Annotated in this window: 61 protein-coding genes and 1 pseudogene (2 of these 62 running past the window's edge); 16 read left to right on the forward strand and 46 right to left on the reverse strand. The window is 52.7% G+C overall.

Annotated elements, in window-relative coordinates; genetic code table 11:
* The 10 genes from JS578_02000 to JS578_02045 all read left to right on the forward strand — a co-directional run.
* Nucleotides 1-715, forward strand: partial view of a DUF2723 domain-containing protein gene (locus JS578_02000; protein ID QRX64055.1) — the 3' end only. Its footprint begins 2,756 nt before the window's first position; the window shows 715 of its 3,471 coding nt (coding positions 2,757-3,471); the start codon falls outside the window, past its left edge; it ends in the stop codon at nt 713-715.
* Nucleotides 716-792: 77 nt separating this feature from the next.
* Nucleotides 793-1,416, forward strand: a complete 624-nt coding sequence (locus JS578_02005) for a polysaccharide deacetylase family protein (protein ID QRX64056.1) — start codon at nt 793-795, stop codon at nt 1,414-1,416.
* Between the two features lie 77 nt (nt 1,417-1,493).
* Nucleotides 1,494-3,848: an outer membrane beta-barrel protein gene (locus JS578_02010; GenBank protein QRX64057.1), complete on the forward strand. Its 2,355-nt coding sequence runs from the start codon at nt 1,494-1,496 to the stop codon at nt 3,846-3,848.
* Between the two features lie 277 nt (nt 3,849-4,125).
* On the forward strand, nt 4,126-4,848 hold the full coding sequence (locus JS578_02015; GenBank protein ID QRX64058.1) for an ABC transporter ATP-binding protein: 723 nt from the start codon (nt 4,126-4,128) through the stop codon (nt 4,846-4,848).
* Entirely contained in the window at nt 4,845-6,107 is a 1,263-nt protein-coding gene (locus tag JS578_02020) for an ABC transporter permease (GenBank protein ID QRX64059.1), read from the forward strand. The genes JS578_02015 and JS578_02020 overlap by 4 nt, the downstream gene beginning before the upstream one ends.
* A gap of 39 nt (nt 6,108-6,146) precedes the next feature.
* The gene (locus JS578_02025; protein QRX64060.1) at nt 6,147-7,394 is read left to right on the forward strand and encodes an ABC transporter permease; all 1,248 of its coding nucleotides are present in this window, start codon (nt 6,147-6,149) and stop codon (nt 7,392-7,394) included.
* Nucleotides 7,395-7,427: 33 nt separating this feature from the next.
* Nucleotides 7,428-8,528 (forward strand): efflux RND transporter periplasmic adaptor subunit, encoded by a 1,101-nt coding sequence (locus tag JS578_02030; protein ID QRX64061.1) that lies wholly within the window; start codon nt 7,428-7,430, stop codon nt 8,526-8,528.
* Between the two features lie 10 nt (nt 8,529-8,538).
* Nucleotides 8,539-9,852, forward strand: a complete 1,314-nt coding sequence (locus JS578_02035) for a TolC family protein (GenBank protein ID QRX64062.1) — start codon at nt 8,539-8,541, stop codon at nt 9,850-9,852.
* Between the two features lie 56 nt (nt 9,853-9,908).
* Nucleotides 9,909-10,625 carry a DUF2807 domain-containing protein gene (locus JS578_02040; protein QRX64063.1) on the forward strand — a complete coding sequence of 239 codons (717 nt, stop codon included), beginning with the start codon at nt 9,909-9,911 and terminating at the stop codon, nt 10,623-10,625.
* A 296-nt stretch (nt 10,626-10,921) separates the two neighbouring features.
* Nucleotides 10,922-12,427, forward strand: a complete 1,506-nt coding sequence (locus JS578_02045) for a TlpA family protein disulfide reductase (protein QRX64064.1) — start codon at nt 10,922-10,924, stop codon at nt 12,425-12,427.
* 13 nt (nt 12,428-12,440) lie between these two features.
* Here the strand turns inward: JS578_02045 and JS578_02050 are convergent, their stop codons facing one another.
* Together JS578_02050 and JS578_02055 are read right to left on the reverse strand one after the other, a co-directional pair.
* Complete coding sequence (locus JS578_02050; protein ID QRX64065.1) at nt 12,441-13,319, reverse strand: alpha/beta hydrolase; 879 nt, start codon at nt 13,317-13,319, stop codon at nt 12,441-12,443.
* 171 nt (nt 13,320-13,490) lie between these two features.
* Nucleotides 13,491-14,659 (reverse strand): annotated as a pseudogene (locus tag JS578_02055) (IS4 family transposase).
* Between the two features lie 645 nt (nt 14,660-15,304).
* Between JS578_02055 and rlmN the strand changes: the two are divergent.
* The 3 genes from rlmN to pdxA all read left to right on the forward strand — a co-directional run bounded on the left by rlmN (nt 15,305) and on the right by pdxA (nt 18,542).
* Entirely contained in the window at nt 15,305-16,333 is a 1,029-nt protein-coding gene (rlmN, locus tag JS578_02060; protein QRX64066.1) for a 23S rRNA (adenine(2503)-C(2))-methyltransferase RlmN, read from the forward strand.
* 83 nt (nt 16,334-16,416) lie between these two features.
* Nucleotides 16,417-17,415, forward strand: coding sequence for a DUF4837 family protein (locus JS578_02065; GenBank protein ID QRX64067.1), 999 nt, complete (start codon nt 16,417-16,419; stop codon nt 17,413-17,415).
* A gap of 35 nt (nt 17,416-17,450) precedes the next feature.
* Complete coding sequence (gene pdxA / locus JS578_02070) at nt 17,451-18,542, forward strand: 4-hydroxythreonine-4-phosphate dehydrogenase PdxA (protein QRX64068.1); 1,092 nt, start codon at nt 17,451-17,453, stop codon at nt 18,540-18,542.
* Between the two features lie 99 nt (nt 18,543-18,641).
* Here pdxA and ilvC read toward each other — a convergent pair whose 3' ends face one another.
* The 9 genes from ilvC to JS578_02115 all read right to left on the reverse strand — a co-directional run bounded on the left by ilvC (nt 18,642) and on the right by JS578_02115 (nt 30,604).
* Nucleotides 18,642-19,688, reverse strand: coding sequence for a ketol-acid reductoisomerase (ilvC, locus tag JS578_02075; protein ID QRX64069.1), 1,047 nt, complete (start codon nt 19,686-19,688; stop codon nt 18,642-18,644).
* A gap of 161 nt (nt 19,689-19,849) precedes the next feature.
* Nucleotides 19,850-20,413: an acetolactate synthase small subunit gene (ilvN, locus tag JS578_02080; GenBank protein QRX64070.1), complete on the reverse strand. Its 564-nt coding sequence runs from the start codon at nt 20,411-20,413 to the stop codon at nt 19,850-19,852.
* A gap of 74 nt (nt 20,414-20,487) precedes the next feature.
* Nucleotides 20,488-22,239: a biosynthetic-type acetolactate synthase large subunit gene (gene ilvB, locus JS578_02085; GenBank protein ID QRX64071.1), complete on the reverse strand. Its 1,752-nt coding sequence runs from the start codon at nt 22,237-22,239 to the stop codon at nt 20,488-20,490.
* A 41-nt stretch (nt 22,240-22,280) separates the two neighbouring features.
* A complete protein-coding gene (gene ilvD / locus JS578_02090; protein QRX64072.1) occupies nt 22,281-24,140 on the reverse strand; it encodes a dihydroxy-acid dehydratase in 1,860 nt (619 codons plus the stop codon).
* A 147-nt stretch (nt 24,141-24,287) separates the two neighbouring features.
* On the reverse strand, nt 24,288-25,361 hold the full coding sequence (gene leuB / locus JS578_02095) for a 3-isopropylmalate dehydrogenase (protein QRX64073.1): 1,074 nt from the start codon (nt 25,359-25,361) through the stop codon (nt 24,288-24,290).
* A gap of 88 nt (nt 25,362-25,449) precedes the next feature.
* A complete protein-coding gene (locus JS578_02100; protein ID QRX64074.1) occupies nt 25,450-27,018 on the reverse strand; it encodes a 2-isopropylmalate synthase in 1,569 nt (522 codons plus the stop codon).
* Nucleotides 27,019-27,029: 11 nt separating this feature from the next.
* Nucleotides 27,030-27,626, reverse strand: a complete 597-nt coding sequence (gene leuD, locus JS578_02105; protein QRX64075.1) for a 3-isopropylmalate dehydratase small subunit — start codon at nt 27,624-27,626, stop codon at nt 27,030-27,032.
* A gap of 54 nt (nt 27,627-27,680) precedes the next feature.
* Nucleotides 27,681-29,063, reverse strand: coding sequence for a 3-isopropylmalate dehydratase large subunit (gene leuC / locus JS578_02110; GenBank protein ID QRX64076.1), 1,383 nt, complete (start codon nt 29,061-29,063; stop codon nt 27,681-27,683).
* Between the two features lie 53 nt (nt 29,064-29,116).
* On the reverse strand, nt 29,117-30,604 hold the full coding sequence (locus JS578_02115) for a 2-isopropylmalate synthase (GenBank protein QRX64889.1): 1,488 nt from the start codon (nt 30,602-30,604) through the stop codon (nt 29,117-29,119).
* Nucleotides 30,605-31,025: 421 nt separating this feature from the next.
* On the opposite strand from JS578_02115, the gene JS578_02120 reads away from it, so the two are divergent.
* Nucleotides 31,026-32,006 carry an aminodeoxychorismate synthase component I gene (locus tag JS578_02120; GenBank protein QRX64077.1) on the forward strand — a complete coding sequence of 327 codons (981 nt, stop codon included), beginning with the start codon at nt 31,026-31,028 and terminating at the stop codon, nt 32,004-32,006.
* A 4-nt stretch (nt 32,007-32,010) separates the two neighbouring features.
* Nucleotides 32,011-32,598 (forward strand): aminotransferase class IV, encoded by a 588-nt coding sequence (locus JS578_02125; GenBank protein QRX64078.1) that lies wholly within the window; start codon nt 32,011-32,013, stop codon nt 32,596-32,598.
* Between the two features lie 118 nt (nt 32,599-32,716).
* Here JS578_02125 and JS578_02130 read toward each other — a convergent pair whose 3' ends face one another.
* The 8 genes from JS578_02130 to JS578_02165 all read right to left on the reverse strand — a co-directional run bounded on the left by JS578_02130 (nt 32,717) and on the right by JS578_02165 (nt 40,942).
* A complete protein-coding gene (locus tag JS578_02130) occupies nt 32,717-33,991 on the reverse strand; it encodes an NADH:ubiquinone reductase (Na(+)-transporting) subunit F (GenBank protein QRX64079.1) in 1,275 nt (424 codons plus the stop codon).
* A gap of 49 nt (nt 33,992-34,040) precedes the next feature.
* A complete protein-coding gene (gene nqrE, locus JS578_02135) occupies nt 34,041-34,655 on the reverse strand; it encodes an NADH:ubiquinone reductase (Na(+)-transporting) subunit E (GenBank protein ID QRX64080.1) in 615 nt (204 codons plus the stop codon).
* Between the two features lie 25 nt (nt 34,656-34,680).
* Entirely contained in the window at nt 34,681-35,313 is a 633-nt protein-coding gene (locus tag JS578_02140; protein QRX64081.1) for an NADH:ubiquinone reductase (Na(+)-transporting) subunit D, read from the reverse strand.
* Between the two features lie 27 nt (nt 35,314-35,340).
* On the reverse strand, nt 35,341-36,051 hold the full coding sequence (nqrC, locus tag JS578_02145) for an NADH:ubiquinone reductase (Na(+)-transporting) subunit C (GenBank protein ID QRX64082.1): 711 nt from the start codon (nt 36,049-36,051) through the stop codon (nt 35,341-35,343).
* A gap of 44 nt (nt 36,052-36,095) precedes the next feature.
* Nucleotides 36,096-37,310 (reverse strand): NADH:ubiquinone reductase (Na(+)-transporting) subunit B, encoded by a 1,215-nt coding sequence (locus tag JS578_02150; protein ID QRX64083.1) that lies wholly within the window; start codon nt 37,308-37,310, stop codon nt 36,096-36,098.
* A 42-nt stretch (nt 37,311-37,352) separates the two neighbouring features.
* A complete protein-coding gene (locus JS578_02155; protein ID QRX64084.1) occupies nt 37,353-38,699 on the reverse strand; it encodes a Na(+)-translocating NADH-quinone reductase subunit A in 1,347 nt (448 codons plus the stop codon).
* Nucleotides 38,700-38,910: 211 nt separating this feature from the next.
* A complete protein-coding gene (locus JS578_02160) occupies nt 38,911-39,678 on the reverse strand; it encodes a hypothetical protein (protein QRX64085.1) in 768 nt (255 codons plus the stop codon).
* 169 nt (nt 39,679-39,847) lie between these two features.
* Nucleotides 39,848-40,942 (reverse strand): Nif3-like dinuclear metal center hexameric protein, encoded by a 1,095-nt coding sequence (locus tag JS578_02165; GenBank protein QRX64086.1) that lies wholly within the window; start codon nt 40,940-40,942, stop codon nt 39,848-39,850.
* Nucleotides 40,943-41,036: 94 nt separating this feature from the next.
* On the opposite strand from JS578_02165, the gene JS578_02170 reads away from it, so the two are divergent.
* Nucleotides 41,037-42,266 (forward strand): N-glycanase, encoded by a 1,230-nt coding sequence (locus tag JS578_02170; protein ID QRX64087.1) that lies wholly within the window; start codon nt 41,037-41,039, stop codon nt 42,264-42,266.
* 39 nt (nt 42,267-42,305) lie between these two features.
* Here JS578_02170 and JS578_02175 read toward each other — a convergent pair whose 3' ends face one another.
* From JS578_02175 to rplB, 27 genes are all read right to left on the reverse strand, one after another.
* Nucleotides 42,306-43,547: an NAD(P)/FAD-dependent oxidoreductase gene (locus tag JS578_02175; protein ID QRX64088.1), complete on the reverse strand. Its 1,242-nt coding sequence runs from the start codon at nt 43,545-43,547 to the stop codon at nt 42,306-42,308.
* Between the two features lie 238 nt (nt 43,548-43,785).
* On the reverse strand, nt 43,786-44,358 hold the full coding sequence (gene rplQ, locus JS578_02180) for a 50S ribosomal protein L17 (protein ID QRX64089.1): 573 nt from the start codon (nt 44,356-44,358) through the stop codon (nt 43,786-43,788).
* 8 nt (nt 44,359-44,366) lie between these two features.
* Nucleotides 44,367-45,368, reverse strand: coding sequence for a DNA-directed RNA polymerase subunit alpha (locus JS578_02185; GenBank protein QRX64090.1), 1,002 nt, complete (start codon nt 45,366-45,368; stop codon nt 44,367-44,369).
* A 4-nt stretch (nt 45,369-45,372) separates the two neighbouring features.
* Nucleotides 45,373-45,981: a 30S ribosomal protein S4 gene (gene rpsD, locus JS578_02190; protein ID QRX64091.1), complete on the reverse strand. Its 609-nt coding sequence runs from the start codon at nt 45,979-45,981 to the stop codon at nt 45,373-45,375.
* Nucleotides 45,982-46,097: 116 nt separating this feature from the next.
* The gene (gene rpsK / locus JS578_02195; GenBank protein QRX64092.1) at nt 46,098-46,487 is read right to left on the reverse strand and encodes a 30S ribosomal protein S11; all 390 of its coding nucleotides are present in this window, start codon (nt 46,485-46,487) and stop codon (nt 46,098-46,100) included.
* Between the two features lie 10 nt (nt 46,488-46,497).
* The gene (rpsM, locus tag JS578_02200) at nt 46,498-46,878 is read right to left on the reverse strand and encodes a 30S ribosomal protein S13 (protein ID QRX64093.1); all 381 of its coding nucleotides are present in this window, start codon (nt 46,876-46,878) and stop codon (nt 46,498-46,500) included.
* Between the two features lie 37 nt (nt 46,879-46,915).
* Nucleotides 46,916-47,032 carry a type B 50S ribosomal protein L36 gene (ykgO, locus tag JS578_02205; protein QRX64094.1) on the reverse strand — a complete coding sequence of 39 codons (117 nt, stop codon included), beginning with the start codon at nt 47,030-47,032 and terminating at the stop codon, nt 46,916-46,918.
* A 72-nt stretch (nt 47,033-47,104) separates the two neighbouring features.
* Entirely contained in the window at nt 47,105-47,323 is a 219-nt protein-coding gene (infA, locus tag JS578_02210) for a translation initiation factor IF-1 (GenBank protein QRX64095.1), read from the reverse strand.
* An 18-nt stretch (nt 47,324-47,341) separates the two neighbouring features.
* A complete protein-coding gene (gene map / locus JS578_02215) occupies nt 47,342-48,124 on the reverse strand; it encodes a type I methionyl aminopeptidase (GenBank protein ID QRX64890.1) in 783 nt (260 codons plus the stop codon).
* A gap of 17 nt (nt 48,125-48,141) precedes the next feature.
* Complete coding sequence (secY, locus tag JS578_02220) at nt 48,142-49,464, reverse strand: preprotein translocase subunit SecY (protein QRX64096.1); 1,323 nt, start codon at nt 49,462-49,464, stop codon at nt 48,142-48,144.
* 4 nt (nt 49,465-49,468) lie between these two features.
* Nucleotides 49,469-49,915: a 50S ribosomal protein L15 gene (rplO, locus tag JS578_02225; protein QRX64097.1), complete on the reverse strand. Its 447-nt coding sequence runs from the start codon at nt 49,913-49,915 to the stop codon at nt 49,469-49,471.
* Between the two features lie 33 nt (nt 49,916-49,948).
* A complete protein-coding gene (rpmD, locus tag JS578_02230; GenBank protein QRX64098.1) occupies nt 49,949-50,125 on the reverse strand; it encodes a 50S ribosomal protein L30 in 177 nt (58 codons plus the stop codon).
* A 15-nt stretch (nt 50,126-50,140) separates the two neighbouring features.
* Complete coding sequence (rpsE, locus tag JS578_02235; GenBank protein QRX64099.1) at nt 50,141-50,662, reverse strand: 30S ribosomal protein S5; 522 nt, start codon at nt 50,660-50,662, stop codon at nt 50,141-50,143.
* Nucleotides 50,663-50,667: 5 nt separating this feature from the next.
* Nucleotides 50,668-51,012 carry a 50S ribosomal protein L18 gene (locus tag JS578_02240; GenBank protein QRX64100.1) on the reverse strand — a complete coding sequence of 115 codons (345 nt, stop codon included), beginning with the start codon at nt 51,010-51,012 and terminating at the stop codon, nt 50,668-50,670.
* A gap of 21 nt (nt 51,013-51,033) precedes the next feature.
* On the reverse strand, nt 51,034-51,588 hold the full coding sequence (gene rplF / locus JS578_02245) for a 50S ribosomal protein L6 (GenBank protein QRX64101.1): 555 nt from the start codon (nt 51,586-51,588) through the stop codon (nt 51,034-51,036).
* Nucleotides 51,589-51,606: 18 nt separating this feature from the next.
* Nucleotides 51,607-52,002, reverse strand: coding sequence for a 30S ribosomal protein S8 (gene rpsH / locus JS578_02250; GenBank protein QRX64102.1), 396 nt, complete (start codon nt 52,000-52,002; stop codon nt 51,607-51,609).
* An 88-nt stretch (nt 52,003-52,090) separates the two neighbouring features.
* Nucleotides 52,091-52,360: a 30S ribosomal protein S14 gene (gene rpsN, locus JS578_02255; protein QRX64103.1), complete on the reverse strand. Its 270-nt coding sequence runs from the start codon at nt 52,358-52,360 to the stop codon at nt 52,091-52,093.
* A 90-nt stretch (nt 52,361-52,450) separates the two neighbouring features.
* On the reverse strand, nt 52,451-53,008 hold the full coding sequence (gene rplE, locus JS578_02260; protein QRX64104.1) for a 50S ribosomal protein L5: 558 nt from the start codon (nt 53,006-53,008) through the stop codon (nt 52,451-52,453).
* Complete coding sequence (gene rplX / locus JS578_02265; protein QRX64105.1) at nt 53,005-53,325, reverse strand: 50S ribosomal protein L24; 321 nt, start codon at nt 53,323-53,325, stop codon at nt 53,005-53,007. Before rplX ends, rplE begins: the two co-directional genes overlap by 4 nt.
* A 21-nt stretch (nt 53,326-53,346) precedes the next feature.
* Nucleotides 53,347-53,712, reverse strand: coding sequence for a 50S ribosomal protein L14 (rplN, locus tag JS578_02270; protein QRX64106.1), 366 nt, complete (start codon nt 53,710-53,712; stop codon nt 53,347-53,349).
* A gap of 1 nt (nt 53,713) precedes the next feature.
* Nucleotides 53,714-53,971: a 30S ribosomal protein S17 gene (gene rpsQ / locus JS578_02275; GenBank protein QRX64107.1), complete on the reverse strand. Its 258-nt coding sequence runs from the start codon at nt 53,969-53,971 to the stop codon at nt 53,714-53,716.
* Between the two features lie 8 nt (nt 53,972-53,979).
* The gene (gene rpmC, locus JS578_02280; GenBank protein QRX64108.1) at nt 53,980-54,183 is read right to left on the reverse strand and encodes a 50S ribosomal protein L29; all 204 of its coding nucleotides are present in this window, start codon (nt 54,181-54,183) and stop codon (nt 53,980-53,982) included.
* A gap of 6 nt (nt 54,184-54,189) precedes the next feature.
* On the reverse strand, nt 54,190-54,621 hold the full coding sequence (gene rplP / locus JS578_02285; GenBank protein ID QRX64109.1) for a 50S ribosomal protein L16: 432 nt from the start codon (nt 54,619-54,621) through the stop codon (nt 54,190-54,192).
* An 11-nt stretch (nt 54,622-54,632) separates the two neighbouring features.
* Entirely contained in the window at nt 54,633-55,388 is a 756-nt protein-coding gene (rpsC, locus tag JS578_02290) for a 30S ribosomal protein S3 (GenBank protein ID QRX64110.1), read from the reverse strand.
* 4 nt (nt 55,389-55,392) lie between these two features.
* Nucleotides 55,393-55,803, reverse strand: coding sequence for a 50S ribosomal protein L22 (gene rplV, locus JS578_02295; protein QRX64111.1), 411 nt, complete (start codon nt 55,801-55,803; stop codon nt 55,393-55,395).
* A 39-nt stretch (nt 55,804-55,842) separates the two neighbouring features.
* The gene (gene rpsS, locus JS578_02300; protein QRX64112.1) at nt 55,843-56,112 is read right to left on the reverse strand and encodes a 30S ribosomal protein S19; all 270 of its coding nucleotides are present in this window, start codon (nt 56,110-56,112) and stop codon (nt 55,843-55,845) included.
* Nucleotides 56,113-56,135: 23 nt separating this feature from the next.
* On the reverse strand, nt 56,136-56,731 hold the 3' portion of the coding sequence (gene rplB, locus JS578_02305) for a 50S ribosomal protein L2 (GenBank protein QRX64113.1). The gene runs 232 nt beyond the window's last position; only the last 596 of its 828 coding nucleotides appear in the window; the start codon falls outside the window, past its right edge — the gene reads right to left on this strand; the stop codon is at nt 56,136-56,138.

Genomic DNA, 56,731 nt, shown 5'->3' on the forward strand with positions numbered 1-56,731 from the left:
CACTCCGCTCAGCGGGGGGGTCAACACGGCCGCCGCCTACGACAACATGATGAACAAGTTCCGCTTCGGGGGACTGGAGGAGAATCCCGACCTCTACCTCGACGAAACCAACCGGCGTATGATCTCCACCTTCCGCCTCTACTTCACACAGCTGGTCAATGCCCTGCTCGATGAGGGCGAGAACGAGAAGGCTCTGGCAGCCATCGACAAGGCAAACCGGGTGATGCCCTCCTCGGCAGTACCCTACGGCACCGACGGACTGCTCTTCGCACGCGCCTACTACCGCCTTGGCGAGCAGGAGAAGGCAGAGGAGATGATCAACGAAATACGGAATCGCATCAACGGCAACCTCGACTGGTTTGCACGTTTGAAACCTCTGCAGATCTCCAACACGCTCTCCGACATCATCTACAACAACATCAATCCCTCCCTGCTGATTGCAGGCATCTACCAGCAGTACGACAGGGAGATGTATCAGGTGATGGTCGACGACTTGCTGCAGCGGGCTCAGTTCTTCTACACACAGGGCATCAGCTACGTGGGCGACATAATCCTGCGTGAGGTCACCGACAGCTCCGTGAGAGGATTCTATGCTGTGCCTTCTGGCGACACCATCACCCGCTCTCTTGAGGAAGAGACGATGCAGAAAGCACTCAACATGATGCAGCAATACAGCCCCCGTCTTCTGGAACAGTACAGCGGGAAATCGGAATAAAAAATCAAATAAATGGGACCGGAGCGTTGCTCAATCACTCTCCGGTCCCCATTTTATGCGTAATCATCTTAGACACTATGTGGATTGAACAACCCCCCATGCTCTACAGGTCACTTTACCCCGGTTCGCTCTGGCGCATCGGAGACGAAGAGCAGCGGAAAACGATCTACCTCACCTTCGACGACGGTCCCATCCCCGAGGTGACCCCCTGGGTACTGGAGCTACTGGACCGTTATGGCATCAAAGCGACTTTCTTCTGTGTGGGTGACAATGTTCGCAAATACCCCCATCTCTACCGGCAACTGCTGGAGAATGGGCACAAGACCGGCAACCACACCTTCAACCACGTACAGGGTTGGAAGAGCCACACCGCCTTCCTGTTGGAAAATACAGCCAAGGCAGCCGAGTTGATCGACTCCAGACTGTTTCGTCCTCCCCATGGGCATATGCGTGTGGCACAAAACAGCGCTCTGCAGAAAGCGGGATACAGCGTTGTGATGTGGGATGTGGTGACCCGTGACTACAGCCGTTATATGTCACCCCAACAGGTACTCGACAACGTGAAGCGATACACGCGCAACGGCTCCGTCATCGTCTTCCACGACTCTCTGAAAGCTGAGAAAAGAATGAAGTATGCCCTGCCCCGTGCCATCGAATGGCTGCTGGAGGAGGGCTACAAATTCGCCCTGGTGCCGGGCTAACACCCAGCACTGCTCATCATTAAAACCCATGCTTCTGTTCTTATAAGGAATCAAACGCGCTGATGCGCATCCTACCAATGAAAACAACACTTTTTGTCCTCCTCTGCTGCATGATCCTTCCCCTACAGGCACAGATCACAGGAACGGTGACCAACAACGAAAACCAACCTGTTGAATATGTAAACGTAGCATTGTACGCACTTCCCGACACCCTTTTTATCACGGGTGCCGTCACTGACAGCCTGGGTCGTTACCACATACCTGCCCTCAACATGGAAGAGAGCCTGCTGCGCTCTACCATGGTAGGCTACAAAAAGGCCGAAGTAGTGATCAATGCTGCAACACAACCCCTCGAACAACACTTCTTGTTGGAGCCCGATGAGCGATTGCTCCAGGAGCTGGTAGTGGAGGGTGAACGCCCTGTTCTGAAAGCCGAAGCTGGCAAACTAATCTACCATATCGCCCCTCTGGTGCACAATAAACCGGTGACCAACGCCTACGAGGCACTCAAGGAGATCCCCGGTGTGATGGAACGGGATGAGCAACTCACACTGATCGGCACCAGCGGAATGACCATCTTGCTCAATGGACAGAAGAGCTCCTTGAGCTATGAACAGCTGATGAATCTGCTGCGCAGCATTCCTCTGTCGCGCGTGGAGGATGTGGAGATCATGTACAATGCCCCACCGCAGTATAACATTCGGGGAGCCGCCATCAACGTGATCCTCCGACAGGAGATGGATGAAGCGACAACACCCACCTGGCAGGGAGAACTGTCGAGCGGTTATAGCCGCCGTACTCATGGCAGCGAAAACGGACGTGCCAATATCAGCTATGCAGGTAAAGCAACCACCCTCGATGTGTTATACGGCTTTGCCCGTTACAAGATCGCCAGCAGGGAAGAGCTGCAAGCCGACCACCGGCTGCAGGAAGAGAGCTATCGCATCGACCAGCTGAGCGAGGGTGTGAGCCGTATTCGTAACCATAATCTGCGGCTGGCTGCCGACCATCGCCTTCACAATGGCGATGGTATCAGCCTCTCCTATACCGGTCAGTTCGGCGAGAACAGTTCCGACCAGCTTGCGCGCACGGTGATCTCCGGCACGCCGGTAGGTTCCGATATTGCGACGAGCGGTCCCAACACCCGGCACAACATCAAAGGCGATTACCAGTCGCACCGCGGCTTCAAGGCAGGTGTAGAACAGAGCTGGTACCGGAGCCGGTCGCACTACACCTTCCGCAACACCGATGATGCCTCCGCCGGAAGTGACCCGTTCGACCTGCAAAGCATCGGGTCCGCCTCCTCACAATTCATACGTCGCACTTATTTCTATGCCAACCAGACCCATTCGCTGAAAGGTGGCTGGCAGCTCAACTATGGGATGCACTACGTACTGGCACGCACCTCAAACAGTTCCGAGGCGGAGAAGAATGAAGAGGACTATGAGGAGGCTACTTTTCAGAACAAACAAAAAGAGGATATATGGAATCTGTTTGCCGGATTCACCAAATCCTTCACCCCTGCGTTATCTTTGCAGGCTTCGCTGGCAGCGGAGCATTATAAGTCGAGAGAGACTTCTGGCGGCAGAGAACAACTTCTCTGGAACAACCTGGCCTGGTTCCCAACGCTCAACCTGAGTTATACTGCATCAGCATCCCATATCCTCCAGTTTGAGCTATCCTCCGACAAAACCTACCCGCCCTATTGGAGCCTCAATCCCTCCGTGCACCACTTCGGTGCCTACGGTGTGGCCTTCGGCAATCCCCAGTTGCGCCCTATGGACAGCTACAATGCCGGCATTACCTGGATTATCCGACAGAAGTATGTGATCCGTCCTTTCTTCAGTCATGTGACGGACTACTATACCCAGCTCCCCTATCAATCGCCTGACCACCTGCGACAGGAGTTCGTGATGCAGAACTTCGACTTCCGCCAGCAAGCCGGGTTGATGACGGTGCTCCCCTTCAACCTGGGAAAAAGGATCTCGTCGCGCCTCGTGGCCAACGGAATCTACCTGCGGGAGAAAGATGAATCGTTCTACGACATCCCCTTCGACCGTGAAACACTCTATGGCGTGCTACAGTTGAACAGCGACCTCCGCCTCTCTGATCAACCCAACCTGAAAATGAACATCTCCGGTTATTGGGCCACCCCGGGTGCCATTCAGGGCATCTATGACCTGGGCGGTTCAGGCGATCTCTCTGCAGGCATCACCTGGACCTTCAACAACGACCGCGCAAGGCTGGTGCTCAAAGGTGAAGATCTTCTGAAAACACGCACACCCAATGCAACGATCAATTACATGGGACAGAAAAGCTCCCTTGATGTCACGCGCGACTCCCGCACCCTCTCCCTCACCTTTGTCTACCGTTTTGGCGGATACAAGGAGAAAGAACGGGAGGAGCCCGACACCTCACGCTTCGGCATGTAAGCCTCCTGCCTGCATGCCTTTATGTTTTTAAATTATATTTAACTCTTTTATAGTCTGCAATGTATCCACGAAAATGGCATCTTTGAATAGAGCCATATAATGAACAATATGGTTAATCTATGTTAATATTATATTATCAGGTAGTATTATGTATTGCATAGTACAATGTTTAGACATATATTTGCACCGTTCTTTTCATTCAACAAAGAAAAAGCGTAAATTCTGTAACGATTCCTCTCTACAACTAGTCTAAGATGAATCACAAACAATCGAGAAGATGATCGACATCCGTAAATTGCACAAATCCTACCACACCGAAGCACTTTCCCTGCATGTTCTGAAAGGCATTGATCTGAGCATCGAGGCCGGGGAGTATGTATCCATCATGGGGGCATCCGGTTCCGGCAAATCCACCCTGCTTAACATACTGGGTATTCTTGACACCTACGATGCTGGGGACTACCACCTCAATGGATCACTGATCAGGAACCTGAGCGAACGGCAAGCGGCACAATATCGCAACGAAATGATCGGCTTCGTATTCCAGTCGTTCAACCTGATCAACTTCAAGAATGCACTGGAGAATGTAGCGTTGCCCCTCTATTACAAGAAGGTGAGCCGTAAAAAACGCAACATCATTGCCATGGAGCATCTCGACCGCATGGGGCTGAAGGAATGGGCGCATCACCTGCCCAATGAGATGTCGGGTGGTCAGAAACAACGCGTAGCCATAGCCCGTGCCATGATCTCCAATCCCAAGGTGATCCTGGCCGATGAACCCACCGGCGCCCTCGACAGCAAGACCACGGAAGAGGTGATGGAGGTGCTCACCAATCTCAACAATGAGGGCATCACCACCATCATCGTCACGCACGAACGTTCGGTGGCCGAAGCCACCCGGCGCATCATCCACCTCAAGGACGGGATGATTGAATTTGAGACCCGCAAGGAAAACGGCATTCACGAAACAATCCCCTCCCTCAATTACTCATCGTTATGAACGACCACATTCAGGAGATCCTCGATACGCTGAAGAAAAACAAGATGCGGACCGCCCTCACCGGGCTCTCCGTATCGTGGGGCATCTTCATCCTGATCGTGCTGCTGGGTGCCGGCAACGGATTGAAGAACGGGGTGATGCAAAACTTCAGCTCCCGTGCGGTCAACCGCATCAACCTATGGACCGGCACCACCTCCATACCCTACCAGGGACTCAAAACGGAACGCAACCTCAGCTTCACCGAGAGCGAGGTGGAGCTGATTCGTAAGGAGGTGGAAGAGAGCCGCACCATCACCGCCCGCATCAACAGCACCCAGAACATCGCCTACGGCAAGGAGTATGGCTCTTACAGCGTACAGGGTGTGATGCCCGGTTATTACAACATCGAGAAGCTGATCATTGGCAACGGCGAAGGTCGTTTCATCAACCAGCTCGACATGCGCGAACGGAACAAGGTGATCGTTCTCGATAAGAAGATTGCCGACCTGCTTTTCAAAGATGAATCCCCCCTGGGCAAACAGGTGAAAGTGGGGCAACTGATGTTCAAAGTGGTGGGTGTCAACAGCAAGAAGGAACAGTGGGGCGGTTCCAACGCCTACATCCCTTTCACCACGGCACAGACCGTCTTCAACCCCAACCGCAAGTTCTACCAGATCACCTTCACCGTGGAGGGGTTGCACACAGAAGCAGAAAACGACCGGTTCAATGAATCACTCAGGGAGCTGATGGGGCGGCAACTCGATTTCGACCCCAAGGACGATCAAGCACTCTGGGTCAACAACGCACAAAAGGAGTACGTGGAGACCATGAAGATCTTCGGCGGCATCACCTTCTTCGTCGGCATCATTGGTATCCTCACCCTGATCGCCGGCATCGTGGGGGTGAGCAACATCATGCTGGTGTCGGTCAAGGAGCGCACCCGTGAGATCGGCATCCGCAAGGCAATCGGCGCCACACCCATGGCCATCCTGAGAACCATCATCATGGAGTCGATCTTCATCACCACCCTCTTCGGATACATCGGCATGATGCTGGGCATAGGGCTCACCGAACTGATCAACTTCGTGATGATGCAGTCGGCCAACGCTGCTGCGGCGAGCGACGAGCCTCAAATGTCGGTCTTCACCAACCCCACAGTAGACATCGGCTATGCCCTCTTCGCCACGGTGGTGCTGATCATCGCCGGTGTCGTGGCCGGATACCTGCCCGCCCGCAAGGCTGTGCGCGTGCAGCCCATCGAAGCGATGAGGCAGGAATAAAAACAAACAACTGATAACTGACAACTGATAACTGACAATATGTTCGACATAGACAGATGGCAAGAGATATGGATCACCATTACGCACAACAAATCGCGTAGTGTGCTCACCGCCTTTGGCGTCTTCTGGGGGATGCTGATGCTGGTGCTGATGGTAGGAGCCGGCAATGCCCTGGAGAAAGGGATGACCTCCCAGATCGAAGGGTTTGCCACCAACTCCTGCTTTTTCGAATCGCAGCAGACCTCCCTGCCCTACAAAGGGTTCCGAAAGGGAAGAAGATGGAACATGACCAACAGCGACCTTCCGGTGATCCGGGAAAAGGTGCCGGAGCTGCAATACATCTCACCCGTACTCTTTGCCTGGGGTCAGGACAAAAATGTGGTGAGGGGTGAGAAGAACGGATCCTACCTGGTGAAGGGCTGCTATCCCGACTACGACATGATCGAGAAGAGCAAGATGATCTACGGCCGTTATGTCAACGACATCGACATCGCCCAGAAACGAAAAGTATGCGTCATCGGGGAGCGTGTCTACGAGGTGCTCTTCCAGGAAGGAGATGATCCCACCGGGAAGCTGATCCGCGTGAATGGCATCCATTTCCAGGTGATTGGTGTGGCCCGCAGCACCTCCGGTGTCAGCATCGGCGGACAGACGGCAGAGACGGTGGTGCTCCCCTTCTCCACCATGCAGCAGGCATTCAACCAGGGCAACATCATCCACTTCCTCGCCGCCACCGCGAAGAAGGGAATCTCGGTGAAGGTGATACAGGAGAAGATCTCGGAGGTGCTGAAACAGCAACATCAGATTGCACCGGACGACAAGGAAGCGGTATGGACGATGAACATCGAGGAGCAGTTCAAGATGTTTAACAACCTGGGCATCGGCATTGCCGCCTTGATATGGATCGTGGGACTGGGTACCCTCTTTGCCGGAGCCATCGGTGTGAGCAACATCATGCTTGTCACCGTGCGGGAACGAACCCGTGAGATCGGCATCCGCCGTGCCATGGGGGCCACCCCCCTCAACATCATCGGCCAGATCCTCAGCGAGAGCATCGTGCTCACCCTGGTGGCCGGCCTGAGCGGCATCGTGATCGGAGTGGGACTGCTGCGTGCCGTAGGCATCGTGCTGAGCCAGGGCGACCAGTTCTTCAAGGACCCGCAGATCTCGTTCGGCATGGCAATCGCATCGCTCATCATCCTGGTGATCATAGGCACCTTTGCCGGCTATCTGCCCGCACAGCGTGCCATGCTGATCAAGCCGGTAGAGGCCATCAGCGAAGAATAAATAACTGACAACTGATAACTAAATAATAATTACATGAAACGAATTTTGAGAATTGCAGGTTTTGTACTGTTGGGATTGCTGGTCCTCTCCACCTTTGTCTTTCTCTGGCAGAAATCACGCCCTAAGACAGTGAACTACAACATCGAGACCGCCGTAAAGGGCGATGTGGAGAAGCGGACGGTGGCCACCGGCAAGGTGGAGCCGCGCAACGAGATCCTCATCAAGCCCCAGATGTCGGGCATCATTGCCGAAGTGTTCAAAGAGGCTGGTGAGAAGGTGCAGGCCGGCGACATCATCGCCCGCATCCAGGTAGTACCCGACATGGTGAACCTGAGCAGCGCCGAGTCGCGTGTGCAGCGGGCACAGCTGGCTGCCGACCAGAGCAAGGCCAACTATGAGCGCGACAGGAAGCTCTACGACAACGAGGTGATCTCACGCGAGGAGTTCGAGAAGGTAGAGCTGCAATACAAGAACGATCAGGAGGAGCTGCGCGCAGCCAACGACAACCTGAGCCTTGTCCGCACCGGTATCACCCAGAGCTCGGCCAAGACCAGCAACACGCTGGTGCGCTCCACCGTGAGCGGTACCATCCTCGACGTGCCGGTCAAGGCGGGCAACTCGGTGATCCAGTCCAACAACTTCAACGATGGCACCACTGTGGCCTCTGTGGCCAACCTGAGCGACATGCTCTTCGTAGGTAAGATCGATGAAACCGAAGTGGGGAAACTCGTCACCGGCATGCCCATGGAGATCACCATCGGCGCCATACAGGACCTGAAGATACCCGCCACGCTCGAATATGTATCGCCCAAGGGCGTGGAGGAGAGCGGTGCCATCCTCTTCGAAATGAAAGCCGCCCTGAAGCTGCCCGACAGCATCTTCATCCGCGCCGGCTACAGTGCCAACGCCGACATCATCCTCGACAAGCGCTCACAAGTGATCACCATCGCCGAGAGTGCCGTGGAATTCAGCGGCGACTCCACCTTCGTCCACCTGTTGACAAGCGAGAAACCTCAAGCCTTTGAGCGGAAACAGATAGAGATCGGTCTCTCCGACGGCATCCACATCGAGGTGAAAGAGGGATTGAATGAGAACGACAAGGTGCGTGGCAGCGAGATCATCGAACAAAAATAAACCAGAGATCATGCAGATCAGACAAACAATCATCCTAGCCCTGCTGCTCATCGGATCCATCGCTCCCCTCGCCGCACAGAAGCGTTACACGCTGATGGAATGCATCGAGACAGCACTTGAGAACAACCGCAACATCAAACAGCAGGAGCTGAACCGCCAGCAGCGTGAGATCGCTTACAGCCAGGCGCGTGCCGACCTGTTACCGAACCTCAATGCCTCTGCGGGACAGAACTTCGTCTTTGGCCGCTCCATCGGTCTCGACAATGTCTACCAGAACATCAATTCATCACAGACAAGCTTCAGCCTGGGTGCGAACATCACCCTCTTCGACGGGTTACGCATGAAGCACAACATCGACGCCCGTAAGGCTGAGATGTATGCCTCCGAGGCGGACCTGGAAAAGATGCAGGACGACATCGTGATGAGCGTCTCCACTGCCTTCCTGCAGGCCCTCCTCAACAAGGAGCTGCTCCGCATCGCCGAGAATCAGTTGGAGACCACACAGGCCGACATCACCCGCCGCCAGGAGCTGGTGAACAGTGGCAAGATGGCACGGGGCGAGCTGTTGGAACAGGAAGCACAACTAGCAAGGGAGGAACTCAACATAGTACAGGCGGCCAGCAATCTTAAACTGGCACTGCTCGATCTGGCACAGATCATGGAGCTGGAAACGTTCGATGATTTCGATGTGACAGCCCCGCCCGCCGAGTCGCTTATCAGCGAATCCACCTTGCTTGCCTCCGAAGCGGTCTATGAGAGTGCACTACAGAACCGCCCCATCATACGGAGCATGCAGTACCGTATTGAAAGCAGCGAAAAAGAAAAGCTGATGGCCCGGTCGCAGTACTTCCCCACCCTCTCTTTTGGCGCCAACATGGGAACCGGTTATTACAACATGAGCGGACGCAACAACGATGCCTTCAGCACGCAGCTGCGCAACAACATGAGCAATTCGCTCGGCTTCAACCTGCGGATTCCCATATTCAACAAGTTTCAGGTCAGGAACAACATCCACAGTGCCGATCTGGCTATTGCCAATACACGCCTGGAGATGGACAAGACAAAGCTGGAGCTACGCAAGCAGATCGAACAGGCCTATTACAATGCTGTGGGAGCCAAAAGCCGTTGGGATGCCGCCAAAAAATCGGTTGAGGCCAGTAACGAAGCCTATCGCTTTGCCGAAGAGAAGCATGAGAGTGGCCGTGCCAACACCTATGAGCTGACGCTGGCCAAAAACAACCAGACACAAGCCCTGGGCGAAGAGGCACAGGCCAAGTATGAGTATGCGTTCCGGTTGAAGATCCTGGAACTGTTAAAAGATTGATGTTACCGTAACCATTTTGGTTCAGTTACTGTCCAACAGAAAAAATTAAAAAGCAGATGAAAACAACATTTCTTGCAATCCTGACAATGTTCCTGTCAATGAACGGCACCTCCTGTGCCCAGACACGTACCGCGAAAGATGCCTTTGAGGTGAGCGACTTCACCGCGATAGAGGCCTCGGTGGTGGCCAATGTCTTCATTACCCAGTCGCCCGTGACAAATGTCACCGCCGAAGGGAACGAAGAGTTGCTTGAACGGCTGGAGATTAGAATGGAAGGCGAACGGCTCATCCTCGACATGGAGGATGAACGATTCTGGAAACGATTCGGCAAGAATGCCAGTAAGCTGACAATCCGGATCGCTACCCCCACCCTTTCGGAGATCGACTTTGAAGGGGTAGGCAACATCACCATCGAAGGGGTCTTCAATACCCCGCAACTGGTGATTAACAGCGAGGGGGTGGGCAACCTCACCGCTAACAACCTGGAGTGTGAATTTGTGAAGATCAGCTCCGAGGGTGTGGGCAACACCATTGTAGGCGGCAAGGCCGGCAAGGTGGAGATCAACTCCCAGGGCGTGGGCAACGTAGATGCCCGGATGCTGCTAGCACCCGAGGCGGTAGTTTCCTCGCAGGGGGTGGGCAACGTGAGCTGCTACGCATCCGACTTCCTGAGCATACGCTCGCAGGGGGTAGGCAATGTACACTACTACGGCAAGCCGTTGAAAACAGACCTCATCAAGGACGGGGTCGGCAAAATACGGCCAGGAGAGTGATCGCCACACATAAAAATAAATTACTCTACTTCTAATTTACATAAATCCGAAACCGGGGGCTTGCGAAAGTCTCCGTTTTTATTTTAAAATTTCCTTGATTATGTTCTGATATCATAAAATATGAAACGAATAATTCCTATTGGAATTACCCGGTTTAGTGAAAAGCCAATTGATACCCAATAGGTCTTGTCTCCCTGCTTTTTATTTTATTCATCATAATTTATATCCAAAGGAGTTGATATTTGAAATAAAAGTGTATACTTGCATATGTTAATGTCAAAAATTATTACCTGATTATGACAAAAGCTGCAATACTCTCACTGATTCTCATTCTGACTGCCTGCCAACTACAGGAAGAATCCAAAAACCCGCCAATGTTTACCGGTGTGGAATTGGATCAGGGTGAAAAAGCCATTATTACCGGTAAAATAAGCAACCTTGATGTATATCCGCACGTGAAGTGGCTGGAAATATCACTTCTCGATTTTTATGGGAACGAAACAAAACACTCTTCATCTCTTGCCAAAGATGGAATGTTTCGCTTTGAAATTTACCCTATCACCACACGCGAAATATCATTTGTTCCGGTCGAAGATCGTATCATGATCGCTCCGGGCGACAGCTTGTATATTGAAAAAGATTTCCGCAACATCACCAATACCGTTTTCAGAGGAACAAACGCCGGGTTGAACAGACACATCAACGCATTCATGAACCAGTACCTGGGTCGATACAATCAACCGTATGAATTATCATTTACTGATTTCAGGACAGACGCGAAAAAGCAATACGATGAAACTCTTTATAAACTTGCCACGTTTGAACAGGAACACAACACATCGCAAACGTTTCACAAATGGGCGAAAAAACAGGTTGCTCTGGATTATTACTACTCGTTGTTCTTATTTCCCTATCAACATACAATTCGATCAAAAGAAGAACTGACGGACTATGATCGGGAAATATATTACGATTTTGTGACTGAGTTTGAAAAAGAAGTGGATAATACGATGTTGATGGGGAGCTATTTTAAAACGGTAAACATGTTTTCGAGATACATTGTAGAAGATTATCATCCTGAATTCTTTGGTAAAAAAGACGATGTGACAGTGTGGAATAAAATACTGGAGAAACTCAAATCAAGTTCGAAAAACAACTATCTGTCGCAATTTGCATTTGCAGATTTTTTGAATGCCATGTACCTGCAAGCCCATAAGACAGAATGGATCGACAGCAACCGGGTCATGATCAACGAAATGATAACCGACAGGTTTCTGCGCACTACGCTTAATAACCAATACAATCAGGTGAAGGCATTCAATGCCAATCCGCGTATTTATTCAGATGCCGTTTTAGGGAATAATGCCGTTGAACTGAGCGGATCCGGTTCGCAGGTAACCGATTCATCCAACATCGTGAAACACATTCTCGACTCCAATCCTGGAAAAGTGGTCTACGTGGATATCGGGGCAACATGGTGTGGACCCTGCATGAAACAAATGCCATACAGCAAATTGCTTCACGAGGAGCTGGCCGATAAACCGGTTACGTTTGTCTACTTGTGGCTGGACGGTGAGCAGGAACAGGCAAAAAGAAAAATAGCAAGTCTCCATCTTCCGGGTGTTCATGTAGCCCTGACCGATAAGGAATGGCAAGACATCATGAAGCGCTTTAACACAAGAAGCAGTATTCCTTATTATCTTCTATTCGATCAAAAAGGCGTAATGGTGGATTTTGGTCTCCATCTAAGTCCGGGCAGTTCCTCCACAAAAGAATCGATTCAGAAATTATTAACTGATTGATTTCTTTTAAAGCTTATTCTTTCATCATCTCGATATCGCGCAGCCAGGAGAGCACCCTGAAGGGCCACTCGTTCACTGTGTGGCCGGTGTTGCGCAACCCGTAACCATGCCCACCGGAGGGATAGAGGTGCAGCGCGGCTGGTACGTTTGCCTCTTTGAGGGCGTAATAATAAAACAGGCTACTGTTGATATAATTCTTATCGTCCTGCGTCTGGATCAGAATGGTAGGAGGTGTATTGGCATCAACTTTCAGCTCGGGGGCGATTGAGAAATGTTCACCGGAGAGATAGGCCGGGTAGACCAAGATGGTGAAGTCGGGACGGAGACTGACCTCGTCAAAGGCATCCACTTTGGGATAGGTGCGCTCTGTATAGTTCGTGCTGGCCACGGCGGAGAGGTGTGCACCCGCCGAAAAGCCCATTACGCCAATCCTGTTTGCATCAATCCCCCACTCCTCAGCATGTGCACGGGTGTAGGCGATGGCTCGCTGCAGGTCCTGCAAAGGAGCGGCATGTTTCTCCAACCCCTCACGACGCGGCACACGGTATTTCACCAGCACACAGTTGATGCCGAAGCTATTGAATCGTTTGCATATCTCAGACCCTTCCAGATTGTAAGCAAGAATATTGTATGCCCCACCAGGGTTCACAACAATCGTCACACCACTATTCCTGTCGGCGGGTGCCGGATAGAACGTAAGGGTTGGTTCATCCACATTGCTGATGCGCAGCACCGGACAGCCGGCAACCTTCTTGCCGCTCAGGTCGTCCAGCTGTTTCAACTTCACCGTTTCACCGGGAGCACCATTGGGGAACAGTAACACAGGCTGTTCCTGCGATTGAACTACCAGGGTTGAAAGCAAAAAGAAAAGAAGTAAAGCAATATGTCGCATAATTTCAAAATTTCCACCCAACGATTGAGTGAGTATCGGGTACAAATATAATACTTTTAACCATTCACGTATACATTGATGATTTGCCATCCCTTCATCTAGCTCGTAGAAGCCTCACCCTTCGTATCAAACTGACAATATGGAGTTATTACATAACTGTCCGGAGAAATTTTACCATAATGAAAGTTGATCAACGTGCTCTGCCTCCGGAGCATTAACACAGAGCGTAGGTTGATTGAATATATCACGGATATTTCCTCTTTTGAAGAGGATCTGTCCGATAGAGTTTGAGATTGTATGAAGACTTGGTTCCAACATAAATCGCTTCTTTGCTATGATAAGCAAAAGATAATCACATATGGCAATCCATATCTGTGTGAAAACTGCATTCATAGAGGTACCATAGAAGATTTTAACATGGAGGTGCTGCTTTATCCATTTGAAAAACAGTTCAATTTGCCATCTTTCCCTATACAGATCGGCGATTGTCAGTGCCTCCAGCTGGAAGTTGTTAGACAAGAATCTATATACGACACCGGTGCTGAATCTTCATATATGACGAGCCTGAGAGTGTCGGGGTACTTGCTGGAGGTCTTTACGGCCGTCAGTCGTATCGTTTGATCAGAGATCAGGCCTGCATCCGGGTCAACTTTCCTACGTCCAAGGATCTCATATACCATGTTGTCTTTTGCCCTGGTGACAAAGTAGGCATTCTTGAGATGAAAGTGCTTGTAAAGTGCATCAAACTTCACATATCCTTTGTCCATCAGGTAGAACGCGTTAGGCTCTACGGGGATTTTGTCCATGATCTTCGAATCGTGAACCCGACCGTCAGTAAGACGGACGAATGTCGGAATAGAGCCTCTGAGATCCATCAGCGTATGCATTTTGAACGCACCTCTACCATGATGGAAAGTGGCCCATGGGCAAAGTTTGAGACACAATTCGATGGTACTGCTGTCAAAGGCATAAACCATCTCGTCAAGATCGACACGAAGCTTCTGGTTGGCATAAAGTTTCTTTGCCTCACGTATCAAAACTTGAGCAAAGTCCTGATAAATATGCCAATTCTTCTTCTCATTAGCTTCTGCAAGCGTGGACCTGGGCATTGCCTTGAGCCCAGATCTGTAGAGGTCCTGAGTGCAGAGGTTGAGGGTTATTTCAATGTCTCTCAGGCCGGAACGGTCGGTGAACTGGGCAAAGCTCATCACCATGAACTGATCACGGCATTTGAACTTTATAGAGTGTCTGTCGCCCTTGTAGTGGTCGACACATTTCTCAAACTCATATTCATTAACAAGAGACATAATTTGTGCAAAGATTGTTTTTCCTTTATTCATAGCCTGCAGAATGTGGCTCAAATGCCGATTCACAAAACTATGATTTCTAATCGAAAAAAAATTTTATCCTTGTAATATATTGAAATTTAAATTAATAAACCATGTCTGAGAATTTTTCTCCGGACAGCAATGATAAACATTATACAAGCAATTAACTTGTCCTTAACCGGACACTAGTGATGTTAAACAATGAAAGACGTCGGGAGTTGGTCATCAAGCATGTTCATAGTTTCTATAATTTTCAGGAAACTAGACAGCATCTGTTTGTTCATTATTTTTTAAGGGACAGAATCTGGTAGTTCGCCTGGCTATATTTCATGAACTTCAAAATTATCCTTGGTGCCCCCACCAAGGATGATGAAGATGATAATGATGAAGGTCTTCCTCGGAACAGGTTCTAATCTCGTTCTAATCTCGTTCTAATATGGTTCTAATATGGTTCTAATAGCTTAGACCCAGATCAGAGTTATATCAGACTCAGTTTAGGTCAAAATCAATCGGAAAAGAGGAGTTGAAGATGCTCGTGAATCCCTGAAGAATCATTGCGATTGTGATGGCAATGAAACTATTTTACTCTTTTACATTACGATGCTTCATTTTACCAAATACTCCGTATCTTTGCACCATCAATTACAATTACAGCAAATGGAGCCAAAACAGACCCTGCTCGGCATGACGCTCGCCGAAATCACCGAAAGCGTCACGGAACTGAATCTTCCCAAGTTTACCGCCAAACAGATTGCCGACTGGGTTTACCTGAAACGGGTGAAGACCATTGACGAGATGACAAACATATCCCTGAAAAACAGGGAACTGCTGACCGAGAGGTTCGATGTGGGCCGCTCGGAGCCGCTCGACATCAAGACATCGGTCGACGGCACCCGCAAGATGTTGTTCAAAACTGCCGGTGGCAAGTTCATCGAGACGGTCACCATCCCCGAGGACGACCGCCTCACCATCTGCGTCTCCTCACAGGTGGGCTGCCGCATGAACTGCGACTTCTGCATGACCGGCAAGCAGGGCTTCCACGACAACCTCACCGCCGGGGAGATTCTCAACCAGGTCTACTCGGTACCCGACTCGGAGCAGATCACCAACCTGGTCTTCATGGGCATGGGAGAGCCACTCGACAACTGGAAACAGGTAAAGAAGGCTTCGGAGCTGCTGATGGCCGACTATGGCCTGGCATGGAGCCCCAAGCGGATCACCCTTTCCACCATCGGCCTCACCGCCAACCTGAAACGGTTCCTCGAGGAGAGCAAGTGCCACCTGGCCGTCAGCCTCCACAACCCGATCCCGGAAGAGCGACAGGCCATCATGCCAATCGAGCGGACGGCTCCAGCCGCCTCGGTGATCAGCCTCCTGCGCGAGCACGACTGGAGCCACCAGCGCCGACTCTCGTTTGAGTACATCATGTTCGACGGGGTCAACGACACACTGCTCTACGCGCGCGAGCTGACCAAGCTGCTGGCCGGCCTCGACTGCCGCATCAATCTGATCCGCTTCCACGTGATCCCGATGAGCAACCTGAAGCCTTCCACCGAACAGAACATGATTAAGTTCCGCGATTTCCTCACCGCCAAGGGGTTCATCAGCACCATTCGTGCATCCAGGGGTGAGGACATCTTCGCCGCCTGCGGCATGCTCTCCACCGCTAAAATCGGAAAAAGCTGATGCTAACATTTCATTTCCACCCAAATAATTGTATATTTGCTTGATGAATGTGCCACCGCACGACTCCTAAAAATAGAAAACTTATGAAACATGTAGTTATTGCCCTCAGTTTCATCACATCCCTGCTCCTGTCATCGTGTGACACGGCAGGCAGTTTCATGAACGCATCCGGATCGGCCAACGAGGTGCTGGTGGTGATGGATGACACCTTGTGGGAAGGGGAGGCCGGCAGCGCGCTCTTCGACGTGCTCAACAGCAACGCGAAGGGACTGCCGCAACCGGAAGCCAACTTCAACATCATTCAGATTGCTCCGGAGAACTTCACCCGCACCATTCGCATGGCGCGCAACGTGATCACCCCCGACATCTCCAACATCTACAGCAGCTCCAAGTTCACGGCCGACATCGACAAGTATGCCACCGGCCAGGTGATCATGACAATCCAGTCGCCTGACACCGCCGCCTTCGCCGCCTTCGTCACCGAGAACAGCCAGAGCATCATCGACTATTTCGTCACCAAGGAGCTGGAACGCAACGGCAAGTTTCTGAAACAGCAGATCTCCGAGCCGCTCTCGCGTGCACAACAGATGTTCGGCATCAACATCCATCTTCCCAAGGGACTGACCAACGTGACCGAGCACCCCAACTTCTACTGGGCCACCAACAACGCGCCACAGGGCCGCAAGGATGTCGTCATCTACCAGTTCCCCTACACCACCGAAACCGTCTTCGAGAAGGACTCGCTGATCGCCATCCGCAACCGCACGCTGGGAGAGTACATCAAGGGCTCCTTCGACTCCAAGATGACCACCGCCGCGATCTACCCACCCGACTACCGCCGCATTGAGGTGGATGGCATCTTCCGTGCCGAGCTGCGCGGCCTCTGGGAGATGACCACCGACATGATGGGAGGCCCCTTCGTGATGCAGGCGTTCGTGAACGACAACACCGGGATGGTGGTGGTGGTAGAGACATATGTCTATGCTCCGGAGAGCAACAAGCGCAACCTGATGCGCAACCTGGAGGCTACCTTCTACACCATCAGCCTTCCGCAGCACGAGGGTGTGGAGATCGTCTCGTAGCATCATTTTTTTACACGTAGGATAAAAAGATATACATGTCAGATAGTTTGAAAGTGGGCATCACCCATGGTGATGTCAATGGTATTGGATACGAGATCCTGTTGAAGACCTTCTCCGACGCACGGATGCTCGAACTCTGTCAGCCGGTGATCTACGGATCCTCCCGGTCGGCATCATGGCACCGCAAGGCGTTCGACGGCGAAGCGGTCAACTTCCACATCATCTCCCGTGCCGAAGAGGCTCAGGAGGGAAAGGTGAACCTGGTGAACTGCGTGAAGGAGGAGATCCGCATCGAGTTGGGCACGGCAACAGCCGAGGCGGGAGAGTCGGCCTACATCGCGCTCGACCAGGCCACACGCGACCTGGAGGAGGGTAAGATAGACCTGCTGGTCACCCTGCCCATCAACAAGGATACCATCCAGAACGATCAGTTCCGCTTCCCCGGACATACCGAGTTCCTGGAAGAACGCTTTGCCAAAAAGGGTGAGAAGGCGATGATGATCCTGGCATCGGAGATGATGAAGGTTGCACTGGTGACCACCCACCTCCCCCTCTCGGAGGTGCCCGGGCGTCTCACCAAGGAGGGGATCCTGGAGCAGCTGAAGGCGCTCGATCACACCCTGAAGCGCGACTACCTCATAGAGCTGCCCCGCATCGCTGTGCTGGGCCTCAACCCCCATGCCGGTGAGAACGGGCTGCTGGGTAAAGAGGAGCTGGAGATCATCGCCCCGGCGGTGAAGGAGGCGCAGGACCAGTGGATTCTCTGTGGCGGCCCCTACCCTGCCGACGGCTTCTTCGGTTCGGGACGCTTCAAGCAGTTCGATGCCATCCTGGCGATGTACCACGACCAGGGGCTGATACCCTTCAAGACACTCGCCATGGAGGGGGGTGTCAACTTCACCGCGGGCCTCCCCATCGTGCGCACCTCACCCGATCATGGCACCGCGTACGACATTGCCGGCAAGAACCAGGCCTCGGAGGAGTCGTTCCGCCAGGCTATCTACATGGCCATCGACATCTATCGCAACCGTCAGTTCTACGACGAGGCGCGGAAGAACCCGCTGAAGAAGATGTTCTTCGACCGCGGTCGCGACGACGAGAAGATAGACCTGACGAAAGAGGAGTAAGGGACAATCAATTTTTTAACAGGTTCCAGTTCCGGCTACAAAAAAAGAGACGAAGCGTTAAATCTTCGTCTCTTTTTTTTAAGATGGAATAGGTTCGGCTCAGTTGTTCTCCGGCCGCAACTTACGCACCACGGCGCCGGTCTGCCACATTTCGCTCTCACGAAGAGCTTTCAATTCTTCTTCCAGCTTCACGCGATAGTCGCTCTGTGAGTTGCTGTCGATGGAGCGCTGTGCCTCATTACCACTGGCAACCTCCTTGTAGAGCTTCTCGAATACCGGTTTGGTAGCATCATGGAAGGGACCCATCCAGTCAAGGGCACCCCGCTGTGCGGTAGTAGAGCAGTTGGCGTACATCCAGTCCATTCCCTTCTCGGCGAAGAGCGGCATGAGCGACTGTGTCAACTCCTCTACCGTTTCGTTGAACGCCTCCGAGGGGGTGTGCCCGTTGGCACGCAGCACCTCATACTGTGCCAACAGCAATCCTTGGATGGCACCCATCAGCGTACCACGTTCACCGGTCAGGTCGGAGTAGACCTCCCGCTTGAAGGTGGTCTCGAACAGGTATCCCGATCCCACGCCGATTCCGAGTGATACCACCCGTTCGTAGGCCTTGCCGGTAGCATCCTGGAAGATGGCATAGCTGGAATTGAGGCCACGTCCCTCGAGGAACATACGGCGAAGGCTGGTGCCCGATCCCTTGGGGGCCACCAGGATCACATCCACATCGGCGGGCGGCACGATGCCGGTACGCTCCTTGTAGGTGATTCCGAAGCCGTGGGAGAAGTAAAGTGCCTTGCCGGGCGTCAGGTGCTTCTTCACCGTGGGCCAGAGCGCAATCTGTGCCGCATCAGAAAGCAGGTATTGAATCACGGTGCCCTTCTCGCAGGCCTCTTCAATATCGAAGAGCGTCTCACCGGGGACCCATCCATCGGCCACTGCCTTGTCCCACGACTTGCTGTTCTTCCGTTGCCCCACGATCACGTTGAAGCCGTTGTCACGCAGGTTGAGCGACTGCCCCGGGCCCTGCACACCGTAACCGATCACTGCGATCGTCTCATCTTTCATCACCTGCTGAGCCTTGCTCAACGGAAACTCATCGCGGGTCACTACATTCTCTTCGACTCCGCCAAAATTCATTTTTGCCATATTATTTATCTGATCTTTGTGCCTCACCGGCCTCCTCTTACCGGGGAGTTTCCGGATTGGCGAGTTAATTTTTTTTATCAGTTGTCAGGGATCAGTTGTCAGTTTCATACTTGAACCATGAACCTCAAACTAAGAACCATGAACCATGAACTAAGAACATACTAACTTTTCAACTTATCCTGGTTGTCCTGTTCCCTCTTCGACAGCATATCGCTGAGCCGTTCCACCTTCGACTTGGTGATGGCGATGCGGCCCGAGCGGACGAACTGCAGCACACCAATTGTGTCGGCCAGTTCATCAAAGAGTCCCTGCGTCTCCTCATAGTGTCCCGCCTTGAGGAACACCACACAATCGGTCGACACCTCAAGAATACGGACGTTGTACTTGCGCACGAGGTACTCGATGGAGCCATGCTCCAGCACCTTCTCGGTGGAGAGCTTGTAGAGCGCCAACTCCTGGTGCACCAGGTCCTCGTTGGTATTATAGTATGCTTTCAGGATGTCCACCCGCTTGTCGATCAGCGGTATCAGCTTCTTGATCACCTCCTCGTTGTCGGAGAAGGTGGTGATGGTGAACTTGTGGATTCCCTTGATGGCCGAGGGAGAAACCGACAGTGTCTCGATGTTGAGTTGCCTCCGGGTGAAGATGGTTGTGATCTGGTTGAGCACCCCTACTGTGTTCTCCGAGAAAACGGTGATGGTATATAATGTCCTGTTTTCGCTCATCTTATTGTTTTATAAAAGTAATTCCAAAAACCTGTTTTTAATATCATTACTGCTGCTAGCTGGTCACTGCTCACTTACAGCTTATACCCATTTCCCAGCAGGATATTGGTGACACATCCCCCCGAGGGTATCATGGGATAGACCATTCCCTTGGTCTCCACCACCACCTCCAGCAGGTAGGCACCCTTGTGCGACAGCATCTCATCGATGGCACCGTCCAGTTCCTCACGTTCGGTCACCTTGCACCCCCTGATGTTGTAGGCATCGGCGATCTTGATGAAATCGGGGTTCTTGAGGTGCGTCTCGGAGTAGCGCTCATCAAAGAAGAGCTCCTGCCACTGGCGCACCATGCCCAGATAGTTGTTGTTGAGCAGGATGATCTTCACATCCACACCATACTCGAGGATGGTGCCGAACTCCTGGATGGTCATTTGCAGGCCGCCGTCGCCTACGAAAATGCAGACGGTACGGTCGGGAGCCCCATACTTGGCACCGATGCCGGCAGGCAGGCCGAAGCCCATGGTACCCAGGCCACCCGAAGTAACGAGGCTGCGCGACTGGGTGTACTTGAAGTAACGGGTGCTCATCATCTGATGCTGCCCCACGTCGGTCACACAGATGGCGCTGTTGTGGGTTGCCTCCGTTACCTTGTTCACCACCTCGCCCATCTTGATGGGTCCCGTTTCAGGATAAAGCTCATTGCTGATTACTGTCTCAAACTCCTTCTTATCGAACGGTTTGAACTCCGCCCGCCACTCCTGGTGAGAGCCCTTTTGGAGGTACTCTGTCACTTTGGGCAGGGTCTGCTTCACGTCGCCCACCACCTTCACGGTTGTTTGTACGTTCTTGTTGATCTCCGCCGGGTCGATGTCGAAGTGGATCACCTTCGCCTGTTTGGCATAGGTCTTCAGGTCGCCCGTCACACGGTCGTCGAACCGCATCCCAATTGCGATCAGCACGTCGCACTCGTTGGTCTTCAGGTTGGGTGCCACGTTGCCATGCATGCCGAGCATGCCGCAATTGAGCGGATGGTTGGTAGGTACGGCCGACAGTCCCAGAATGGTTGATGCGAAAGGCACATCGGCCTTCTCCAGGAAGGCAACCAGCTCCTTTTCGGCATGCCCGAGAATCACACCCTGACCCACCAGGGCATAGGGCTTCTTGGCATTGTTGATTAGTTCGACAGCCAGGCGTATTCTTTCTTCATCCATTTCGGGTACAGGCTGGTAGCTCCGCAGGAACGATGTCTTCTGATAGTCGAAGATGCATTTGTTCACCTGCGTATCCTTGGCGATGTCGAGCACCACCGGCCCGGGGCGACCGCTGGCCGCGATGTGGAACGCGCGCGACACCGCCCAGGCGATATCCTCCACGCGGCGGATCTGGTAGGCCCACTTGGTGATGGGCTGGGTGATGCCGATCACATCGGCCTCCTGAAAGGCATCTGATCCCAGCAGGCTAGAGATCACCTGTCCCGAGATCACCACCAGCGGGGTGCTGTCCATCATGGCATCGGTGATGCCGGTGATGGCGTTGGTGGCACCGGGGCCCGAGGTGACAAGTGCCACCCCCACCTTGTCGGAGACACGTGCGTAGCCCTGTGCTGCGTGCACCGCCCCCTGTTCGTGGCGCACCAGGATATGTTTGATTCTCTCTTTGTGGTCGTACAGTGCATCGAACACGGGCATGATCGCCCCGCCCGGATAGCCGAAGATTGTCTCCACCCCTTCCGCCAGCAACGAGCGGATCAGGATCTCACTCCCCGAGATGGGTTGTGCTTCCGCGGAGGGGGAAACAATGGCTGGTGATTGATTGACTTTGTTCATAGAACCTAAACTTTATATGTTGAAACCTAAATCCTTATACTTTACACGATTCTGACTGCTCCCTTGTCGGCGGAGGTGACAAATGCCGCATAGCTCCGCAGCGCCTTGGAGACGTTGCGCACACGATCGGGCCTGAAGGCTTCCGCCCCTTTGGCTTCCTCGTTGCGGCGCCGTTCGGCCAGCTCCTCATCGCTGATCATCACGTTAATGCTGCGTGCCGGGATATCAATCTCTATGAGATCGCCCTCACGTACCAGTCCGATGTTGCCGCCGGCTGCCGCCTCGGGCGAGATATGGCCGATGGAGAGTCCCGAGGTACCGCCGGAGAAACGTCCGTCGGTGATCAGGGCACACTGTTCTCCCAGCTTTTTCGACTTGATGTAGGAGGTGGGATAAAGCATCTCCTGCATGCCGGGGCCGCCCTTGGGACCCTCGTATATGATCACCACCACGTGGCCTGCTTCTACGTCACCACGAAGAATCCCCCTCACGGCATCATCCTGCGAGTGGAATACCTTTGCCCGGCCACTGAACTTCCAGATGCTCTCCTTCACCCCTGCGGTCTTCACCACGCAGCCGTCTGCAGCGATGTTGCCCCGCAGGATGGCCAGTCCCCCGTCCTTGGTGTAGGCATTTGCCACGGTGCGGATGCAGCCCCCCTCGCGGTCGCTGTCCAGCTCCCGGAAGCGTGCATCCTGCGAACCCATCACTAGGTTGCGACGGTTGCCCGGTGCCGAGGAGTAGATCCGCAGCGCTTCCGCATCGGGTGTTGCTTTTGTGATGTCATACTTGCTGATAGCCTCGGCTAGCGTCATGCCGTCGGCACGGCTCACATTGGTCTCCAGCAATCCCGCTTTGGCCAGCTCACCCAGGATGCCCATGATGCCGCCGGCGCGGTTCACATCCTGGATGTGGTATTTATCGGAGTTGGGGGCCACCTTGCAGATGCAGGGTACCCGCCGCGAAAGCGATTCGATGTCGTCGAGCGTGAAGTCGATCTCCCCCTCGTGGGCGATGGCCAGCGTGTGAAGGATGGTGTTTGTCGATCCCCCCATGGCGATATCGAGCGTCATGGCGTTGAGGAAGGAGTTGCGACAAGCGATGTTCCGGGGCAGCACGCTTTCGTCGCCATCGAAGTAATATTTGTAAGCGTTCTCCACGATCTGGCGGGCAGCATCCACGAAGAGCTGCTTCCGGTTCACGTGGGTGGCCAGCACCGTGCCGTTGCCCGGCAGCGCCAGGCCTATTGCCTCGTTGAGGCAGTTCATCGAGTTGGCGGTAAACATGCCGGAGCAGGAGCCACAGGTGGGACAGGCCAGCTCCTCGAGTTGTGATATCCGCTCGTCGGGGACATTCTCATCGGCCGATTCAATCATGGCGTCGATCAGGTCGATCTGCTGGTCGCCGATCTTACCAGCCTCCATCGGTCCCCCGGAGACGAAGATGGTAGGTATGTTGAGTCGCATCGCGGCCATCAGCATCCCCGGTGTGATCTTGTCGCAGTTGCTGATGCAAACCAGCGCGTCTGCCTTGTGGGCGTTCACCATGTACTCCACCGAATCGGCAATCAGGTCGCGCGAAGGCAGCGAGTAGAGCATGCCGTCATGTCCCATGGCGATGCCGTCGTCCACGGCGATGGTGTTGAACTCGGCAGCGAAGCATCCCAGCTTCTCCACCTCCTGCTTCACCAGCTGACCGATGTCGTGCAGATGCACGTGTCCCGGTACGAACTGGGTAAAGGAGTTGGCGATGGCGATGATGGGCTTGCCCATCTGGCTACGAGTCATTCCATTGGCATGCCAGAGCGCCCGTGCCCCGGCCATCAGTCGTCCCTGCGTGCTGGTCGCACTGCGCAGGTGGTCCTTCTTGCCCGTTGCTCCTGTATGATTGTTGTTGCTCATTATACTATCCGTTGTTTGGTTGATGCGTTGGTACGTTGTTGTTTTTCGTTCTTGGTTTGAGGTTCTTTGTTTGACGTTCTTTGTTTGACGTTCTTTGTTTGACGTTCTTTGTTTGACGTTTGGAAACCGTGAACTGTGAACTTTGAACTATGAACCTTGAACCAAATATTCCTTTATCCAGCTCCCTACCTCGCTGGTGCTGTATGCCTTGCCGCCGTCGGCAATATCCTCCGTGACGATGCCCGCTTCCATGCTGGCGTTTACAGCCTCGCGGATCATCGCACCTTCCTCCATCAGGGCGAAGCCATATTCGAACATCAGGGCGACCGAGAGGATCATCGCCAGGGGGTTGGCAATGTTCTTACCTGCAGCCTGCGGATAGGAGCCGTGTATCGGTTCGAAGAGCGAAGTGTGGATCCCCATTGAGGCGGAGGGGAGCAATCCCAGCGACCCGGTGATCACCGAGGCCTCGTCGGTGAGGATGTCGCCAAACAGGTTCTCGGTCACCAGCACGTCGAAGCTCTTCGGCCACTGGATGATGCGCATGGCGGCATTGTCCACGAAGAGGAAGTCGGTTTCGATGTCGGGGTACTGAGGAGCGATCTCCTGGGCAATCTGGCGCCAGAGACGGGAGGTGGCAATCACGTTGGCCTTGTCCACCACCGTCAGCTTCTTGCGTCGTTGTCCGGCGAACTTGTAGGCCAGGTGGAGGATTCGTTCCACCTCCTCGCGGGTGTAGATGCAGGTGTCGTAGGCGGTGTTGCCATCCTCACTGCGTCCCTGCGGCTGTCCGAAGTACATGCCGCCGGTCAGCTCACGAATGCAGACGAAATCGGCACCCTCCACCAGGTCCGCCCGCAGGGGTGACTTGTGGATCAGCGAGGGAAAGGTCATCACGGGACGGATGTTGCCATAGAGGCCCAGCTGCTTGCGCATGCGGAGCAATCCCTGCTCGGGACGTACTTTCGCGTTGGGGTTGTTGTCATACTTCGGATCACCGATGGCGCCAAAGAGCACGGCATCGCTCTCCATGCAGAGGTTGTGAGTAGCCTCCGGGTAGGGATCACCTGTGGCATCGATGGCGAAGGCGCCCACGATTCCTTCCTTCAGTGAGAGTGTGTGTCCCTTCCTTGCACATACGGCTTTGGTCACCTCCAGTGCTTGCTCCATGATTTCCGGGCCTATTCCGTCGCCCGCCAGTACTGCTATCTTTAACTCCATATTGTTTGTTCTATTCTCTATAATTGTTCACAAAAATAATCTATTCTCCTGCACCTGCCAGTTTTTCTCTTCCAAAACCGACAACTGATCACGGCAACTGCAAATAATTCATGTTGGGTATGTTCCCGTTCTCGATCATGTTCAGCATCTTCAATGTCGCCTTGATGGCCGCCACCGTCTGGTCGATATCGAGGGCACGGGTCTTGAATACCTTGCCGTCGAACTTCCATGTGATGATTGTCTGCACGTAAGCGTTGGTCTGGCCTCCGGGTGGGATTACCACTTCGTAGTCGATCAGCTCCGGTGTCTCCTTGTTCAGTTTGCGGTAGATCTTGTACATCGCCTTTGAGAATGCGTGGTACTGGCCATCACCGGCAGCCGTCTCCTGGTAGATCTCACCTTTGATGCTGAGCTTCACCGTGGCGGTGGGTCGCAACCCGTCGGTCAGCGTGAGCGAGTAGTTCAGCATCTGGATATCCTTGTTTTCGAGACCGTTCTTGAGCACATCGGAGACGATGTAGGGCAGCTCGTCCAGGTTCACGATCTCTTTCTTGTCGCCCAGTTCGATGATGCGGGCTGTCACCTTGCGGGTGGACTCGTCGTCCAGTTCGATGCCCAGGGTCTCGAGGTTCTTGATGATGTTCGACTTGCCGGCGTTCTTGCCCAGGGCATACTCGCGGAATCGGCCGAAGCGCTCCGGCATCAGGTCGTTGTAGTATAGGTTTTTCTTCTTGTCGCCATCAGCATGGACACCAGCCACCTGCGTGAAGACATTGTCGCCGATGATGGGACGGTTTTTGGGTATTCGCACGCCCGAGTAGGTCTCCACCACCTTGCTTACGTTGTAGAGGTGCGACTCATCGATGCCGGTCTCCAGTTCCAGGTGGTCATGGATCAGCGCCACCACGCTGGTGAGCGGTGCGTTACCTGCACGTTCACCCAGACCGTTCACCGTGACATGTACCCCTTTCACACCCGCCTTGAGAGCATTGTATACGTTGGCTACCGCCAGGTCGTAGTCGTTGTGTGCATGAAAGTCGAAATGTAGCGACGGGTAGCGGGCAATCATCTCGCTGCAGAACTGGTATGCCTCATCGGGGTTGAGCACCCCCAGCGTGTCGGGTAGCATGAAGCGGGTCACCGGCTCATCCTTGAGCCCGTCCATCATCTGGAAGACATACTCCTTCGAGTCGCGCATTCCGTTGGACCAGTCCTCCAGGTAGAGATTCACCGTCATCCCTTTCTCTTTCGCCATGGCGATTGTCTTCTTCACATCGGCCAGGTGTTCCTCCACCGTTTTGCGCAACTGCCAGGTGCAGTGCTTGAGCGACCCTTTGCAGAGCAGGTTCACCACACGACAGCCAGCATTGGAGATCCACTCGAGCGAAGTACCTCCATCTACGAAGCCGAGCACCTCCAGCCTGTCCAGGTAGCCGTGGGCGGCAGCCCACTTCGCCATCTTCTGTACCGAGCGGAACTCACCTTCCGAGACACGGGCTGAGGCGATCTCCACGCGGTCTACCTTCAGCTCTTCCAGCAGAAGGCTCACAACGCTCACCTTCTCCTGAGTTGCAAAGGATACACCGGAGGTCTGCTCCCCATCGCGAAGCGTGGTATCTATGATCTCTATTCTTCTCTTCTCAGCTACCGCTTTCATCTCATTTGGGATTAGTAAGCATATGGGCGTTGCTGTTCATACGCCTCTATCTTGTCTTTGTTGGATAGGAGGAAGTCGATATCGTCGAGCCCCTTGAGCAGGCATTCCTTCTTGTAGGTGTTGATCTCGAACTGCTCGCGCTCACCCGTGGCGTTGTTGGTGATGGTCTGTTCTTCCAGGTTGACTGTGACGCTGCTTTTGGGATCGGCTTTCGAGGCATTGAAAAGACCACGCAGAAATGATTCGCTCACCACTACCGGCAGGATACCGTTGTTAAGGGCGTTGTTGCGGAAGATGTCGGCGAAGAAGCTCGATACCACCACCCTGAAGCCGTAGCCTCCAATGGCCCAGGCGGCATGCTCGCGGCTGCTGCCGCTACCGAAGTTCTTACCTGCCACCAGCACCTCACCGCTGTAGGTGGGGTCGTTCAGCACGAAGTCTGCCTTGGGGTTGCCCTCCTTGTCGTAGCGCCAGTCGGCGAAGAGGTTGTCGCCGAAGCCGTCGCGTGTGGTGGCCTTCAGGAAGCGGGCCGGGATGATCTGGTCGGTGTCCACGTTCTCAATTGGAAGTGGCACATATGTAGATGTGATTGTCTGAAACTTTTCCATTTTCTTTCTTGTTACTAATATCTTTTTGCTGATAACTGATCACTGACCGCTTTCTTAAGGCTGTGTGATTTTGCCATTTACCGCCGCTGCGGCCGCCACCAGCGGTCCTGCCAGGATGGTGCGTGCACCGGGACCCTGTCGTCCTTCGAAGTTGCGGTTGGAGGTGGAGACGGCGTACTTGCCGGCGGGCACCTTGTCATCGTTCATGGCCAGACAGGCGGAGCAGCCCGGTTGGCGAAGTGCGAAGCCGGCCTCTTCCAGTATCTTGTCGAGACCCTCGGCCTCGATCTGCTTGCGCACCTGCCAACTTCCCGGTACCAGCCAGGCAGTCACGTTGTCCGCCTTTTTTCTGCCCTTCACGTAGTCGGCGAAGACGCGGAAGTCCTCAATGCGGCCGTTGGTGCAGCTGCCCAGGAAGACATAATCGATCTGCTTCCCTTCCAGCTTCTCTCCCGGCTCGAAGCCCATGTAGCGGAGCGACTTCTCGAAGGAGATCTGTCCCGCCTCATCTATCTCGTCGAGTGTAGGTATGGTGCCGTCGATCGGCATCCCCATACCGGGGTTGGTGCCATAGGTGATCATCGGCTTGATTTGTGATACGTCGAAGGTCACCTCCTTGTCGAATTGTGCTCCCTCATCGGTATGCAGCGTCTGCCAGTAGGCCATGGCCTCCTCCCAGCGCTCACCCTTGGGTGCAAACTCACGACCGCGGATGTAGTTGAAGGTGGTCTCATCGGGTGCCACCAGTCCCCCGCGGGCACCCATCTCGATGCTCAAGTTACAGAGTGTCATCCTTTCCTCCATGGTGAGGTTGCGCACTGCCTCACCTGCATACTCCACGAAGTACCCGGTGGCACCGCCGGTGGTGAGCTGTGAGATCATGTAGAGCGCCATATCCTTGGCACTGACATGCTCGTTCAGTTTCCCCTCGAAATTGATCCGCATGGTTTTCGGTCTGGTTTGCAGGATACACTGTGATGCCAGCACCATCTCCACCTCGCTGGTGCCGATACCGAAGGCGATGGCCCCGAAGGCACCGTGCGTGGAGGTGTGGCTGTCGCCGCAGACGATGGTCATCCCCGGCTGGGTGTAACCGTTCTCGGGACCGATTACATGGACGATGCCGTTCTTCGGGTTGTTGAGGCCATAGTAGGTGAGCTTGTAGTCACGGGCGTTCTTCGCCAGCGTGTCTACCTGAAAGCGCGAGATCTGGTCGCGGATGGGCTGATCCTGTCCCATGGTGGGGATGTTGTGGTCCGCCGTGAGCGTGGTCTGCTCCGGGCGGTAGACGCTCAATCCCCGGTTGCGGAGACCGGCGAATGCCTGTGGACTGGTAACTTCGTGACAGAGATGTCTATCAATGTATAATTGCGTGGGACCATCCTGCACGGTGGTCACCACGTGCGCATCCCAGATTTTGTCGAAAAGAGTCTTCATTTATGTTGATTTGTTGATTTGTTGATATCTGACTATTGATAACTTACTCCTATTTACCCAAACTTATTTACTGCATCGATGAATGCCTCCACCGAGGCAGCCACGATATCAGTGTTGGCGGCGAAACCGTAGTATAGGTTGCCATTGTGTTCCACCTGCATGTGCACCTTACCGATGTCATCACTGCCGTGGTCGATGGCCTGGATCAGAAACTCCTGGATCTTTATTTTTCTTTTGATGATGTTCTTCACCGCACGGATGGCCGCATCCACGGGACCATTGCCACTGGCAGTGGCTTCGAATCGCTCACCGGAGATGTTGAGGCAGAGGCTCGCCACATCGCGTACGCCGATGCCACAGATCACCTGCAGGTACTCCACCTTGATGCGGTGAAGGCGTGACTCCCTGCCTACCAGCATCAGGACATCGTCGTCGTTCACGTTCTTCTTCTTGTCCGCCAGCTCGAGGAACTGCTGGTACACCTTGTCCAGCTCCTCCGATTCCAGCTTCACACCCAGCAGGTTGAGGCGGTTCTTCAGGGCAGCGCGGCCGCTGCGGGCGGTCAGCACAATGGCGTTGTCGTCGATGCCCACATCCTTGGGGTTGATGATCTCATAGGTCTCCACGTTCTTCAGTACCCCGTCCTGGTGGATACCGGAGGAGTGTGCGAAGGCGTTGCGTCCTACGATCGCCTTGTTGGGCTGTACCGGCATGTTCATCAGGCTGGATACCATGCGGCTCGTGGAGTAGATGTGCTGCGTGTTGATGTTGGTATCGAAACCGCGGTCCTTGTGACTCTTGAGCGCCATCACCACCTCTTCGAGCGAAGTGTTACCGGCCCGTTCGCCAATGCCGTTGATGGTCACCTCCACCTGACGGGCCCCGTTGATCACACCCGAAAGGGTGTTGGCGGTGGCCATGCCCAGGTCCTGGTGGCAGTGGGTGGAGAGGATCGCATTCTTCATGTCGACGTTGTTGACAAGGTAGCTGATCTTGGCTCCATACTCATCCGGGAAGCAGTAGCCGGTGGTGTCGGGGATGTTCACCACGGTAGCACCGGCGTTCACAACCTCCTGCACCACGCGGGCCAGGTACTCATTGTCAGTGCGTCCCGCATCCTCCGCATAGAACTCTACATCATCCACGAAACGGCGGGCATACTTCACAGCCTTCACCGCCCGCTCGATGATCTCCTCGCGGTTGGAGTTGAACTTATACTTGATATGGCTGTCGGAGGTGCCGATGCCTGTGTGGATTCTTTTCCGCTTGGCATACTTGAGCGACTCGGCAGCCACCTCGATATCCTTCTCCACGGCGCGGGTCAGCGCGCAGATGGTGGGCCAGGTCACTGCCTTGGAGATCTCCACCACCGAGTTGAAATCACCCGGGCTCGATACCGGGAAGCCGGCTTCTATCACATCCACCCCCAGCAGCTCCAGCGCCTGTGCGATCTGGATCTTCTCAATGGTGTTCAGCTGACAGCCGGGAACCTGTTCCCCGTCTCTTAAAGTGGTGTCAAAAATAAAAATGCGTTCCATTATTATTATTCTATTGATTGGTCATAACCTAAAAAAAAACCTTTCTCACCGGGTGAGAAAGGTCATCTTATTTTTTATCTGCGTCAGTATACGATATGATATGCCAGTCTCACCCTCTGAAGTCTTCCAGAAGTAGAATAGAAATGACTAGAATATCAATATTGCGGATCATACGACAGTTTCAATTTTTCTTGTTTGATGGTTGCAAAGTAAAGCCAAATAAATGAACCGGCAAAATATTTCGTAATATTTTTTGCTTTTTTGTTTACACTTCGACAACCTTAGCCCTCTTTTTCTTTTCATTTAACACAATTAACAGCTATAACACTACACAAAATCAATCCATTAAACTTCCTCACAACATTTTAGGCAACAAAGAGGACAAAGGCGGGGAATTTCCTCAAAAATGGTTTATTTTTGCACCATGTTCTACAAGAGGGATGTGATCAGGCAAAAAATGAACGAAGCAGGGCGGGCAGGAAGTCCTTTTCTCTTCGGTGTGACGTTCGAGGGAGAGGAGGGATTCTTTCTCCCCCATCCACTGTCGCAGCAGGAGGTGCTGTTCGATATCGACGGGCAGGGCAACGCTCCCACCTTCCCGGATCGTATGCCCTCATTTCGCTTTGAGGCGGAGCCGGAACCGTTTACAACCTACCAAAAACGGTTTGAGACGGTGATGCATGGTCTGCGCCGCGGCGACAGCTATCTCACCAACCTCACCATCAGCACACCACTGCGAACGTCACTCACCCTTGAGGAAGTCTTCCTCCACAGCAAGGCCCGCTACCGCCTACTGATTCCCGGCAGCTTTGTTTGCTTTTCTCCCGAGTGCTTCGTCACCCTGAAGGAGGGACGCATCGCCACCTTCCCGATGAAGGGCACCATCGATGCCTCGCGGCCCGGTGCAGGGGAGATCATCCTGAGCGACCCCAAGGAGAGAGCGGAGCATAATACCACCGTCGACCTGCTGCGCAACGACCTGAGTTGTGTGGCCACCGAAGTCAACGTGAAACGCTTCCGCTACCTGGATAGGGTGCAAACAAGCAAGGGTGAGATCCTACAGGTGAGCTCCGAGATTGAAGGCACCCTCCCGGATCGTTATCGGGAACAACTGGGCAGCCTCCTCTTCAAGCTGCTACCGGCCGGCTCCGTGTCGGGGGCACCCAAGGAGGCGACCCTACGACTGATTGGTGCGGCTGAAGGGGAGCCCCGCGGCTATTACTGCGGCGTGGCGGGCTACTACGACGGCGAATCACTCAACACCTTTGTGATGATACGCTTTATCGAAGAACGGGGAGTGCAACATTTCTTCCGCAGTGGCGGGGGCATCACCGCCCAAAGCGACAGCCGGAGTGAATATGACGAAGCGATACAGAAAGTTTATTTACCCTTTCAATCCTCCTGACACTATGTTCCTCGAATCGATCTGTATCAACGACGGCCAGCCCGAGAATCTGGAGGCACACATCGAACGGATGCGCCTCACCGCCCTGCACCACGGCTTCAGATTACCGGAGCTGCCCGGCATCTCATCAATACTGCCAAGCCACCTCACCCACGGCAAAGTGAAATGGCGCATCCTTTACCGGGAGGAGATCGAGACCATGGAGTTTCTGCCCTACCAACCCAAAAAGGTGCAATCGCTCCGCCTGGTGGAGGGAGATCCAGATTATGCATTCAAGTATGCCGACCGGTCAGCTTTAGAGGAAATGTTGAAACAGAAAGGAGATTGTGATGATATCTTGATCGTCCGCGACGGGCTGATCACCGACACATCTTACAGCAATGTGGTGTTGCAGCAGGGAGAGCATTTTTACACGCCCAATAGTTATCTGCTCAACGGCACCCGCCGGCAGCAACTGCTTCGGAGCGGGAGAATCAAAGAAAGAGAGATTCGGGCAACCGATCTGCAGCGATACGACCGCCTCCTGCAGATCAACGCCCTGCTTGAGATTGGTGAGACACCCTCAATCGCCATCCATCACATTCACTGGTAATGAAAAAACGGTACCCCCTTTCGGGAGCACCGTTTCTTTCTATATATTCACAGCCTTACTGCTGCACTTTTCAAACTTCCATTTCTAAAAACTGATCAATGACTACTGATCACTTTCATTATCCGAAATCATCGAACATGATCATCTCAGGCGGCACGCCCAGATCGTCCAGCATACGCTGTACGGCGGCAGCCATCGGGCCGGGACCGCACATGTAGTACTCGATATCTTCTGGTGCGTCGTGATCCTTCAGGTAGGTATCGTGAATCACCTGGTGCACGAAGCCCGGGGTGTACTTCACACCGGCGGCATCGGCTGCCGGGTCGGGACGGTCTAGTGCCAGGTGGAACGAGAAGTTGGGGAACTCGCGTTCCAGTTCGTAGAAATCTTCAAGGTAGAAGGCTTCCACCAGTGCACGGGCACCGTAGAAGTAGGACATCTTCCGGTCTGTAATTTTGAGCGTCTTGGTCAGGTGCATGATCTGTGCACGGAGCGGCGCCATACCGGCACCACCACCCACCCAGAGCATCTCTCTCTTGCTGTCGAGGATGGGGTGAAATTCACCATAGGGACCCGATATCATCACCTTGTCGCCCGGCTTCAGGCTGAAGATGTAGGAGGATACGATCCCCGGGTTCACATTCATCCAGCTGCCCTTGGCACGGTCGAATGGTGGAGTGGCCACACGCACGTTAAGCATGATGACGTTCCCCTCGGCGGGATAATTGGCCATGGAGTAGGCACGTACCGTGTCTTCCTCGTTCTTCGCCGTCAGATCCCACATCTTGAACTTATCCCAGTCGCCCTTGTACTCTTCATCGATATCGAAATCGGAATATCTGATCTGGTCATATTTGGGTACCCTGATCTGGCTGTAGGAGCCGGGCTTGAAATTGAGCTTCTCTCCTTCGGGCAGCTTCACCACAAACTCTTTGATGAACGAGGCCACGTTCTTGTTGGAGATCACCTCACACTCCCACTCCTTAATGCCGAAGACCTCTTCAGGGATAACGATGGACAGATCTTCCTTCACCTTCACCTGACAGCTCAGGCGCCAGTTGTTCAGCTGCTCCTTGCGACTGAAATGTCCCTTCTCGGTAGGAAGGATCTCACCACCACCTTCTATTATGCGACAGCGGCACTCGCCACAGGTGCCACCACCACCGCAGGCAGAAGAGAGATAGATGTCCTGCGACTGCAGGGTGTTGAGCAGTGTGCTGCCCATCGGCACCTCCAACTCTTTATCTTCATTCACGGTGATCTTGACATTGCCCGAGGGCATCAGCTTAGCCTTTGCTACCAGGATGATCACTACCAGGACCAGAATGACCAGCAGGAATACGATGACACTCGCCCATATGGTCAGTCCGCCCGCACTCAATAATACATTCATACTTATGTATTTTATTTTATTTCTTTACTTTGTTACTGTCTGTTGTTGTTTAAATATTGATCCCGGAGAAGCTCATGAAGCCGATGGCCATCAGCGCCGTCACAATAAAGGTGATACCCAACCCCTTGAGCGGTTTGGGCACGTGCGAGTATTCCAGCTTCTCGCGGATGGCAGCCAGACCCACGATAGCGAGCAGCCAGCCGATACCGGAGCCGAAGCCGTAGGCGGTTGCCATGCCGATGTTGGCAAACTCACGTTGCTGCATGAAGAGCGATCCCCCCAGGATGGCGCAGTTCACGGCGATCAGCGGCAGGAAGATGCCGAGGGAGGCGTAGAGCGCGGGGCTGAATTTCTCGATGATCATCTCCACCAGCTGTACGATAGAGGCGATGACAGCGATGAAGATAAGCAGACTGAAGACACTCAGGTCCACAGTGGCGTACTCCTCACCCAGCCATGAAAGGGCACCGGCCTTGAGCACATGGTTTTCCAGCAGGAAGTTGACAGGCACCGTGATCACCAGTACGAAGGTGACGGCGATACCGAGTCCCAGGGCTGTCTTCACGTTCTTCGATACCGCCAGGAAGGAGCACATCCCCAGGAAGTATGCGAATACCATGTTGTCGACGAACATCGACCGGACAATCAAACTAATTGCATCCATATATATAGTTTTTTTTGTTGTTCAGTTAATTGGTTTCTTCCTGCAAGTCCCTGTTGCGGGCCCGGTGTACCCAGATAATCACCGCCACCAGCATCAGCGCCATCGGTGCCAGCACCATCAGACCGTTGTTCTCGTAACCTGCGTCATACATGAGCTGGGGGATCACCTTGTATCCCAGCAGCTCACCCGAGCCGAGCAGCTCGCGGAAGAAGCCTACGGCCACCAGGATCCAGCCATAGCCGAGCCCGTTGCCGATGCCATCGAGGAAAGAGGGCCAGGGGCCGTTGCCAAGAGCAAACGCCTCGAGACGTCCCATCAGGATACAGTTGGTCACGATCAGTCCCACGAACACCGAGAGCTGCTTGTTCACATCGTAGGCGTAGGCTTTGAGCACCTCACTCACGATGGTCACCAATGAGGCAATCACCACCAGCTGCACGATGATACGGATACGGTTGGGAATGGTCTTGCGCAGTAGGGAGATGATCACATTGGCCAGTGCCATCACGATGGTCACCGCCACCGCCATCACCAGCGAGGGCTCCAGCTTGGAGGTGACCGCTAGCGCGGAACAGATACCGAGCACCTGCACGATCACAGGGTTATTCTTATTCAAGGGACCCAGCAGGGCCGCTTTGGTTTTATTTGATAATGCCATAATCTTACTCTTTTATGTCGACTGACCTCATTGGGCAGTGTTCAGATTCATCAAAAAGTTACTATATTGTCCCACGCTGTTGAGCAGCATCGCATCCACGCCCTTGCTGGTGATGGTCCCACCGGAGATGCCGTCCACGTAGTCACGGCCGGCAGCCGTCTGGCCCGGCTTGACCACTGCCACGGAGCGGAACTGCCCATCCTTGACCAGCTCCTTGCCGGCGAACTGCTGCCGGAAGGAGGGTGTCACAATCTCGGCACCCAGTCCCGGGGTCTCGCCCTGGTGGCCGAACTCGGCACCGTAGATGGTACTGCCGTCAGCTTCCACGGCCAGATATCCCCAGATGGGGCCCCACAATCCCGCACCATCCATCGGGATGATGTACTTCACCGAACCATCCACCTCAGCCTCATAGACCGGCAGACCAGCAGCGCTTTTGTCGCCCAGCTCAGTGGAAAAGGCGGGGTCATCGGGGGTGGTACCCTCACTGCCCTCCACCTTCATCCCGTCGGGGGTGATCAGGTAGGCGTTTTGTACCAGCTCATCATACTTCTGCTGTGCTTCGGCGGCAGAGGCATCAATGTTGAGCGAGCGCAGGATCTGCTGCATCTTGTCGATGTTCACGTTGGCAGTCTGCCGGTCACTCAGGGCCTGATGTGTGAAAGCCAGCCCCAGTGCAACGATGATCACCATCACAGCTGCGTATATTATCGTGTATCCACTGTTTTCTCTGTTCATATCGTTTGATTTATACAATCGTGATGCTTATTCTGTTTCAGTCATTAACCTTTCAATGATGCTGTTGCACGCTTCACACGCCATTTGATGTTGGCATCGATCACGTAGAAGTCGATGAGCGGTGCAAAGGCGTTGATCAGCAGGATCGCCAGCATCATCCCCTCCGGGTAGCCGGGGTTGAAGACACGGATGGCAACCGCTACCATCCCAATCAGGAATCCGTAGATCCACTTCCCTTTCTCAGTGCGGGCCGATGTCACCGGGTCGGTGGCCATGAAGACGGCACCAAAGGCGAAGCCGCCCAGCAGGAAGTGATAGTAGAAGGGCATCTCCATCATGGCATTCTGTGCAAAAGCATTTACCAGCAGGACACTCACTGCACCGCCCACGAAGACGGAGAGCATGGTTTTCCAGCTGCCCACGCCGGTGGCGATCAGGATTAGCGCACCCAGGAGGATGGCGAAGGTGGATACCTCACCCACCGATCCGGGGATGAATCCGAAGAACATGTCACTGATGGAAAGTGGATTGCCGGTGATACCCTGGAAGGTGAACTCACCAAAGCTGCCCGCATCGGTGGTGGCAATCTGTCCCAGCGGTGTAGCACCGGAGTATCCGTCGATCACCGTACCCTTACCCATACCGAAGGTGTCTGCAGTGCGCACCCATACCTGGTCGCCCGACATCTTGGAGGGATAGGAGAAGAAGAGGAAGGCACGCGCGATGAGTGCCACGTTGAAGATGTTGTATCCGGTACCGCCGAACACCTCCTTGGCGAAGATCACCGAGAAGGCAGTGGCCACGGCCACCATCCAGAGGGGTGTGTCGATGGGTACAATCATCGGGATCAGCATCCCGGAGACCAGGAACCCTTCGGCAACCTCTTCCTTTTTCACCTGAGCCATGGCAAACTCGATGCCGAGGCCAACCACGTAGGAGACCACGATCAGCGGCAACATGGCGATCAGCCCGTAGAGGAAGCTGTTGAGCAGCGACATCTCCTGGCCAATGGCCATGTAGTGTTGCAGCCCCACGTTATACATGCCCACCAGCAGTGCCGGCACCAGGGCAAGGATCACGATAATCATGGTGCGCTTGGAGTCGCGTGCATCATGGATATGCACACCCGTCCTTGAAGTGGTGTTGGGTACAAACAGAAACGTCTCAAACGCATCGTAAGTGGAATAGAGCCAATGCAGCTTCCCCCCCTCTTCGAAATTGGGTTTTATCTTGTCAAGATAGTTTTTTAACGCTTTCAAAGTTCTATGTTTTAGTAGTTATTATTCTTTGTTTCCCTCCCGTTACTCCATCTCCTTGCGAAGCATGTCGAGCCCGGTGCGGACAATGTACTGCAGCTCCAGCTTGGAGGTATCGACAAATTCGCAGAGGGCAAAATCCTCGGGAGCCACCTCATAGATGCCAAGTGCCTCCATCTTGTCGATGTTGAAAGCGATGATCGCCTTGATCAACTGCTCGGGATAGATATCCATGGGGAACACCTTATCATACTCGTTGGAGACGATGATGGCGCGGGGACCGCCCAACACACGGGCATCCATCCGGTAGGCTTTCTTCAGCGTGGGATAGGTGCACCCGGCACTGTAACGCTTGGGTGAAAGTGATGCCCAGCCAAACGCCTCATGCACGTCGTCACCCTCAGGGATGACCGTAACCTGCGAGTGGCCTGCACGCAGCACACCCTCGGCGTCGATCTTCTGACCGGTGAGCGGGTTGCCGCTGATATAGCGAAGTGAGATTCCTTCGGTCACGTTGTTTTGAAAGAGCTGCTTCAGTTGTGTCCCAATCACCATCTTCCAGTAACCTGTCTGCTTCACCTCTGAGCCGGTAAGGGCCACGATGCGTGTAAGGTCTACAATACCCTTGTTGAAGAAATGACCGATGATGGCTACATCGAGGGCAGTGAGTGTCCATACGGTCTCACCGCGGTTCACCGGTTTAAGGCGGTTGATCTGCACACCCACGTTGCCAGCCGGATGAGGGCCGTCAAACTCATTGATCACAACGTTCTTCGCCTCACACAGTCCCTTGTTGCTGCTCTTTGGGCTGATGGAAAGAAATACCTTTCCGGCAGTAAGCTTTGCCAGTGCATCAAATCCGGCCTGCAGATCAGCCTCACGGCCCTGCAGCAGGAAATCGTAGCTGGGTGCAAGCGGAGCGCTGTCGAAGCCGGTGACAAAGATATCGCGCGGAGCCTTGTCGGGAGCAGCCACCACATCATAAGGGCGTTGCCTGATGAGGAACCAGATGCCGGCATCGAGGATCGCCTGCTTCACCTCCGCACCCGAGAGGGTGGCCGGTTTCTTGCTGCCGAAATCAACATATTCGGTGGTTTCATCAGCCTTCACCTCGATGTAGAGGATACGGCGTTTCTCACCCCGTTCTATGTTGGTTACCACACCACTTACCGGTGAGGCAAAAAGCATTTCCGGATGGTTCTTATCGTAGAAGAGCGGCGCACCGGCTTTCACGCTTTCCCCCGCCTTGACGGATAACTTGGGAGTGATGCCTTGAAAATCTTCAGGGCAGATCCGCACCACCTCGCTTTTCACGGTGCCGCGCAGTGTCTCCTCACACTCACCCAACAAAGGGATCCGTAAGCCTTTCTTAATTTTAATTCGATTAGCCATATAGTTGTGTAATAAGTTACCTTGTAGTGATCTTTTTGAGTAACCAATTGTCTATCAAAAGGTTTTTAGTTAGCTGTGTATAAACCAGGGAACAGTGCCCCTTAATGAGCGCAAAGATACATCTTTTGTCACAAAACAACGAAGATTAACGCTACAAATAGGGAAAAAAATCCATAATAAATTCGCTCTCCCGATCCATACCCGTGGTTGCTTACTTCTCCGAAACACCTGCCATTTCAGGATCAATCATGATGCGGCCGCAGTATTCACATACAATGATCTTCTTGCCCAGTTTGATGTCCATCTGCTTCTGTGGTGGGATCTTGTTGAAACAACCGCCGCAGGCTCCACGTTGAATGGGCACGATGCCCAGTCCGTTGCGGGCATTCTTGCGGATACGCTTGAACGCAGCCAACAGTCGCGGCTCAATGGTGGTCTCCGTTTTCTTTACCTTCTCGCGGATCTTCTCCTCCTGCGCCTTTGTCTCTGAGACGATGTCGTCGAGCTCTTTCTTCTTATGTTCCAGATCGCTCGACTTATCCTTAAGCAGTTCGTTGGCTGTGGCAATCTGCTCACCGATGGAGGTCGTCAGCTGGCCATGCTCACGGATGTGCTTCTCGGAGAGTTCGATCTCCAGTGTTTCGAACTCTATCTCCTTCGAGAGGTGGTCATACTCCTTGCTGTTGCGCACGTTGTCAAGTTGCTTGGTGTACTTTTCGATCTTCGCCTTGCTGGTCTCGATCTTACCCTTTTGCAACTTGATGTTCTCATCCAGTTGTTTGAGCTCCAGCTCGAAGTTGTTGATGCGGGTACCCAGCCCGGCAATCTCGTCGTCCAGGTCGGCTACCTCCAGGGGCAGTTCTCCACGCAGTGTCTTGATGCGGTCAATCTCGGAATAGTAGGACTGCAGCTTGTGTAGCGACTTCAGCTTATCCTCCACTGAAACTTCCTGTTCCGTAGCTTTCTTTTTTGTTGCCATAAGAATTCTTTTTTATGATATTTTTAGTTGATGTTCACATTGCAGGCTTGTGCTTTGTGAGATGCCCGTTGAAGCGCTTCTAACGAAAAAATGCAGTAGCCAAACGTTGTAATAAACGTTTCGCTACCACATTCACTGTAACTGCGGGAACAAGTCGGACCGCTTTCTTTTACAGGTACTTCACCGGATTCACATCGAATGCCGATTTATGTATTGCAAAGGTAGGGAATTTTTTTGAAAGCAGATAAAAAAAGATATCTTTTGTGCAGATTTCTGACTCATAATGACCCACAACCGCTAGCAGCAGGCGATCCTCGGCGTCATAGTAGTCGTTGTACTTCGCCTCTCCTGTCACGAATGCATCGGCTCCGTAAGAGGCCGCCCGCGGGATCAGAAATGCACCTGCCCCGCCGCAGATGGCTACGTCACGTATCTCCCGGCCCTGTAACTTGGTGTGACTGATGGTAGGCAGGTTGAAAATATCTTTCAGCAGGTATAGGAACTCCTGCTCAGGCATCGGCTCCGGCAGAACACCCACCACACCGCTCCCATGCTGTCCCCACTCGTTTGCAATGGGATAGAGGTCATAGACCGGTTCCTCATAAGGGTGCACCGCCAGCAGGGCACGCAACACCTCCTCTTTTCGCATCACCGGCAACACGGTTTCAATTCGAACTTCTTGCTCAAAGTGAAGCTTCTCCGCCTCCCCCACAAAGGGGTTTGACCCGGCACCCGGGCGAAAGGTACCTTCGCCGGTGAGGTTGTAGCTGCAGCTGTCGTAGTTGCCGATATGACCGGCACCGGCATTGAAGAGTGCATTGCGTACGCTCTCGGCATGCAGCAGCGGGACGAAGGTGACAAACTTGAGCAACGCATTGCTCTTGGGTAGAAGGATCTTCACGTTCTGTAACTCCATCATCTCCGCCAGCTTGTAATTCACCCCACCCTGCGCGTTGTCAAGGTTGGTGTGGGCAGCATAGAGTGCCACATCGTTGCGGATGGCCATGATCATGGAGCGCTCTACGTAGTTCCTGCCGGTGAGCGAACGAAATGGACGGAAGGCGATGGGGTGATGAGATATTATCAGGTTGCATCCCAGGGCGATGGCCTCCTCCACCACATCTTCTGTCACATCGATGGCCAGCAGTGCACCTGTGGCCTCCCTGTTGGGATCACCACACTGCAACCCGCTGTTGTCATACTCCTCCTGCAACGGCAGCGGTGCCAACTGCTCTATAGCCTGAATGATCTCCTTGATGCGCATAGCTCTTGCTGTTTAGTTGTTTCTGCAAATATAGTGGTTTTTTGTATCTTTGTCCCCATTGAACTCATTCATCTTATCCAACCAGATGCATCGTATGAAGAAGACTTTTTTCCTATTGATCACATCACTGCTTACAGCCGTGACGCTCACCGCACAGCGTACCCACTCTCCCCTGGTCGTGGATTTGTTCCGCGAGACCCCGGTTCTTTTTAACCCTGCCGACTATCCCGACGGGGTGGTAGAAAAGGAAGATATGCTCTACCTGGGCAACGGGCGTATCGTGCTGAAGAAAATAAAAGTGCCCGTTTTCGACAACTACACCGAGACAGAGATCAGACTCAACCTGGTCTCCAATGGCGACCCCTGGGACAAGTCGGGCTCTTGCTTCGTGATCCCCTCTGCTTCCGACATCACGATGATCGATGTGGTTGCAGGAAACGCCAGCTACCCACCGCACGATACCACCCTCTATGAACAATTGAATGGGATCACTGCCGGTGAGGGATACCTGCCCACGGTGGAACTGATGCGTTTCATGACACCGTTCGGCGTGGGTCACTTCAGCCGCAACGACGATTCGGTATCGATGCTGCGGCGTCCCATTTTTGTAGATGGCTGGGCACAAGAGGTGACCTGGAAACAGGACATCAGCGACCGGCTACCGCTGCTGGAGGGGGAAGTTTGGGTTGGCATCTTCATCGACACCTGGACGAAAGAGGGATACAAGGTGGACCTGCAACTCACCTTCAACGAGAGTGCCCTCCCCTGCGACCCCAAACCGGGGTTGCACGTGAAGCCACTCATCAACACGAACTACTACATCGGCCAGAAGCACCCCGACATCTTCTCGCGGCAGGATGTGATGATCCCTTTCACCCTGCCCCCCAATGCTAAAAATGTGCGCCTGAAATATATCGCAACGGGCCATGGGGGCCATAGCGGAGGTGATGAGTTCCGTCCACAGCAGCACATCCTCTCAATCGATGAAAATGAAATACTCAACTTCACCCCCTGGCGTACCGACTGTGCCGCCTTCCGCCGCTTCAACCCCACATCGGCGGTTTGGGTACGGAAACGCCCCCTGGCGCATATCAATCGGGAGGGCAAACGGGTGGTGCGTGAGAGCGAGGAGCCGCTGGCATCGTCCGACCTTTCGCGCAGCAACTGGTGTCCGGGCAGCGATGTGGTACCCGAGGAGATTAACCTGCCGGACATCACACCGGGCTATCACACCCTCACCATCAGCATTCCCGAATCGACACCCATCGATGAAAACAAGCTGAACCATTGGCTCGTATCTGCCTACCTGGTTTGGGAGGAGTAAGACTTCCTATTTAGAGTGTTCTGAAGGTGGAAGGGTTACTCAGTCGGTATCCTTCAGGATTAGTCGCAGAGAGTTGTTTCTGGTGAAGTAGTTCCAGGCCCAGTTGATAAAGATCACCAGCTTGTTGCGTACACTCAGGATCAGCATCAGGTGGAGGAACATCCAGACGAACCAGGCAAAGCGTCCCTTGAACTTCACGAAGGGGAGGTCCACCACCGCCTTGTTGCGACCGACAGTGGCCATGGTCCCCAGGTTTCGGTATTCGTAGGGCTTCAGATCATCAACACCGGCATCAATCTTCTGCAAGTTCTTTGCAAGGTTCTTCCCCTGCCCTATCGCCACGTTAGCCAGCTGTGGGTGACCCTTGAGATATTTCTCTGTTTCCATATAGGCCACGTCACCAATGGCAAAAACATTTTTTAATCCCTTTACCCGGTTGTAACGATCCACGCTGATCCGCCCCGAGCGCAGGATGCTCTCACCGGGCAACCCGCTTATGAGATTACCGATTACTCCGGCAGACCAGATCACGTTACGCGTAGGAATGGTTTCTCCCGTGTTGAGGGCTACCCGCTCACCGTCGTAATCCTGCACAAGTGTACCGGTCTTCACGTTCACACCCATGGAGCGAAGATAATTTTCAGAATATTTTTGTGCAAAGGGACTCATGGCCGCCAAGGTGTGGGGGCCTCCTTCCAGCAGATAGACATGTACCTTCCCTGCATCGATGTTAGGATAATCCTTCGGCAGTATCTCGCGGGTCATCTCGGCAAAGGCACCCGCCAGCTCCACACCGGTGGCACCGCCTCCCACAATCACGATGTTGTAGAGTCCCTCCTTGTTCTCCGCATAAAGCAGCTTCTCAAAGTTGTAAAGAATGTAATTGCGCACGTTGATGGCCTGATATGTGGACTTCAACTCCAATGCATGCTCCGCGGTGGAGTTGTTGCCGAAGAAATTGGTGCGGGTACCGGTGGCGATCACCAGATAGTCGAAAGCAAACAATCCGATGTTGGTCTCCACGACCTTGTTTACATCGTCTACCGCGAGCACTTGTGTCAGGCGGATGCGCACATCTCTTCTTTTCTGAAATATCTTGCGGATGGGAAATGAGATGGTGGCAGGCTCAATTTGTGATGCTGCCACCTGGTAAAAGAGGGGCGGAAACTGGTGATGGTTGATCTTATCGATCACCATGATGTCATAAACTCCTTTGGGCAAGTGATTCACGAACTGCAGTCCACCAAAGCCACAGCCAACCACTACAATCTTCTTCTTCATAACGCGACATCTGATTGGTGAGATGGTAAAACAAACAGAAAAGAAGAATTGTTGCAAAAAAAAAGCGCTACGAATCACTCGCGGCGCTTTCTTAATGTTTAACATTTTAAAAATCACAGCTTCACTGCAAATCAGATCATCGACAGAGGTTGCAGATCTCTGCCTGACTGACAACCATCCCTGCAGTGTTTCGATGGGGAGGGGTGAAAGGTTCATTTCACCCCCCTGGTTGAGGATTTTACTCCTCCCCTGTCTTTTCGGCGTCGGCCTGTGCTGCTTCAGGCTGCGGGAGTTCTTCTTCCTTTACAGTTTCCTGCTTGGGAGCCTCCTCCTTTTTCTTCGCCTCTTTTGCTTTGGGTGCTTCTGCTGCAGGAGCTGCAGCGGTAGCGCCGCCTTTTCTGCGTGAACGACGGGTCTTGGCCTTCTTGGCACCGCCATCACCGAGCATATTCTCGTTGAAGTCCACCAGTTCGATAAAACACATGGCAGCGTTGTCACCAAGGCGGAAACCGGTCTTGATGATCCGGGTGTAACCACCCGGACGATCGGCAACCTTCTGCGATACGGTCTGGAACAGCTCCGTAACGGCGGTCTTGCTCTGCAGCAGGCTGAATACCTCTCTCCGTGAGTGGGTGGTGTCCTCCTTGCTGCGGGTGATGATCGGTTCCACGAATTTCCTCAGTTCCTTGGCTTTGGGAACAGTGGTAAAGATGCGTTTATGCATGATGAGCGAGGTGGCCATATTGGACAACATAGCCCCACGATGTGCAGTCTTACGCCCTAAATGATTAAATTTCTTATTATGTCTCATTGCAGTTGTTAGTCTTTATCTAATTTGTATTTCGAGGTATCCATCCCGAAGGAGAGCTTCAATCCATCGAGCAACTCTTCCAGCTCGGTGAGCGACTTCTTGCCGAAGTTGCGGAACTTGAGAAGGTCGTTCTTGTTGTGCGAGACGAGCTGTCCCAATGTTTCCACGTCGGCGGCTTTCAGGCAGTTGAGTGCCCGCACCGAGAGGTTTAGGTCGGAGAGTTTGCGTTTCAGCATCTGGCGCATGTGCAATACCTCTTCGTCGAACTCCTCAATGCTCTCGGCATCGTTGGTCTCCAGCATGATCTTGTTGTCATCGGAGAAAAGAACGAAATGTTGAATCAGTATCTTGGCAGCTTCCTTCAACGCCTCCTTGGGTTGTATGGATCCATCGGTGGTAATCTCAATGATCAGCTTTTCGTAGTCGGTCTTCTGTTCAATACGGTAATCTTCAATCTCATACTTCACATTCCGAATCGGAGTGAAGATAGAGTCGACAGCCAGGGTTTGCACATCTTCCGATGCAAGCATCTCCCGGTTCTCGTCGGCCGGCACATAGCCCCTACCCTTGTGGATGGTCAATTCCATGCGCAGGTCAGCCTTCTTGTTCAGATGGCAGATCACTTGCTCGGGGTTGAGAACTTCAAAACCGGTCATCAGTTTACCTATATCTCCGGCTTTAAACACATCCGTTCCCGAAATAGCGATGCTCACCTTTTCTGATTCAAACTCCTCTACGATCCGTTTGAATCGTACCTTCTTGAGATTCAGAATAATACCTGTTACATCTTCTATCACACCCGGTATGGAAGCAAACTCGTGCTCCACGCCGTCTATCTTTACCGATGTAATCGCGAATCCCTCGAGCGAGGAGAGCAGGATGCGGCGCAGGGCGTTACCAATGGTAATGCCGTATCCGGGTTCCAGGGGACGGAACTCGAACTTGCCGGAGAATGCATCCTCCTGCAGCATGATTACTTTATCGGGTTTTTGGAATGCTAATATTGCCATGAAATTATTGTTTAGAATATAATTCTACGATGAGTTGTTCTTTGATGCTTTCAGGGATGTCAGCTCTTTCAGGCACGTGCAGCATCTTGCCGCTCATGGTAGCTTTGTCCCATTCCATCCAGGGGTATTTGCTGTGATTAAACCCTGCCAGTGAATTGGTTACAACCAGCATCGATTTTGATTTTTCCCGAACACCCACTACTTCACCGGGTTTCACGGTATAAGAGGGGATGTTGAGTACCTTACCGTTTACCACGATGTGACGGTGTGTCACCATCTGGCGTGCAGCGGCACGTGTGGGAGCGATGCCGAGACGGAACACCACATTGTCGAGACGTGATTCGAGCAGCTGAAGCAGCACCTCACCGGTGATGCCGCGGCTGCGGGCTGCTCTGTCGAAGGTCAGACGGAACTGCTTTTCCAGTACGCCATAGGTGTATTTGGCGCGCTGTTTTTCGCGCAGCTGGATGCCATATTCCGATGTCTTCCTTCTGCGTGAGTTACCGTGTTGTCCCGGAGGATAGTTCTTCTTTGAGAGAACTTTATCGGGACCGAAAATTGGTTCGCCAAACTTACGGGCGATCTTTGATTTTGGACCAGTATATCTTGCCATTGTTACAAATTTAAACTTTACTGAAGCCTAAACTGTGCAGCCGCGATTACAGAGAAGTTGTGGTGTAATCAAATTCACAGCTCAAGTTTCAAGGTAAATGAAACTGAATTGATTGATTAAACTTTTCTTTGTTTCGGGGGACGACAGCCGTTGTGGGGCAGCGGTGTGACGTCGATGATCTCCATCACCTCGATGCCGGCACCATGAATGGTACGGATGGCCGACTCACGTCCGTTACCTGGACCCTTGACGTATGCTTTCACCTTACGCAATCCCAGATCGTATGCTACCTTTGCACAATCCTGTGCTACCATCTGCGCTGCATAGGGGGTGTTCTTCTTGGAACTTCTGAATCCCATCTTTCCTGCTGATGACCAGCTGATCACCTCACCATTCTCATTGGTGATGGAGACGATGATGTTGTTGAATGAGGATGAGATATGAGCCTGTCCCTGAGCGCTCACTTTTACATTTCTCTTTTTTGCTGCAACTGTTCTTTTTGCCATGTTACCTTAATTATTTAGTAGCTTTTTTCTTGTTCGCAACGGTTTTCTTCCTTCCCTTGCGGGTACGGGCGTTGTTCTTGGTGCTCTGACCACGTACGGGCAGACCGATACGATGACGGATGCCGCGATAGCAACCAATGTCCATTAGACGTTTAATGTTGAGCTGTACTTCCGAGCGCAGATCACCTTCTACTTTGAATTCGTTGCCGATGATCTCACGGATGCGTGCTGCCTGGTCGTCGCTCCAGTCTTTCACCTTGATGTTCTTGTCAACTTCTGCCTTCTCCAGGATGGAGTTCGCGGCGCTGCGTCCAATCCCATAGATATAGGTGAGGGCAATTTCACCCCTCTTGTTCTGCGGCAGATCGACACCTACAATTCTTATTGCCATATAAGTTTCTTTGTTATTTGATTACGGTTGATGAATCTTATCCCTGACGTTGTTTGAACTTGGGATTCTTTTTGTTGATGATATACAAACGGCCTTTACGCCTTACGATCTTGCAGTCTGCCGTACGTTTCTTGAGTGATGCTCTTACTTTCATATGTTTAGTTTTTTATTTTTTGCTCGTAAATTTCAGTTGTCAGTTTTCAGCTGATTGCTGATTACTGACAGCTTATTTATACCTGAATGAGATTCTTCCTTTCGAGAGATCGTAGGGCGACATCTCCACCCGTACCCTGTCTCCGGGGAGGATGCGGATGTAGTGCATGCGCATCTTACCCGAGATATGAGCGGTAATCTCGTGTCCGTTTTCCAGTTCTACGCGGAACATCGCATTTGACAATGCTTCTATGATGGTTCCGTCCTGTTCTATTGCTGCCTGTTTAGCCATTCAATCAATGCTCTTTGGTTAGTTGTTGCTTTCAAGAATAAACTCAAATGTGGATAGGATATCAGCTTTCCCGTTCCGGATGGCGATGGTATGCTCGAAATGTGCCGATGGCTTACGGTCTTTGGTCCGCACTGTCCACCCGTCGTTTTCGAAAATCACCTTGCGCCCACCCATGTTGATCATCGGCTCAATGGCAATACACATGCCGTTCCGCAAAAGCGGACCGGTGCCGCGTCGCCCATAGTTGGGCACCTCGGGAGCCTCGTGCATCTGCTTACCGATGCCGTGGCCCACAAGCTCGCGCACCACGCCGTAACCGTGCGATTCGCAGTAGCTCTGTATCGCAGATCCGATGTCGCCAACGCGGTTGTCCTCACGAGCCTGTTCAATGCCTTTGTAAAGCGACTCGCGGGTGATGCGCAGGAGTTGTTTCACCTCCTCTTTCACCTCACCCACACAGAAAGTGTAGGCTGAGTCGCCGCAAAAGCCGCGCAGATTCGTGCCACAATCGATCGAGATCACATCCCCCTCCTCGAGAGGCTTGTCATTGGGGATGCCATGTACCACGTTCTCGTTGACCGAGGTACAGATCGAGTTGGGAAAACCACCATAACCCAGGAAAGTGGGAATAGCGCCATGGTCACGGATGAAGGCTTCGGCGATGCGATCAAGCTGCAGCGTGGAGATGCCCGGCCGGATGTGACGGGAGAGCTCTCCGAGCGTCATCCCCACAAGGCGGTTCGCGTCACGCATGAACTCGATCTCTTCGTCGGTCTTCAGTATGATTCTGTTGCTATCCATCATTTATTCTTTAAACATCAATAAGCGGCAATTGAACCTGTTCTGCCCTTGATCTTGGCACCCGACTTGAGGAAGCCGTCATAGTGACGCATCAAGAGGTGACTCTCAATCTGCTGAAGTGTGTCGAGCACAACCCCTACGAGGATCAGCAGCGAGGTGCCACCGAAGAACTGTGCAAACTGGGAGTTAATCCCCATCAGTCCCGCGAAGGCGGGCAGGATGGCGACGATTGCCAGAAAGACAGATCCGGGAAGTGTGATCCGCGACATGATGGTGTCGATATATTCAGCCGTACGCTTACCCGGTTTTACACCAGGGATGAAGCCGTTGTTACGTTTCAAATCTTCTGCCATCTGAACAGGGTTCACCGTGATCGCCGTATAGAAGTAAGTGAAGGCGATGATCAGCAACGCGAAGATGAAGTTATACCAGAAGCTGGTGAAGTCCATCAGCGCGATCCAGAAGCCACCTCCATCACCGGCAGAGAACTGCGCGATGGTGATGGGGATGAACATGATCGCCTGGGCGAAAATGATCGGCATCACGTTGGCGGCATTCACCTTCAACGGGATATACTGTCTAACACCACCATATTGCTTGTTGCCCACAATGCGCTTGGCATACTGTACGGGTACCTTGCGGACACCCTGCACCAGCATGATCGCAGCGGCGGTTACCGCCACCATGAAGAGCAGTTCGAGCAGCAGCAGAATCAATCCACCCGGAGCATCAATCAACCGGTCATACTCGGCTACCAGCGAATGCGGCAGACGGGCGATGATACCGATCAGGATGATGAACGAGATACCATTACCGATACCCTTATCGGTGATACGTTCGCCAAGCCAGAGCACGAACATGCTCCCGCCGGCAAGGATTACAGTAGAGGGCAATACCCAGTCCCAGAAACCGCCGGGGATGGCACCACCCACGGCTCCGTAGAGGTAGGCAGGTCCCTGCACCAGCAGGATGGCTACCGTCAGGTAGCGGGTGTACTGGTTAATCTTGGTACGACCACTCTCACCCTCACGCTGCATCTTCTGGAAGGCAGGCACGGCGATACCGAGCAACTGCATCACGATGGAAGCAGAGATATAGGGCATGATTCCCAGGGCAAAGATTGAGGCATTGGCAAAAGCACCTCCCGAGAACATGTCGAGAAGGCTCAGCAAGCCGGTACTGGCATTTGACTGCAGTGCCACAAGTTGTTCAGGATTGATCCCGGGCAATACCACGAACGATCCAAAACGATAGATGGCGATAAAACCAATGGTGATAATAAGCCTCTGACGAAGGTCTTCTATCTTCCATATATTTTTAACTGTTTGTACAAATCCCATTTTTTCAGAGTTTTACAGCGGTTCCACCTGCAGAGGTAATGGCCTCTTCTGCTGATTTGGAGAAAGCGTGTGCTTCTACCTCCAGCTTGGCCGTCAGCGTTCCTCTTCCGAGAATTTTCACCAGGTGCTTGGCCGAAACCAGTCCGGCACCAATCAGCACCTCGGGGTTGATCTTCGTCACCTTCAGTGCATCAGCCAGCTCCTGGAGTGTTTCCAGGTTGATGGCCTTATACTCCGTACGTTTCAGGGGCTTAAAACCAAACTTGGGCAGGCGGCGCTGCAGCGGCATCTGTCCGCCTTCAAAACCAACCTTCTTGGAGTATCCCGATCTTGATTTCTGTCCCTTATGTCCTCTGGTTGAAGTACCTCCCTTACCCGATCCGGCCCCACGGCCAATTCTTTTGCGGGATGTGGTGGCTCCTTCAGCCGGTTTTAAATTCGATAAATTCATCGTTAATATCTTTTTTATCGTTTTGTAACTTGTTTATTCTACTACCGTTACCAGGTGGTGCACCTTGTTGATCAGCCCCCTGATGGAGGGCGTGTCTTGATGTTCCACCACACGGTGCATCTTGGTCAGTCCCAAAGCATCCAACGTCCTTTTCTGATCCTTAGGAGCTCCGATTCTGCTTCTTGTCTGTTTTACTTTGATTGTAGCCATTTCAGATTCCTTTCTTTATTGTCCGTTAAATACTTTTTCCATGCTGATGCCCCTGTTTTGGGCAATGGTGAAGGGATCTCTCAGTTCAGTGAGCGCCTCGATGGTTGCCTTAACCAGGTTGTGAGGGTTGGATGAGCCTTTCGACTTGGCCAACACGTCGGTGATACCCACACTCTCCAGTACGGCACGCATGGCACCACCGGCCTTCACACCGGTACCGGTCACGGCCGGCTTGAGGAATACCTGTGCGCCACCGAAACGGGCTACCTGTTCGTGGGGGATGGTACCCTTGTATACCGGTACCTTTACCAGGTTCTTCTTGGCTGCTTCCACACCCTTGGCGATCGCCGTGGTCACTTCACCGGCCTTACCGAGGCCCCAGCCTACGATGCCGTCTTCGTTGCCAACCACCACGATGGCGGCAAAAGTGAAGGTACGACCTCCCTTGGTCACCTTGGTGGTACGATTAATAGCCACTAAACGGTCTTTTAATTCAATATCGTTGGTAGTTTTTACCTTGTTGTTCATTCCTGCCATAATCGTTAAAATTTAAGGCCACCTTTGCGGGCAGCGTCAGCCAAATCTTTAATACGTCCATGATAGAGGTAACCGTTGCGGTCGAAGGCTACCTTCTCCACACCTGCTTCCAGGGCGTTCTTGGCTACCATCTCTCCCACCTTGGCTGCCTGCTCCTTCTTGGGAAGCTTTTCCCCAATCTTCAGCGATGAGGCTGCGGCAAGCGTGCGACCGGTGAGATCATCGATCACCTGTGCGTATATCTGCTTGTTGCTCCGGAAGACGGTCAGACGCGGGCACTCGGCGGTGCCACTGATCTTACCCCTTACACGGGCTTTTATCTTAAGTCTTTTTTCGTTCTTTGTAATCATTGCGATGTCGGTTTACCTGAATTATTTACCTGCTGTCTTACCCGATTTGCGACGGAGCTGTTCACCCACGAACTTGATACCCTTGCCCTTGTATGGCTCAGGCTTACGGAATGAACGGATCTTGGCGCACACCTGTCCAAGCAGTTGCTTGTCGCACGACTCCAGGATGATGAGCGGGTTCTTGTTTCTCTCCATCTTGGTCTCCACCTTGATCTCTGCAGGCAACTGCAGGAAGATGCTGTGGGTATAACCAAGCGATAACTCCAGTACCTGACCGTTGTTGGATACACGGTAACCAACACCTACCAGTTCCAGCTCTTTACGGAAACCTTCCGACACGCCAATGGCCATGTTGTTCAACAGTGAACGGTAGAGGCCATGCATTGCACGGTTTTCTTTTTCGTCGTTCGGACGTTCCACGATAAGCAGACCGTTGTCGACCGACACCTTCATATTGGGGTTTACCTGTTGCTGCAATTCCCCCTTGGGACCTTTCAGCGTGATAAGGTTGTTCTCTCCCACTTTAACGTCTACGCCCGCGGGCAGGGTGATGGGTAATTTTCCTATTCTTGACATATTACTCTCTCCTTCAAATTAATACACGTAACACAATACTTCACCGCCCACCTTATGTTCGCGGGCTTCCTTGTCTGTCATCACTCCGTTTGAAGTAGATAATATGGCAATACCCAAACCGTTCAGCACGCGCGGCATATCCTTGTAACCCACATACTGGCGCAAGCCGGGGGTTGATACGCGTTTCAGTTTCTTGATTGCATTTACTTTATTCACCGGATCGTACTTCAGGGCGATCATGATTGAACCCTGTGGACCATCCTCTACAAACTTGTAATTAAGAATGTAGCCTTTTTCAAAAAGAATCTTGGTGATGTCTTTTTTGAGATTTGATGCGGGAACTTCCACCACCCGGTGCTTTGCCTGGATGGCGTTCCTGAGCCGCGTCAAATAATCTGCTATTGGATCTGTCATATGATAATTGTTTAAATTGATCCCGACTGCCGGGACAATATTTATGTATTCTTTGCGCTTTGCTCTCAGCGTTCAGCTGAAAGCTTTTTTACCAGCTTGCTTTCTTCACCCCGGGGATCAATCCCTTCGATGCCATTTCGCGGAACTGGATACGGGAGAGGCCAAACTGGCGCATGTATCCTTTGGGGCGACCGGTCAGCTTGCAACGATTGTGCAAGCGTACGGGAGAAGCATTCTTGGGAATCGATTGAAGCGCTTCATAGTCACCTTCTGCCAGGTATTTGGCTCGCTTTTCCGCGTAACGGGCAACCATCTTCGCTCTTTTCACCTCACGGGCTTTCATTGATTCTTTTGCCATTATCTACTGATTTATGTGTTCAATGTTATGGGTCATTGCCTTGTCACGGCAGAGCCCGGTAGTTGCCGGGCTTAGCGCGACTGCTTGCAATTAGTCTTTCTTAAACGGTAATCCGAACTCTCTCAACAGTGCATAACCCTCCTCGTCGGTAGCTGCGGTGGTGACGAACGTGATGTTCATTCCCAGCAGACGGGTGATGTTGTCGATGTTGATCTCAGGGAAGATGATCTGCTCTTCGATACCCATGGTATAGTTGCCACGGCCATCGAGTTTGTTCTCGATACCCTTGAAGTCACGAATACGGGGCAACGCCACACGTACCAATCTTTCAAGGAACTCGTACATCTTGTCCTGACGCAGTGTCACGCGTACGCCCACCGGCATCTTCTTACGGAGTTTGAAGTTCGAGATATCTTTGCGTGATACAGTCTGTACAGCCTTCTGACCGGTAATGGTGGTCAGTTCGTTGATGGCTGTCTCAATGATCTTCTTGTCGGCAACGGCGATGCCGAGGCCCTGGTTGATCACGATCTTCTCCAGACGGGGAACCTGCATCACCGATTTATAGCTGAACTCCTTCATCAGGGCAGGCACCACACGCTCCTTGTAATCTTTCTTTAAACTCACTTCGTATGTTGTCGTACTCATTTAATTTCCTCCCCCGATTTTTTAGCGTAACGTACTAATTTGCCTTTGCTGTTCTCTTTTCTGCCAACGCGGGTGGGCTTACCGGTCTTGGGATCCACCGGATTCAGCTTGGAGAGATGAATAGAAGCTTCCTTCTTTTCGATGCCTCCGTTGGGATTCTGTGCGTTGGGTTTGCTATGCTTCGATACGATGTTAACACCTTCCACAACTGCGCGGTTCTTGTTCACAAGAACCTCCAGTACGCGGCCGGTTTTGCCTTTGTCCTCACCGGAGTTGACATATACCGTATCGCCTTTCTTGATATGTAATTTACTCATTGCCTGTGATTGATTAATGGATTATAATACTTCAGGAGCTAATGAAACAATCTTCATGTTTGTGGCGCGAAGTTCACGGGCAACAGGTCCGAAGATACGGCTTCCACGCAACTCGCCGGCGTTGTTGAGCAACACGCAGGCATTGTCGTCGAAACGGATGTAGGAACCGTCGGCACGACGGAGCTCTTTCTTCGTACGCACGATGATTGCTTTCGATACTGTTCCTTTCTTGATATCACTCGATGGGATCGCGCTCTTGACTGTAACAACAATGACATCCCCTACAGACGCGTAGCGTCTTCTTGTACCGCCCAAAACGCGGATGCAAAGAACCTCCTTGGCACCGCTGTTGTCAGTAACTGTTAATCTTGATTCTTGTTGTATCATCTTACTTGGCCCTTTCCATTATTTCAACCACTCTCCATCTCTTCGACTTGCTCAAAGGACGGGTCTCCATTATACGTACTGTATCACCGATGTTACAGTCATTCTTCTCATCATGGGCGTGAAATTTCTTCGTTTTGTTAACGAACTTCCCATATATAGGGTGTTTCTCTTTCCATTTTACAGCAACGGTGATGGTCTTGTCCATCTTATTGCTGAAAACGACCCCGATTCTTTCCTTTCTTAAATTTCTCGTTTCCATTAGCTATCTTATTGCTTGTTTTTCAACTCTCTTGCACGCAGCTCCGTGTGGATACGGGCAATGTTGCGACGTTTCTCGCGGATCGATCCCGAATCATCGAGCGGGGTGATGGTGTGGTTGATCTTCAATTGGGTCAATGCCACCGTTTCAGCTTCCAGTCTCTCTTTCAGGTCCTTTTCGGATATCTCTCTCAATTCTTCTTGCTTCTTCATCTCGCTTTACGATTTTTGATCATAATCATAATCCCTTCTCACCACGAACTTGGTGGTCACAGGCAACTTCTGAGCCGCTAAACGCAAAGCCTCTTTTGCCACGTCATAGGAAACGCCTTCAATCTCGAAAAGGATGCGGCCCGGTGTGATGGGCGCCACATATCCTTCCGGATTACCTTTACCCTTACCCATACGCACTTCGGCTGGCTTCTTGGTGATCGGCTTATCCGGGAAAATACGTACCCAAACCTGTCCCTGACGTTGCATGTAACGTGTTACAGCAATACGGGCAGCTTCAATCTGCCTTCCGGTGATCCATTTCGATTCGAGCGATTTGATCCCGAAAGAGCCGAATGCCAGCTGATTGCCGCGACCGGCCACACCTTTCATGCGACCTTTCTGCTGTCTTCTGAACTTTGTTTTCTTCGGTTGTAACATATTTTCTTCTATTAAGCGTTGGTTTTGTTATTTCTCCTGTTGCGCCGGCCGCCTCTGCCGCCTTCAGGGCGATTGCCGCCTCCGCGGTTGCCTGCTGAACGGTTGTCTTTGGAGGTTGCGAACGAAGGAGCCAGATCTTTCTTGCCATAGATCTCGCCACGGCAAATCCATACCTTGATGCCAATGATACCCACCTTGGTGAGCGCTTCAACCTGTGCGTAATCGATGTCGGCACGGAAGGTATGAAGGGGGGTACGACCCTCCTTGTACATCTCGGAGCGGGCCATCTCAGCGCCGTTCAGACGTCCTGATACCTGCACCTTGATCCCCTCGGCACCCATGCGCATGGTGGCAGCAACAGCCATCTTCACCGCACGGCGGTAGGCGATCTTCCCTTCAAGCTGGCGGGCAATGTTGGTGGCCACAATCATGGCATCCAACTCCGGCTTCTTGATCTCGTAAATGTTGATCTGGATATCTTTGTCGGTGATCTTCATCAGCTCTTCCTTGAGCTTGTCCACCTCCTGGCCACCCTTGCCGATGATGATGCCGGGGCGGGCAGTACAGATGGTGATGGTCACCAGTTTCAGTGTGCGCTCAATGACAATGCGAGATACACTTGCTTTGGCAAGACGGGCATTCAAATAGGTGCGGATCTTGCTGTCCTCCAGCAGGGTGTCACCATAATTATTTCCGCCGTACCAGTTAGAGTCCCATCCTTTGATGATTCCCAAACGATTTGCTATCGGATTTACTTTCTGTCCCATCTTCTTAGTTTTCTGCTTGTTCTTTGTTCAATGTATCTACGACAATTGTCACGTGGTTGGAGCGTTTGCGGATGCGGTAACCGCGACCCTGCGGTGCAGGACGAAGACGCTTCAGCATGGATCCTCCATCCACGGAGATGGTCTTGATATAAAGCTCGCCGGTCTCTGCCTTTCGTTCGTTCTTCTGTTCCCAGTTGGCAATGGCTGAAAGCAACAACTTCTCGACTCTGATCGATGCCTCCTTGTTGGAGAACTTCAGCACGCCGAGAGCCTTGAACACCTCCATGCCACGTACCATGTCGGCCACGTAACGCATCTTGCGAGGTGATGTGGGCACGTTCTTCAGTACGGCCAGAGAAACCGTCTTGCGGTTTTCTTTTCTTTGTTCGGCTGATATTCTTTTTCTAGCACTCATGTCTTTTCTGTTTTTCTGTGTTCGTTAAGCGCCCTGATCTTATTTCTTCCTGTTGCCTGAGTGTCCGCGGAACGTGCGGGTAACAGCGAATTCGCCCAGTTTGTGCCCAACCATGTTCTCTGTCACGTATACCGGGATAAACTTGTTCCCGTTGTGTACAGCGATGGTGTGCCCTACAAAATCAGGTGATATCATGGAAGCACGGGCCCATGTCTTGACTACGGCCTTCTTGCCGCTGTCGTTCATGGCACTCACCTTCTGTTCCAGCTTCAGGTTGATATAGGGACCTTTCTTTAATGATCTGCTCATAGTTGTGTAATAATTAAATCAGATTACTTCTTTTTTCTTCTCTCTACGATGTATTTCGAAGAATGTTTTTTGGGCGCTCTTGTCTTCAAGCCCTTTGAATATAAGCCCTTGGGCGATCTGGGATGTCCTCCCGACGCGCGTCCTTCACCACCACCCATGGGGTGATCTACCGGGTTCTTCACCACACCACGGTTGTGCGGGCGACGACCCAGCCAGCGTGAACGACCGGCTTTACCTGATTTTTCCAGAGCATGATCCGAATTGCCTACACTACCAATGGTAGCCTTGCAGGCAGAAAGAATCTTGCGAACTTCACCGGAAGGCATCTTGATGATCGCGTACTTATCTTCACGCGACACCAGCTGTGCGAATGTTCCGGCCGAACGTGCCATCTTGGCTCCCTGTCCGGGGCGCAACTCAATGTTGTGCACCACCGTACCGATGGGGATCACCGCCAAGGGCAATGCATTTCCTACTTCCGGGGCGGCATCGGGCCCCGACATCACTGAGGTTCCAACTTGCAGTCCATTGGGGGCAAGAATATAGGTCTTCTCTCCGTCGGCATAGTAAAGCAGCGCGATGCGTGCCGAACGGTTGGGATCATATTCAATGCTCTTCA

The organism is Dysgonomonadaceae bacterium zrk40, assembly GCA_016916535.1.
Taxonomy (GTDB): Bacteria; Bacteroidota; Bacteroidia; order Bacteroidales; family Dysgonomonadaceae; genus Proteiniphilum.

Bases quoted from the DNA above. Each gene is read 5' to 3' on its own strand.
- JS578_02030 (QRX64061.1), top strand. From the start codon at position 7,428: ATGAAACGAATTTTGAGAATTGCAGGTTTTGTACTGTTGGGATTGCTG.
- ykgO (QRX64094.1), bottom strand. From the start codon at position 47,032: ATGAAAGTAAGAGCATCACTCAAGAAACGTACGGCAGACTGCAAGATC.
- JS578_02175 (QRX64088.1), bottom strand. From the start codon at position 43,547: ATGAAGAAGAAGATTGTAGTGGTTGGCTGTGGCTTTGGTGGACTGCAG.
- JS578_02100 (QRX64074.1), bottom strand. From the start codon at position 27,018: ATGAAAGCGGTAGCTGAGAAGAGAAGAATAGAGATCATAGATACCACG.
- JS578_02130 (QRX64079.1), bottom strand. From the start codon at position 33,991: ATGAATGTATTATTGAGTGCGGGCGGACTGACCATATGGGCGAGTGTC.
- nqrE (QRX64080.1), bottom strand. From the start codon at position 34,655: ATGGATGCAATTAGTTTGATTGTCCGGTCGATGTTCGTCGACAACATG.
- JS578_02165 (QRX64086.1), bottom strand. From the start codon at position 40,942: ATGCGCATCAAGGAGATCATTCAGGCTATAGAGCAGTTGGCACCGCTG.
- JS578_02120 (QRX64077.1), top strand. From the start codon at position 31,026: ATGTTCTACAAGAGGGATGTGATCAGGCAAAAAATGAACGAAGCAGGG.
- JS578_02050 (QRX64065.1), bottom strand. From the start codon at position 13,319: ATGCGACATATTGCTTTACTTCTTTTCTTTTTGCTTTCAACCCTGGTA.
- rpsE (QRX64099.1), bottom strand. From the start codon at position 50,662: ATGGCAGGAATGAACAACAAGGTAAAAACTACCAACGATATTGAATTA.
- JS578_02170 (QRX64087.1), top strand. From the start codon at position 41,037: ATGAAGAAGACTTTTTTCCTATTGATCACATCACTGCTTACAGCCGTG.
- JS578_02155 (QRX64084.1), bottom strand. From the start codon at position 38,699: ATGGCTAATCGAATTAAAATTAAGAAAGGCTTACGGATCCCTTTGTTG.
- rpmD (QRX64098.1), bottom strand. From the start codon at position 50,125: ATGGCTACAATCAAAGTAAAACAGACAAGAAGCAGAATCGGAGCTCCT.
- rpsS (QRX64112.1), bottom strand. From the start codon at position 56,112: ATGAGCAGATCATTAAAGAAAGGTCCCTATATCAACCTGAAGCTGGAA.
- leuC (QRX64076.1), bottom strand. From the start codon at position 29,063: ATGAAGACTCTTTTCGACAAAATCTGGGATGCGCACGTGGTGACCACC.
- rpmC (QRX64108.1), bottom strand. From the start codon at position 54,183: ATGAAGAAGCAAGAAGAATTGAGAGAGATATCCGAAAAGGACCTGAAA.
- rpsN (QRX64103.1), bottom strand. From the start codon at position 52,360: ATGGCAAAAGAATCAATGAAAGCCCGTGAGGTGAAAAGAGCGAAGATG.
- infA (QRX64095.1), bottom strand. From the start codon at position 47,323: ATGGCTAAACAGGCAGCAATAGAACAGGACGGAACCATCATAGAAGCA.
- rpsH (QRX64102.1), bottom strand. From the start codon at position 52,002: ATGACAGATCCAATAGCAGATTATTTGACGCGGCTCAGGAACGCCATC.
- nqrC (QRX64082.1), bottom strand. From the start codon at position 36,051: ATGAACAGAGAAAACAGTGGATACACGATAATATACGCAGCTGTGATG.
- JS578_02240 (QRX64100.1), bottom strand. From the start codon at position 51,012: ATGATTACAAAGAACGAAAAAAGACTTAAGATAAAAGCCCGTGTAAGG.
- rplF (QRX64101.1), bottom strand. From the start codon at position 51,588: ATGTCAAGAATAGGAAAATTACCCATCACCCTGCCCGCGGGCGTAGAC.
- JS578_02160 (QRX64085.1), bottom strand. From the start codon at position 39,678: ATGGCAACAAAAAAGAAAGCTACGGAACAGGAAGTTTCAGTGGAGGAT.
- JS578_02045 (QRX64064.1), top strand. From the start codon at position 10,922: ATGACAAAAGCTGCAATACTCTCACTGATTCTCATTCTGACTGCCTGC.
- leuD (QRX64075.1), bottom strand. From the start codon at position 27,626: ATGGAAAAGTTTCAGACAATCACATCTACATATGTGCCACTTCCAATT.
- rplO (QRX64097.1), bottom strand. From the start codon at position 49,915: ATGAATTTATCGAATTTAAAACCGGCTGAAGGAGCCACCACATCCCGC.
- ilvC (QRX64069.1), bottom strand. From the start codon at position 19,688: ATGGCAAAAATGAATTTTGGCGGAGTCGAAGAGAATGTAGTGACCCGC.
- ilvN (QRX64070.1), bottom strand. From the start codon at position 20,413: ATGAGCGAAAACAGGACATTATATACCATCACCGTTTTCTCGGAGAAC.
- JS578_02040 (QRX64063.1), top strand. From the start codon at position 9,909: ATGAAAACAACATTTCTTGCAATCCTGACAATGTTCCTGTCAATGAAC.
- rpsM (QRX64093.1), bottom strand. From the start codon at position 46,878: ATGGCAATAAGAATTGTAGGTGTCGATCTGCCGCAGAACAAGAGGGGT.
- rpsD (QRX64091.1), bottom strand. From the start codon at position 45,981: ATGGCAAGATATACTGGTCCAAAATCAAAGATCGCCCGTAAGTTTGGC.
- ilvB (QRX64071.1), bottom strand. From the start codon at position 22,239: ATGAACAAAGTCAATCAATCACCAGCCATTGTTTCCCCCTCCGCGGAA.
- rplQ (QRX64089.1), bottom strand. From the start codon at position 44,358: ATGAGACATAATAAGAAATTTAATCATTTAGGGCGTAAGACTGCACAT.
- JS578_02125 (QRX64078.1), top strand. From the start codon at position 32,011: ATGTTCCTCGAATCGATCTGTATCAACGACGGCCAGCCCGAGAATCTG.
- rplE (QRX64104.1), bottom strand. From the start codon at position 53,008: ATGAGTACGACAACATACGAAGTGAGTTTAAAGAAAGATTACAAGGAG.
- rpsK (QRX64092.1), bottom strand. From the start codon at position 46,487: ATGGCAAAAAGAACAGTTGCAGCAAAAAAGAGAAATGTAAAAGTGAGC.
- JS578_02025 (QRX64060.1), top strand. From the start codon at position 6,147: ATGTTCGACATAGACAGATGGCAAGAGATATGGATCACCATTACGCAC.
- rplN (QRX64106.1), bottom strand. From the start codon at position 53,712: ATGATACAACAAGAATCAAGATTAACAGTTACTGACAACAGCGGTGCC.
- JS578_02140 (QRX64081.1), bottom strand. From the start codon at position 35,313: ATGGCATTATCAAATAAAACCAAAGCGGCCCTGCTGGGTCCCTTGAAT.
- JS578_02065 (QRX64067.1), top strand. From the start codon at position 16,417: ATGAAACATGTAGTTATTGCCCTCAGTTTCATCACATCCCTGCTCCTG.
- map (QRX64890.1), bottom strand. From the start codon at position 48,124: ATGGATAGCAACAGAATCATACTGAAGACCGACGAAGAGATCGAGTTC.
- rplP (QRX64109.1), bottom strand. From the start codon at position 54,621: ATGTTACAACCGAAGAAAACAAAGTTCAGAAGACAGCAGAAAGGTCGC.
- rlmN (QRX64066.1), top strand. From the start codon at position 15,305: ATGGAGCCAAAACAGACCCTGCTCGGCATGACGCTCGCCGAAATCACC.
- rplX (QRX64105.1), bottom strand. From the start codon at position 53,325: ATGAGTAAATTACATATCAAGAAAGGCGATACGGTATATGTCAACTCC.
- secY (QRX64096.1), bottom strand. From the start codon at position 49,464: ATGGGATTTGTACAAACAGTTAAAAATATATGGAAGATAGAAGACCTT.
- JS578_02015 (QRX64058.1), top strand. From the start codon at position 4,126: ATGATCGACATCCGTAAATTGCACAAATCCTACCACACCGAAGCACTT.
- JS578_02005 (QRX64056.1), top strand. From the start codon at position 793: ATGTGGATTGAACAACCCCCCATGCTCTACAGGTCACTTTACCCCGGT.
- JS578_02035 (QRX64062.1), top strand. From the start codon at position 8,539: ATGCAGATCAGACAAACAATCATCCTAGCCCTGCTGCTCATCGGATCC.
- JS578_02010 (QRX64057.1), top strand. From the start codon at position 1,494: ATGAAAACAACACTTTTTGTCCTCCTCTGCTGCATGATCCTTCCCCTA.
- rpsQ (QRX64107.1), bottom strand. From the start codon at position 53,971: ATGGAAACGAGAAATTTAAGAAAGGAAAGAATCGGGGTCGTTTTCAGC.
- JS578_02185 (QRX64090.1), bottom strand. From the start codon at position 45,368: ATGGCAATATTAGCATTCCAAAAACCCGATAAAGTAATCATGCTGCAG.
- rplV (QRX64111.1), bottom strand. From the start codon at position 55,803: ATGAGTGCTAGAAAAAGAATATCAGCCGAACAAAGAAAAGAAAACCGC.
- ilvD (QRX64072.1), bottom strand. From the start codon at position 24,140: ATGAGCAACAACAATCATACAGGAGCAACGGGCAAGAAGGACCACCTG.
- pdxA (QRX64068.1), top strand. From the start codon at position 17,451: ATGTCAGATAGTTTGAAAGTGGGCATCACCCATGGTGATGTCAATGGT.
- rpsC (QRX64110.1), bottom strand. From the start codon at position 55,388: ATGGGACAGAAAGTAAATCCGATAGCAAATCGTTTGGGAATCATCAAA.
- leuB (QRX64073.1), bottom strand. From the start codon at position 25,361: ATGGAGTTAAAGATAGCAGTACTGGCGGGCGACGGAATAGGCCCGGAA.
- JS578_02020 (QRX64059.1), top strand. From the start codon at position 4,845: ATGAACGACCACATTCAGGAGATCCTCGATACGCTGAAGAAAAACAAG.